Here is a 52,418-nt window from a genome sequence, read left to right on the forward strand (position 1 = left end):
CAATTTTTTCCCACACGCCATTTTTGGCAATCCAAAGCTCTTTTTCCTGATTAAAGGCAATTTCATTGATGTCCATTGATAAATATTTATCAAGCTTTCCCAAAAGGGTTTCAAGTATTTTTGAACGCATAATTATCCTTAGAGTTGTATTTGCTCATTAAGCTTTTTAATGCGTGCATACTTTTTCTCAACCTTGTCCTGTAAAGCCTTTAGCTCTTTGACTTCCTTTTCTATCACAATCATTGTGCTAAACTTGCTTTTTTTCATATTAATATCCTCCATAAGAGCATTAATCTCATTTGTGGATACACGGCTATTTGCTATGTTGTTTAACTCTTCCATTTGTTACTCCTTTGTTTAGATTTTTGCCTATTGAAACCGAGTTTGTGATGTGATTCTATGTCATTTGTCCTCCTTAAAATTTATAATTTAATTCGCTTGTGCAAGTCCAGCAGCTAAAATTTTGGCAATTTGCTCCTTTTTGATAAAAGTTTGTTATCCAATCATTAAAATCTTTACTCAATTTTGTTTGCTCATCTTTGTAGAATCCCTCATTGAGTTCATAGTAATTAAGGGCTTTTTCATCAAGATTTAGAGTGTTTTCTCCTATTTTTACTTCTCTAAATGTTTTCTTAAATGTAGCCCCACTCGGATCTTGGTTTTGTTTATATTCACTGCCATCAGGTCGCAAATACACCTTGTATGAAGTTACATCTTTTAAAACATAGGTGGTTGTCCATTTGGTAGTTCCTAGATGATTTTGTCCGCAAGCAGTTCTCTCACATCTATCTAGATTCAAAAATCCACATTTTTCTGTGTAAGTGTATGTGGTATTTTGCTTTTTATTAATTACAAAATCTTTAGGAGGCTCTCTACTGATTTCCTTTTCCTTATAAGTAGAGCTTAAATCTTGATATTTCATTATGTATTCACTCTTTTTGCCCCCTTGCACTGAAAAATCACAGCTTGTAACAGGCACTTCTTTATAATCTACTTGGTCATAAAATGTAATTTCTGTCCTTTTCTTACCTTGTAAAAGCACATCATCCATTTCCCAATCGCCACAAGCTTTTTCTACATAGTCAAACTCCGCATCAGTTTTTACGCCTTTTGTAATGTAGTGTTGCTCTTTTGTGTATGGATCTATATAGTATTGATTGACTATTCTTCTTGCTTTTTTGGTTTTGTCATTTTTTTCATAATCCACTAGCTCTTCTTTGATATTGCCATAGGCGATACAATCTGTTGCCTCGTGGATTAGTCCATCAATGCCACGAAAGAGAATCTGCGTTACAAAAAAGCTTCCCTTTCCGCCTCCATAGTCTTTATCTGTTGTTTCTAGCTCACATCGTGTGTCATCTTTGTAGAGATCCACTCTGTATTCATCTCCAACTAAATCCACGCAATCACCCACGGTCTGCACCTTGTTTTCATTATCTACATAGTAGAATTGTGTTTGTTTAATGGCTTTGCTATTTACAAAATCAAAGCGATACTCGCATTTTGTGTCATCTCGCACTGCCATTTTCTCTACACAATTCCCATCTTTATCAACGATTGATAATATGATTTGATTTTCTAAAAATTCAGGCACTTTACAATATTGAGCACTCCACTTTGAATCAGTTTGTGTGCCATCATCGCCTGTTGTAGTTGAGCTAATAGGAAGATATGGAATCTGTCCGGAGGGAGTTTGCCCTCCCACAGATATATTTCCTACACTTGAGCCTTGAGAGCCTTGAGGGCTTGAGCTTTGTTGAGATTGTTGAGCTTTTTTAGCTGCTTGATTATTGCTTTCCCCTTTAGCATCATTTTGCAATATTGTTGCAAACTCTTTAAACTCATTAGGATTTTCCCCTTTTAATGTAATAAGAGAGCCTTTTGGCAGCTTTGCATTTTCACTTTTTAATTGCCTTACTATGCTGGGAGGTTGTTTAAGGGTAAAAAGTCTGCCATTTTGGCTTAATCTATCAATGCTAAAGACGACTTTCTTGTTATTTACACGATATGTGCCTATGCCTTGCATTTTTTGATTATCGTATGTAATATTGGCAGTCAATGTGCCACTTGCATTTCTAAAGCTTATTTCATCTTCAAGAGCAATTTCTATCTTAGCATACGCTAAACTTAGGACTAACACTAAAACTAGAAGTAGCTTTTTCATTCATATCTCCTTTTATCTAATGGAATCTTCATAAGGATCTTCCTCTGAAGTTGGTTTTTCTACCTCTTTAACTTCATTGAAGAATCTTGCGAGAGTCTCATTGTTTTTTGGTATGGGGATAAAAATATCCTGACTTGGAGCAATAAAGATTCGTGATCCCTCTCTAATTGTGATAATGGGCTGAATCTTAATTTGCTCTTGGATTATGCGTTGAATGATTGAAGAAACATCTTGTCGCATACCTGATAGGATTTGACTTTGCATATATGCGTTTGCAATGTCTGTATTGCTTGTTTTGTTGTCTGGATTCTGATTCATAGCATTAACCGCTAAAAGAAGTCCATTTGATAGGGTAGAAAGGCTAAGTGGTATGCCATAGCGTTCAAAATTGCGGCTATGCACTTCTCCTACCAAGCCATTATAACCTTTCACATCAGCACCTTTGGCATCTGTTAGCATAATGTTAATGCCTTGCGGCGTGATAATGCGTGTCCAAATAACTTGCAAGCGATATTCTCCTATCTTATTGTTGTTTTGATAAAAGCCAATAACTCTTGAGCCTTTAGGGATAAGCACAGCCCTCCCCATTGCTCCATAGATATTGGTTTCAACTTGTGCTACCACATTGCCGCCTATTTGTGAGGATATGGGTCGCACTAAAAAGGCAGGAATCATTCTATCTGCCGTGATTGTTCTTAATAATTTATGCTCATTTGATCCCTCATCTTTGGCATCTAGGTTTGTAAAACTATCTACCCCGTATTCTTTGTTTTGCTGTTGTTCTTCAGGCTGGGGTATTTCAAAGCGTGAGGCAAGTAAATTATTAATTTTTTGTTGTTTTGGAGAGGCTTTTTTGCTATCAAACTTTTGATTTTCAACTGCTACGGCATCGCCTATAAGGTTTCCGTCCTCATCATAGAATAAATAAGGATTTTTTTGATTATTTGCTCCATTTTCATTTGTTGCATTCTCTTGTGAATTTTTATCTTTATCTTTCCCAAATGGGTCTCTTTTTCCCCTGCCTATGACATTGCCATCTTTGTCTTGTGTTATAAAATTGCCATTTTCATCTTCTATAATCTTGTTACCATTCTTATCGGTGGTAATTCTTTTGCCATCATCTACAATAACCTTATTTCCATCCTTATCATAGAAAACTAGATTGCCTTGCTCATCTCGTTTGACTTCCACGCCACTTTGGGAATATATCTTCTCTTCAGGTTTAAGATATTTTCTATTGCCATTCTCATCTAAGGTGTAGGGTCTGCCTTGCTCATCAAGGTAGATTCTATTCCCATCTTTATCATAAAGTATGGGGTTACCATTTTCATCAAGCTCTATATTGTTGCCTTGTGCATCTTTTAAATCCTGCATTAGTCTTTTTTTCTTTTCTAATTCTTGCTGCATTTCTAATAATTTTTGTTGCTTTACTAACTCTTCTTGCATTGCTTTCATATCCGCATCTATTTGCGTGTAATTTTTTTTATTTTCTAATTCCTCCTTTTCTTTTTTGAGTTGCTCTATTTGTTTAGCCTTAGAATCTTGAAATAAATAATCTTCAAGCGGAAATTTGGTTTCAATCTCATCAATATCATCATCATTCTCACTTAGAGCCGCCAAAACAATAAACAGCCCCACAAAAACGATGATAAAAATAATAAAAAACTTATTTTTTAAAAGCCCCATAAGATTCATTTATTGTTTTGCCCTTTGTTGTTTCTCTTCTCTTTCTTTTGCCTTTTTTAACAGCTCTAATTCCCTTAAACGCTTACTATTATTGTAGATTTGCTCATTGATTTCTGCTTCGTTTGCCCCTGCATTTGTGCCTTTGGCTTTGTTATTTTGAATTTGAGGGCTAGAATCTTGAGATTCCGCACTCTTTTTTTGTTGTTTTGCCTTTTGTTGCTCCTGCTTTTGTTTCTTTGCATTCTTTTGGAGCTGTTGTTTTTGGAGCTGAAGTATTTTTTGTTTTTCTTCTTCACTATGTTGTTTTGGTATGGTTCTTACATCTTCATCAGGGAATTTTTCCTTTACGATAAGTGGCTTATCTACTTTTCTAATGCAAATGTATTCATCTCCCATTTTTAAAGTCCATTTTTCGCTTAGATCTTCAGCAATGATGTAGTTGCCTACGATTTTGACATTTACAGGATTATCATATCCATCCACGACTTTAAAGAGAACAGGGAATTTAGACATTGCATCTTCTCTATCAAATTTGAAGTAGGTATAATCATTGTCGTTGAATATATCTATTGGCATCATTCTTACTGACATTGGGCTTTCTTCTTTGAGTAGCCATAATGTCTTCCAGCTTCGTGTGGCTTTTGGCACTTGGACATAGCCCCTTTTTATTTTGGCTTTTTCTATTTGAATCTTATTTACCCTATCGCCTATGCTGATAAATTCGCCATCATCCTCTTCTAGGGCTTCGTATTCAATGCGTTTATATATGTTTTTATTTTTGTTTTTAGCCTTTTTGTTGTGTTCATCTTCTTCAAGATTTGTCATAGCAATTTTGCTGATACTTCTATCTTTGCTTACAAACACCGTGAATGCTGGGTCTCTTCTATTGGTAAAATGGGTTGAAAAGATATAAAAAGTATAAATTGTGCCGCTTTCGCCAATGACTGTGAGATTTGTATCTATGCCTATCATTTTTGGGCGGATAGTAATAATATTACTTAAATCCCATTTGTCTTTGCCAAGCTCTTTAAGCTCAAAGCCTTGTGGGTCGCCAAAAATGACTTGTGCGATTTTGTCATTATCAAACACAATAGTGGTTGTCATTGCGTATCTTGTGCGTATTTTATGCGTGTCGCCATCTCTATGGATAATATTTACCGTGTTATCTTGTGGTTTGCGTTTAGGATTCCAAAAATGCTTTTGCACTGAATCTAAAAACATCATTTTGTTGTTTTCACTACTTGAATCTTCACGATTTTGAAAATCTTCATCGGCAAATACCGAGCCGTCCTCATCTACAAAAGTATTTTTTTGTGGCTCACTGAATGGAGATTCTGCGGCAAAAGTGGAGGCTGCAAAAATGCAAACTAAAAGATAGCGGTAAATATTTCTCATTTTTATTCCTTTGATTGATTTGTATTCTCTTGTGATTTGTTTGTGTTTTCTTGTTCGTTGTTGTTTTGTGTGTCTTGTTGTGCTGTATCTCCACTATCATTTTGAGATTGTGTAGCCTTATTGTCATCTTGGGTTGCAGGTTCTAATTTATGTGTTTGACTAGGAGAAGAAGTATCTTCTTGGTCTTGCGTGCTTGTGCCAAACTTCTTTTGTGTTTTGTCATTAATAGAGCCTACAAGCCTTTTAACCTTATCCATTTGCGTTGTTGCAAATGTTTTAAAGGCTTCTTTTGTCTCTTGATTTTCCTTATAATCATTGTAAGCTGCCTTGAATGAAAACTTATTTTTCTTTAATACACTAAAGAGTGGCTTATATGTAAAAAAGCCTACTCCAATTATTGTGCCAACTAACATACTACCGATCATTGTTACTCCTTATGAAAATGGATTTGGGGTTGGTTTAGCCCCATTATTTTGGTTTTGTGGGGTTTGAGATTGTGATTCTTGTATTTGACTTTGCTGTTCCTCCTTATTGTCTTGATTTTGTTTTTGCTTTTCTTTCATCTCTTGAATCTCTTTAAGCAAAACCTGCCTTTTTTCCCTTTCTGTAAGCTTTGAATACTCTTCATTGCTTATAGGGTTAGTGTTACTTTGTGTGGGTAGATTCTGCGGCTGTGGTTTTGGCTCATTATTTTGTCTTTGAGAGCTGTCGTTGTATTGGTATTGCCTTAAAAAGTCGTTACTATCGCTTTTATCTGCTTTTTTAATCTTTGATTTTTGCGTTTTAGGATCTACCTTGTTTTCTTCTTCAAGCTCTTTAATGGTTGCAATTTCTGTTACCGCATATTCTTGCACTTCAAAGCCTGTTGGGTTTTTTGGTAAGCTATCAAAATCAATATCAATAGTGTTGAATTTATACATTATTGTGATTTTGTAGCGTTTTTGACTTTGAATAATGCCCTGTGATAGCAGAGTGATAGCTACTTCGGCATTGGCATAGCCATTTTTCCATTTAGCAATATTTACAATCTTTACTTCTCTTGTGAGATGACTATTGCCATAGACTGAATTTTCTTGTGCTACGATATTTTCAAACACTTTCCACACTTTGCCTGTGCTTTGCATTCTAATGACTTCATAGCGTTCTTCATCATCAAAGTGATTTATGGTTTCACGATTGATGATGTAAGAGCCAAGCAAGTTTCGTATAAGGGCTTCGTTGGCTGTGATAGTTTCATTAGCTTTTTCAATATGCACAAAGTTTTGGGTGGCGTTTGAAAATCCCACAAGATAAGGCTCTTTCTCTTTTAAGGGAAAAAGAGTGATAATGAGTATAAGCTCAATCACAACAATGGCGATAAGCAATTTATTGAGATTAATAACAAAATCATAAGTCTTTTTTTCAGCAGCAAAAACGCTATTGGCATCTTGAATCGTGTCAAATATTGTTTCAAGCTTAATATGATGAGGCGTGTTCATCTTTTTAAGCTTACTTTTGAGACTTTCAAGATACTTAGGCATTGGTTTTTGCTCCTGTGTCTTTTGAAAGGTGTTTTCTATATCAATATAGCTTTCTTGAGACTTTTCTTGTGATTCTTGGGTTTTAATCTCTTCACTCATTACATTTATCCATTAATTTTTGTTTGTGGTAAGTCAAGACAAGCACAAGGGCTTTTTTTCATCTCGTATCTTTTAGAATCTCGCATAGCCGCACATCCAAAATGTGCAAAAATAACGCAGATTAAACAGAGAGTTGTAAGTATGTGTTTCATTTTTTATCCTTTTCCACTAAGTTTATTACCTAAGCCTTTAACAGCATTTGTTCCTGCTGATATACCTTTTGATAGAGCATTGTTTGTAAAATTACCTGCTTTGTTTTTATTTATTGCATCATTTGCTTTTTCTCCTAATTTGTTGCCTCCTAGTTTATTGGATAAGCCCATTGTGGCAATACCTGCTGCAGCATTGGCTATACCTCCTAAACCTCCACCTGCAGCTTGATAAGCTGCTTTGGCTGGAGCTGTTGCACTTGCTACACTTGCTGCTGCACCTGCACCTGTTGCTAATGCCATAGCTCCTGTGGCAGCTGTTGCCATACCTTTGCCTACACTTGTGCTTGATCCCATAATATTGCTTAGAAAATCAGGAACTTGCTTGACTAAAAACACACATATAAAGCAGCCTATAATGCCTAGAGCTATATAACCCACTATTGTGGCTTGTTGTCCTGTTACTTGTATCATACTTGCATTTTCAAATGCTTTGTCATCAGGCATATTTGAAATGACATAATGAGAAACTTTTGTATTAAAGAATGCGATAGTTAGCACCATAGGCTTATACATTGTGAGTGTGATAAGAAACATTATGTATTTGCCTATGAGTCCTCTTGTTTGAGGCAAGAATCCAAGAGCCACAATAATAATGCTTAAGCTTTTCCAAATCATTACTTGAAGTGAAGCTACAATAATTATAAATAGGACAAGGATTGTAAAAATAAGGGTGCATAAAAAATAAGCAATTCCTGCTAGAAGTTGAGAGATTGTGCCTTGCATACCTGTAAAGCCAATGCTTATATTGACTTTTTCCAGAAGCTGTAAGCCTACATTAAGTGCTTGTTGGATAAGCACATCTATGCCCCCATTAAAATTCCCTGAACTTGCTTGGGGCTGTATGTGTGAGACTGCTCCTAGAATCTGTTTTGATATGGCATTTGAGGGATAATCTATAAGATAGCTAAAATATTGAAAATAAGTTTGTGGATTGTGCATAGCCCAATTAAACAATGCGAGATAGCAAAGCATTAAAACAATAGCAATCATTGTTTTAATTGTGAAAAGATCATTATCTTGCATTTTTTTGACTGCAAATGTAATGATAATTATCATACCAATGGCTGTAAATAGAATATGTATCTTTAAGACATTCACAAGTGAGGCTGTAAGACTTGTGCCAAAGCTACTTGCAATACTTTGGAATAAATCCATAATGAAGTTATATATATTAGGCATTTAAAAACATCTCCTTCCAATTAGGGTGTTGAACCTTAAGTTTTTTGATAGTATTAACGGTATCAGAATCTGAACTTAGGATTTTTAGATATTTGCCAAGTCGTGCGAGATTCACATCAATAATATTGCTCTTTGTTGGGTCTATGAGATTTTTAATCAATACTTTTCTTTCATTTTGTCCAGTATTGACAAGGAAGTTAATCTCATTATCAGCAAGATGAATGTTGTATTTGGCAAAAATCTCAATGTCTGAAGTAGGGAATATGATAATATGAGCTAGGTTTCTTACAAAGGATTCTGCATTTTTAACATTATCAAGCTGGTGCATATCTTGAAATGCCATAGCAAGCACGCTATTAACCTTTCGTGCTTGAGTGAGCGTCAAAGCAATTCGCTCATTAAAAGTTGGGTTTGAAAGATAGCTTTTAAACTCATCAATAAAGATAAAACAGCCTTTATTGCTGTTTTTCGCACGATATATCATTTTGTGAAAGAGATAATGAGCGATAAGCCCTGCATCTTTTTCATTTTCAATGATAAAGTCCATATTAAGCGTAGTGAGCTTTTTCTTAAACTCTAGGGCATCGTGTTCTTTATTAAAAAGTGGGTTTTGCAAATATCTCTCAAGTTGCAAAGGTATATGCTGATCATTTGTCTTTACGATGTTTTGTTGCACATCTTTAAGTGAAAATCTTTGCCCCTGTGGTGTAAGATGATGATACAAGTTTCTAATAACAGATTCAATGCTTTTAAGTTTTTCGGCTTCTTCTTGTGTTGTTGGTTCAGGATTCAATCCTATCATTGACACAAGCCAAGAAGTAAGAAATGTTACAGATTCTGTATCATCAGGCAATGTAAAGGGATTAATATAAAAATCCTCTCCATTATTGTATTCCCCATCTAAAAACTCTGTAAAGCTATAAAGCCCATTTAGTCTATCAAGGGCGAGTAAGTCTATATCGTATTTAAAGAGATTTGCCATTAAAAATGAAACAAGTGTGGTTTTACCTGCACCTGTGCCGCCCACAATCATAGTGTGTCCCACAACTTGTTTTGTATCATCTGCGTGAAAATTAAAGAGATATGGCGACATACTTTGATTTTTAAGTAAAGTAACAGGCGTATCGCCCCAGCTATTTTTGGTTTTGCCTAGATATTCTTTTTCAAATAGAATCATTGTGCTAATGCTTTTGCTTGTATGTGTGCGTTTTCGTGCATTAAGGAATGATTTGTTAGGAAACATACTAAAAAATGTGGGTTGGAGATTGAGTGTTTCATTCACAGCAATCAGCCCTGCATTTTTGAGTTCATTTAAGATTGTGCCGCTTGCTTCATTCAGCTCATCTTTGCTTTTTGCCTTAATGAGAATGGTGTAAGATAGATTTTGCATATAAAGCCTATCAGAATCTATCATTTCTTTTAAATCGTGTAATTGAGCCTTAGCAAAGCTTGGAGCAAGTTTCATTTTTTGTTTAATTTTTGCTTGAGCTTTTTCTTTTGAAATAGAATCTATACTCAAATAAAAATCAAGCTCATAATGAGAATGTAAGATGTTGCTGATTGTAAGGCTTGTTATCTCTTCTGTATCGTAGGCTTTAATGCCAATAAAGCGATTAAAGATTTTATGTCCGTTAAAATCTTGTATGAAATAATCTTTATGAAAGCTCACTAGGCTGCCTATGTAGCTATCGCTTAATAGTCCATTGTGAGCTTTGATTGGAATATATACACCATTAATATATTCAGCATAAAAACGCAAAATATCTGTGGAATTAAGCATTTTAGGTTCATAGATAGAAAGCGTTTGCATAAATCTCTCAATGGTAGCTTTAAGGATAGTTAGCTTATTAACATAAGTGATGTTGTTATCGCTATCCTCTGTGATTGATGTTGTCATCTCAAGCTTTTTCTTTTCAAAAAAGCCTTTTGTGCCTGTATTTTTTGTTTCAAAAATTACAAGGTAGCTATTAACAAATACACGCTGATTGTTCTCCCATTGATTGATTAATTTTGAAGCATAGATATTGTCTATCTCATATTTTCTATTGTAGGTCATCTCTCTTCTACGCACCACAATTCTTGCTTCCATTGTGTCATTGAGTGCATTAAGAGAGTTAATTCTATCAATAGAGAGGTCAATTAGTCTTTGCTCTGTGGCAGAGTTATAATTAAATCCCTCAAGCTCAATAGCTCCTACAAAGTTTTCTCCTTTGGTAATAAGGAAGTATTCATCATAGATTCCTAAAATATTATTTTCTTCACACATTGAATATTGATTAGGCAAAGCGGAATAGATAAAGTTAGCTATACTGCGTTTAATTTTTTCTGTGATATTCATTGTATAGTCCTATGTGCTTCTATAAGGCTTTGAGATGTTTTTTGTGGCATTGCAAAATAAAAACTTACCGATATAAGAGCTATGCCACCAAAAAACAAAAGACAATGAAATATTGCTGATAGTATTTTCCATAGCATTGCTTATCCTTATGGATAATAAACAGGAATGCCTGTTTTCATTTGTAGATTTGATAAGGCAATATCTACAATGTCATCATCAAAAAACTCTGCGATATAGAAAAATGTCAATATGCCTATAAACAAAAAGAATGAGTAGATTCCAATGTGAGGCTGTGTAATAAGAGCAGTCATCACTGAAATAACCCAAGACTTGAGATTAAGTCTTAGGAATTTCTCTCTTTTTGTTAGCTCTCTTATGTTTTCAGTAGCAATAAAATTAATTTTTAGCATTATGAATCTTGCCTCTTAGCTTTGAAAAGCCCATTGAGAGATTGTATCTGCGTTCATAATAAGCAAGGTTGCTGCAATAATGCCCACGCATTGCACAAAAATTTCTTTCCATCTCTCAAGATTCTTAAGAAAATAAATACCTACTGCTATAATGATAAGTGTGCCTATGGCAACGAGAGCTGTTTTAACCCAGCTAAAGATTTTTGTAACCATACTATTTAAGTCAGCACATAGTGCAACTTCTGGGAGCAGCATTGAAATTGCTGCGATAACTAAAAATTTAAACACTAAAGATTTTCTATCTTGTCCTTGCATTGTGATTGGTCTCATTTTTTTTCCTTTGAAATTAAGATTAAGCTGCCATCAGCTTGAGTGATTTTTTGAGATTCGCCCTAATGATCTGTTGATGATAGGGGTGTGAAAGACTAGGAAGACTCTTACCTGTGATTTGCTCGTAGGTAAGAAGTGCTGTAAATTGTAAATTGTGTGTGTTTTCAAACTCAACGATGATGTTTTTGTAGCTTTTTGTTTTTGTTTGACTTGGGGCTAATCTCCATTGCTCTTCATCAAGCTTAAATTTCTTCTCTTGTAGCCCTTGAGTTTTGATTATCTTGTTAATGATGTTTTGTATATTCTTGTAGAATCTCGTTGGTATTTCTGCTGTTGGGGTTGGAAGATTGATTCTACAAGATGAAGTGCTTTGAGTTTGTTTTTGTTCTGTCTCTGCCTTAGAGATTGCAGCTTCATAGTCAAAAAGCTCTACCGCATAAATCTGTCCTTTCCTAGATTGCGTTTTAAGCAATTTAAGATTTTCTAATTGCTTGAGCCAAGATTTGATTGTTTTTTCGCAAATATCAAACTCATAGGAAGTGTCTAGAATATTGAAAATTACTCTTCGTGTGCTTCTTAGAGAAGATTTTTCAATTAAACCCATAAGAAACAAAAAGATTTTTGGATTCTTATACGCCTTAAAATAAGGAAGTAAGAGCTTATAAGTTTTTGTGAGAATAAACTCTCGTTTTAATGCCAAGTTCAAGTCTTTGGTGGAAATGTAAGACATTCATTGCTCCATTCCTCCTAAAACTTAGAGTTTGCTTTAAAATACAATTTTAATCAAAAACTAAAATTCATTTTTGTATAATCCCCACTTCCAAAAATTTGGAAGCACTTTTTTATAAGGACGCGTAGCTCAGCTGGTAGAGCAACTGACTCTTAATCAGTGGGTCCAGAGTTCGATCCTCTGTGCGTCCACCATCCTTTCACATTGCTTTAGCACTCCTTAACAATTCCACTTTTTGGCATAACACAAAGACTTTTGGTATATTTGCCCTTTTGTAGTGTGATTTTAAATGGCTGTTGCAAAGGCGTTGGAATCTTGCCGCAATATGGCACACCTAGCCTGTCAAAGTAGATTCTCCCTCCGCCATTTTCCCTGCAAAACCTATCAGATTCTAAAAACATCTGCTCTATTCCAAAATACTCACCCAAACGCACCTCTGCTTGTGCATTATTCTTACATTCCTGTGCGGTATTTGTATTATTATACGCACTCAAGCATTTTCTATCCATATTTTTTAAAATCATATCTCCCGCCATTGGACGACTATCAAAGTTTGTGTTTGTAGCGTGTCGTGGTGTATCCGCATATATGCTATAACTGAAAGTTGTGTAGATTCTGCCTAGATGAAATTGTATCTGCCACATCGCATTGTGATGTTGCTGCATTAATGCTAAGGCGTTGCTAGAAGGATAGAATCTTAGCAAATCTCTAGCAGATTCAAGCTGTATCAAAACAACATCATCACTCAAAGCGGCAAGTTGCGTGGCTCTAATATGCGTAGCAAGGCTTTTATATGCACTCTCAAGGCTATGATTTGCCTTGATAGAAGGGAATGAAAAGAGCACAAGCATAAGCGAGAGAGCGATAAGAAATTCAAAAAGCTTCATTGTAGCCTATGGTGTTTTGGGATTTTTAGCTTTATCTATCTGCTTATTTTTATGAGCTTGTGTTGTGCTTAAAGGTTTGCCAGAAGAAGTTGGCACAACCACAAAGCTTGCCACCTTTTTACCCAAATATACAATATCAATCTCATCTACATAGCTTTCATTCAAATCAGTAATAGGCAGCAAATAGGGGTTTTTTTCGCTTTTTATACCATAAAATCGCAATGCCAACTCTAGCCTAGAATCACTCACTTTGATAGATTCTATTCCACGAGATTGAAGCACATTTGCCACATCTTTGCTTATGTAATATGAACTTGCAAAGTGATTTTGCACACCAAAAAGATACAGCACCTTGTTGCCATACAACACCAAACTTTGCATACATAATAATGCAAAAATCACCACAAATCGCCGCACATACACTGCCCTAAAATTTGGCAAACGCACTCTCATATCAGCAAAAAAGTGTCGTATCGCCACAGGCAATGCCACCACACTCATAGGAAATAAGCTCTCCAAATCCACATCTTGCCGCAATGAGAGCAACATCACAAAAAACATAGAAGTCGCACCAATATCTACAAGGATATTGTTTTGCTTTTTTAACGCATTGACAATCGTGTAAAAATAATACACCAAAAGCAAGGGTGAAAAATACAATGCCATTTTGCCAAGATTCTGCAGAAAATAATTGCGTGGCGAGCCTGAAACATCAAACCCAAATATATACATATTTAATGCAAAAAATACAAGCGTGATAAACATACCAAGCGTATTTTTATTCCTTAATGTATAAAAAAACAAAGCAAAAAATAAAACCGCAAAACTGCCATCTAAAAATACCGCTACAAACATCATCACATAAGGCATTCTCTTAAAACGCATTTGATAATAACAGCACAAAAGCGATACAAAGATGATAAACCCACTCTTTAGCACAAGCAAAGCACTCAACATTACCCCGGGCAATAAAGCATACACCAGCACTACAATCAAGCTATCGCGTGGCTTTTTAAGATAAAGTCTTGAGATTCTATACATTAAAAACATATTACCTATATGTAAAAGTATCAAAGGCAAACGCAAAACATAGTCATTCCACCCAAAAGTATCAAGGAAAAACCGCACCACCACAAAAAGTAAATCCTGTGAGTAAAACACCCCTGCAGCTTCCCTATGATGGATACTCAAATCCCCACAAGCAAACAGCAACATTCCAACATTAATTCCTAGAATCAAGCAAAACAGCACATTTGTGCGGAGATTTGAAGTCCTGTATATATCCCACATATCTTTTAGCATAGTCTATCTAAATGCCTTTTAGTTAATCTCATTAAAAAAATATCCATAGTTTTTAAGGCTTTGGCGGATTTGCTCCTTATGCTCTTGCCCCTTTGTTTCTAACGCCATTGTTACCAACGCATCGCCATATTTGAGCATTACTGAAGTCCTATCGTATTCAATCTGCACGATATTTGCCCCAACCTTGCTTAAAATATCCGTTAACCCCTGCAAACTCCCGGGCTTATCAACCAGCACGACTTCAAGCTTCATCTTGCGATTTGATTTGAGTAAGCCCTTTTCAATAATCACATTGAGCATTGTAATATCAATATTCCCTCCACTTAGCAGCAAAGCAATTTTGTCACTTTGACTAAAACTAAATTTCTTATGTAACACACTCGCTACACTAGCCGCCCCAGCCCCCTCCACGACAAGCTTTTGCTTTTCAAGCAAAAATAAAATCGCATTAGCAATCTCTTCATCATCTACACTTACTATCTCATCTACGCATTGCTGTAATAACGCAAAATTATCCGCATTCACATCACGCACAGCTATCCCATCGGCAATACTCCGCACAGATTCTACTTTTTCAATTTTCCCACTGACAAATGACCTTTTCATCGCGTCCGCTCCACTTGCCACTACGCCAATAACTCGCACGCTAGGCTTTAGTGTCTTTATCACACTGCCAATACCCCCAAGAAGCCCACCTCCGCCAATAGGCACAACCACTACATCTATGTCATTTTTTTCTTCTATTATCTCAAGCCCTATACTTCCTTGCCCAGCAATGACAAGCTCATCGGCAAAAGGGTGGATAAACACCAAATCCCGCTCTTTTGCTATCTGCAATGCCCTTTCAAACGCCTCATCATAGTTATCCCCACAAAGCACCACTTCCGCCCCCAACGCCTTAGTCGCACTCACTTTCAATAATGGTGTAGCCTCAGGCATTACAATCACAGATTGAATCCCAAAATGCCTAGCACTATATGCCACACCTTGAGCGTGATTCCCAGCACTTGCGGCAATCACACCTTGAATCTGCCCTGCCTTATAAGATTCTGCCTTGCTAGATTCCACTAATGAAGCGATTTTATTAAACGCCCCGCGAATCTTAAACGCTCCTGTAAGCTGAAGATTCTCTTTTTTGAGATAAATCTCACCGACAGAGAGCTGTGAAAGCACAGGTGCATAACTTAGCGGAGTATGAGCTATCACGCCCTGTAATCTCTGCCTTGCTTCTAAAACCCTATCATAAATGTGTCGCATTGCTATCCCCTTATTTTTTAGTATTTTTAGCGTGTAGTAACTTTTTCATATCCACAAGCAATGGAGGCAGCCCAACACCAATGCCAGAGAGTATAATAAACATTATGCCAAAGCTTGTAGCAAGATTTGGTAAATTATCCCCTAGCAACACACCAAGAATCACGCTAAAAACCAAACGCATATAATCAATAGGTGCGACAATACCAGCAGGAGCGGACATATACGCCTTTGTGAGATAATGCTGCCCTAGTGTCCCAAACAGCCCAAGTAGAATAATATGTAGCCAATCTATCCCTTGTGGCATAGCCCAAGATTGCGCAAAAAGCGGGATTTGAGCCACACTTACAATAAGTGTAATGACACTCATCGCCACGCCTGTGGCAAATACAGGCACCCACGAGCTAAAATAATCCTTTAATGCCCTAAGATTTAAAAACGCCACTGCCATAAATAACGCACTTGAAATACCAAAAATAACATTTTCTAGCCCCATTGCATTAAAATTTGGATTGCAAATCAGCAAGATTCCACAAAAGCCTATAATCGTAGAAAGCACCACGCCTAAATGAAACTTTTCCCCCAAAAATAAAAAAGACAGCAACACCACATATAAAGGCATACTTTGACTAAAGGCTGTGGCATTGCCAAGTGAAATAGTCGCAATATTATAAAAAAGTGCCACAAAGCTTAAACCCCCAGCGATTGAGCGGGAGAGCAAAAACACATAGCCGCCTTTTTTATGACTAGGCTTTTTCATAGGCTTACTCAAACACAGCGGCAGCAAAAACAGCACCATTAAAAATGAGCGGAAAAACGCCACTTCCATAGATGGCAGAGTAAGAGAGAGAATCTTAGCCTCCGCACCCATTAACGCAAAAAGCAAAGATGAAAACAGCATAGCCAAAATGCCCTGTGTGAGATTTGCACTCATAAAATCACACTCCTTTAAATGTGGCATTATAGCAGTTTAGATTCTTAAAAGCCTAGAATCTCAAATAGATTCTACCACCTTATCATACTCAACACAGCAAGCATCTCTATTTTTTAGAATCTTTGAGTGCTTCTTATTTTTTCTTTAAGGGGGAGGGGTTTGAATTTGCAAGTGTGGATTTGCTTCGCTACACGCGAAATCACCCCTCCCCCTTAAAAATCCCCCACCCGATGACGCTTTCAAGGTTATGCTTCGCACTTACATTGATTTTATGTGTGGCAAAGTCGTGCTTTGCCACTGCTTAAGATTCTACAAATGCAGATTCTATTTTTAGGAATGCCCTTTGCTTAAAACTCCGCAAAGACACTACAAAGGATTGTAAATGCTTACACGAAGTTTAGGAATGTCGCTCCTTGGAATCTTAATACTTTCCATCGCCCTTTTTTCAAATAAAGCCTTAGCCTTTGAGCCTAGCATTGACTTTAACGCGCCAGACTGGGTAGAAGAGCGAGAATCTGCGGATAATGATGTCCCAGAATTACCCAAAGCAGGAAGCCTTTTTGGCAGTGGGGATAGACCGCTATTTTCTGATAGACGCGCAATGAAGCCAGATGATCTCATTACGATTGTGATTAATGAAAATGCTAATGCCAACTTCACTACAAACAAAAACTATAATGGTGCAAGTGGCGGGAATGTAACACCCCCAGCCATTGAATACACAGGCAATAACGAAGAGCAAAAGCAAATAGTCCAAGAGCTAAACGACCAAGCTGCCTACAATCTCACAAAGGCAAACAACACTTCAAACTTCCAAGGTGGAGGCGCACAAACGCGTAATGAAGCCCTAAATGCCACACTCACAGCAAGAATCATCAAAGTCTTAGATAATAACACCTACTTTATCCATGGCAGACGCGAAGTGCTAGTAGATGGCGAAAAGCAGATTCTAGAATTAAGCGGCGTGGTGCGATCATTTGATATAAGCAAAGATAATGTCGTGCAAAGCAAACACATCGCCAATGCCAAAATCGCCTACACATCAGCAGGACCCATCAGCGATACCAACCGCAAAAAGCCCATTAGCGATGGTATAGAATCGCTCTATCCATTTTGAGTAAAGCATTCTAAGCGAAGCGAAGCCCTGTTAGAATCTAAGCTTTAAAATCTTATCCCTTTTCACAAGGGCAACACCACAAAAAGGAAAGGTAGTGAAAATGAGAAAAGTAGCCCTTATCCCCGCACGAGGCGGGAGTAAAAGAATCCCAAATAAAAATATCAAAGATTTTTGTGGCAAACCTATCATCGCCTACCCCATAGCCACCGCATTAGAATCTAAGCTTTTTGATGAAGTCATTGTCAGTACAGATTCTCACATTATCGCTCAAATTGCCCTTGATTATGGAGCAAAAGTCCCCTTTATGCGTCCAACGCATTTAAGCGATGACTTCACGCCAACTGCTGATGTGGCAAATCACGCCATAGATATGCTAAATCTTAGCCAAGATGACCTGCTTTGTGTCATCTACCCTACCGCCCCACTGCTAAGTGCTAAGAGTCTGAATCTAGGCTATCTCGCCCTGCAGGATTCTGCCTATCTTTTTAGTTTCGCTGCTGTGGCGTATGACTACACGCCATATCGTAGCTTTTGCTTTAAAAACGGCGAGATTGCTATGCTTTTTCCAGCCCATTATGCTAAACGCTCCCAAGACTTGGAGCAAGTCTATCACGATGCGGGGCAGTTCTACTTTGGCAGAGTGGGGGCGTGGCAGGAAGCTCTGCCTATCTTTGCCCCGCATTCTTATGCTATTATCCTAAAAAGCTATCAAGTCCAAGACATTGATACGCTAGATGATTGGCAAATGGCGGAGATAAAGTATAAGTTGCAGGAAAGTTTAAGTGATGAAAAAGCTTAGAATCTAATCAATTTACTTAATAAAACATCAAAAACCAAATAAAATTATAAACTTTAAAAATCTTTAAGACATCGTTCTATGGCTTGACGCACATCATCAGCTTCAGTATCCCCCTGCCCCTCTGCACTACAAGTAAAAACTAAATCGTGTGTTTTTGAATCTAACATTTGAATAGTAACACTCAAAGTATATCCTCCTAGCCCTCCCAATACATTTCGCTTATCACCCTGCCCATACTGAACAAGAAGTGTCGGTTTGTCATTAGGACTACTTAAAATAACAAAGCCTTTTTTCATTAAGATTCCAGAAATCACATCTGCAGGATTTATACTTTTTGAGCTAGAAGCACCAAAACCTCCACCTGTGCCATACCCCATATAAACAGCTCCACTTCCTGAAGTCAATGTTTGTGTTTGTCCCACAATGGCATACCTATACATACTTGTATCTTGCAATTTATTTACCTGTGTTGGCTTTAAAATCGCACAGCCATTCATAATAAAAACTAAGAGTCCAGTAATAAATACCTTTTTCATTTTTTCCCCTTGTTTTGAAAATTAAAAATGCAACTATACGATATATTTTCTTAATTTTTATATATAAACGATTTATTGTCATAGTTAGCTTTAAAGAGAGTTTTAACTTAAATGCCAAAAATATTAAAAGGCAAAGCATAATGAAATACACTCAAAGAGACAAAGCTAGAATCTTGCGTATCACGACACGCACATTGCAGCGGTGGAGAACGACAAAGCCAGAATTATATGCGATTATAGAAGCAGGATTTAAAATGCGTGAGAATCTCGCTCAACAGGAGCTATATCACAAGGAGATTTTAGAGCTTATTAAGTCCATAGACCCAAACTCCACGCATTCAGCCTAAAGCTTACACTTTCAGCAAAGCTAAAGCCTTTTATAAATCTCTTGTTGTAAATCTTGTTTTGGTAAAAGTGTGATTGTGGGGAATTGTGTGCGGTTAAAGGTAGCTTGGCGTTTGGCTAATTGACAAGTATGAAAAAACAGCTCTTGTTTTAGAGATTCAAGGCTTGTAAGTTTGCCTTGTAAAAATGCTAAACATTCCTTTGGACCGATAGCGTTTAAAGGCGGTATGCCCTCCCCATAAGATTCTACAATCTCTTTTATCTCTTCCACAATGCCTTGCTCTATCATCTTTTGACTTCGCTTTAAAATATCAGCCCTCAATTCATCTCTTGGCTTATCTAGGGCAAAAATCTCTAAAGGCAGGGGAAAAGGCGTAGGCTTATGCGTGGCAAAATACTCGCTAGGCTTTAATTGCGTGGCTTTGTAGAGGCTTAGGGCTTTGTGGATTCTGTATGTATCTTGCGGGGCGATTTTTTGAGCGTAATCCATATCAATGGAACATAAAAAGGCATAGCACTCCTGCAAACTTCCTAGAGATTCTATCCACTTTTCATAGCATTGCAAGTCTGGCATAGGGCTTAAGCCTTCTATAATGCTTTTTAGAAAAAAGCTACTGCCCCCAACGATAAGCAAGGGCGTATCGGGCTTAAGATGAAGCACACATTCGCATAAAAGTGTAAAAAAAAGCATAGCATTGCTTTTTTCACTTGGGCTTAAAATATCTAACGCGTGGTAACGCACCTGCGTTTTTTCCAAAGGCGTGGGCTTGGCGGAAGCTATATCAAAGCCTTTATAAATCCCTAAAGAATCAAGGCTAAAAATCTCACAGCCCTTTTGCAAGGCTATCTCGTGAGCAAGGGCAGTTTTACCACTCCCACTTGAGCCAAGGATAGCGATGATTTTAGGCTTAGAATCTAAGGCTTTATTTGTAAGAGCCTGCAAAGCCTTACTAAAGCGTGAATGCAAAGATTCTGTATTTTGCATAGAATCTTTGGTGATAGAATCGTGCGTATTTTGTGGCACTTTTTAAATCTCTTATTTTTGTAAGGGCTAGGCTTTTAACGCATAATAAGATTTTAAAAATACCTTATTTGCTTCACCTGTAAAGTCCCGTAATCCAAGTCTCTGCAAGGCAAGTTCAAAGGCATTGACTACCCACAAACTTTGGGATAGCGGGATAAGCCCCATTTGATTAATCCGCACAATGCTTGTCTTTAGCCTATCCTGCCCCCCTGCGACATTAAGATTAAACTCTGTCTTTAGCACTTTGCGTAAATTCGCCGCATTTGTCTCATCATAAATGGTATTCATCGCTAGGGCTGGGGATTTGGGGTAGATTTTTAGCCCGATAGATTCTAGGGCTTTTTGCGTTGATAGGCTTCTAGCCTTTGTATCTTTATAGATTTGCTCCATTCCTTTACTTTGTCCGCCATTTTGCGATTCATTTTGGGACACAAGCTCAAAATACTTCGCAAGTCCGGTGATAATTGTCGTTGGAGCAGTCCAAGCGGTGGTGTTTTTGACTTGATTTTTTAGCTCGGTTTTGAGATTAAAATAAAAGCCCACATCGCGTTCTTCAATCTTTTGTATCGCTTGAGATGATAGCCCAATAATGCTTAAGCCCGGTGGCAGCATAAACGCCTTTTGTGAGCCGCCAATAAGGGCGTCAATATGACTTGTATCAATGGCTTCAACGCCCATTGCCGTAATGGCATCAACCACCACAATAATATTTGGATTATACTCCTTAATCGCCTTAGTTATGGCTTCTGCTGGGTGTCGCAACCCCCCTGCAGATTCACACATCTGCATACAAAAGCAGTCAATATCCTTATCATTTTGCAAAATCTCAAGCACAGATTCCACACTCGCTGGGGTATCCCACTCATTTATAATCTCTGTATATGGAATCTTATGAGCCTTGGCGATTTTGCCAAAGCGTTCGCCAAACTTCCCGCTATTGACACTTAGCATTTTTTTAGCACTAAAAGTCAGCACACAAGCTTCCATAGCCCCACTGCCGCTACTTGCAAGCATTAAAACTTCTTTCATTCCTAAAAGCTCTAAAAGCCCCTCCCTAGCTTTAGCAAAAATGCTTTCAAACTCTGGGGTTCTGTGGTGGAGTGTAGGCTCACTCATCGCCTGACGCAAAGATTCTGGCACGGGGGTAGGACCGGGCGTAAAAAGTAATGGAGTAGATGGCAACATAGGCTTCCTTTTAACTTTGGATTTGAAATGGTGATTATACCCTTAAAGTTATAATTTATGCTTTATGAGTGGTGTGGCAGCTTTGTAATCACGCTCTGCCTTTGTGTTTAGAATCTGTGAAAAATACCGCGGGTGCATTCCGCCATTGGGACGCAAGATCGCAATATTTTCCTTTGTGAAACGCTCCCCCTTAGCAATATCTTTTGTAACCCAAATGCTTCTAGCAAAGATTCTGCGTTTTTTAAGCCTGTTTTTATCAATGCTCGGTTGCTTTTTGCCAAGGGCTAGGGCAGTGTTGCGGACTTGCCTTGCCATCGCACCAAACTCATCTTTATCCATACTAAAGGCACTATCCACGCCTCCTAAGGACTTATCAAGGATAAAATGCTTCTCAATCATACACGCCCCAAGGCTCGTAGCGATAATGGGGCAGAGACTGCCAAGCGTATGATCTGAAAGTCCAACTTTAATATTGTATTTTTTATATCTTTGCTTTAAGCCTAGCATTGCTTTGATATTTGCAGATTCCAAAGGTGCTGGATACTCACTCACACAATGCAAAAGCGTAATATCCTTGCTCCCATATTTATGGCAAAGTGCAAGGGCAGATTCAATCTCTTTGTGCGTGGCAATGCCGGTGGAAAAAATAATAGGCTTTTTAGTCTTAGCAATCGCAGCAATCAGCTCATAGTGCATAATCTCAAAGCTTGCAACCTTATACATAGGGCATTGCAAAGATTCTAAAAGCTTCACGCCCTCCACAGAAAAAGGTGAGCTAAATACGATTAGTCCTAAACTTCGTGCAAGTGAAAAAAGCTCTTTATGCCATTCCCACGGCGTTTGGGCTTTTTTATACAAATCATACAGATAGGTATTATCCCACAATGTCCCGCCGCTAATGGCAAAGGGCGGATTCTTAGAATCTAGCGTTAGGCAGGAGGGCGTGTAGGTTTGTAGCTTCACACCATCAGCTCCACTTTTAGCAATGGCATAAATAGAATCTTTAGCAATTTGCAAGTCTTGCTGATGATTAGCACTTAGCTCGGCGATGATAAGTGGGGGCTTCATACACGCTCCTTATACATTAAGATGACATTGTGATATATGCTTTGTGAATCTTTTATCTCGCGTATAAAATCGTGCAAAATCCCCTCTTTTGTATAGCCCATTTTTTCATAAAATGCTATGGCTTGGGTATTGTGCTGTAATACTTCAAGGTGCAAGGTGTGTAAACCTAGCTCATTAAAAGCATAAGATTCTAAAAACTTTAGAATCTTAGCCCCCTTGCGTGAAATGCTAGAATCTACATTTTTATAGATTCCAATAAAGGCGTGGCGATGGGTGAGATTTATCCTTGTGAGTGAGCCTACGCCGATATACTCATCATTTTCCTGCAAGAGCCAATATCGCTTTGTATTATCATTTGCAAGGTTTGCTAGAAACGCGGTGTGAGATTCTGGGCTAATAAAAGTGGCATACATCCATTTAGCGATGTCTGGGTGATTTCGCATTTGCAAGATGGCTTGAGATTGCGTAGGATTAAGCTTTGGAAAAGGCAGGGCTTGAATCTTAGCTGTTTCATTTTGAGCTGTGCTGTGGGGGGTGGCTAGGTTTTGAATTAAGCTTAAAAGGGCAGATTCTAGCTTTGAGCCAAGATTTAGATTTTGAAGATTTTGCTTTAGAATCTTAGGGGGATTCTCCTGCCAAGAGAAAAGCGTTTCAAGGGCAGATGGCAAATCTTTTGCGTGATAAATCACGCCTTTTTTCTGCCATTGCTCTATATGAAAGGCTTGATTTTGTGCAGTTTGTAAAATGACACTAGGGATTTTAAGCCTTAATAATTCAAGCATACTGCCACCCCCTGCACTTAAGGCATAATCGCAAGTTAGGGCTAAGTGTAAAAACTCGCTAGGTGTGAGATTGTGATACATACTAATGAAATTTTCAAGGGGCTTTGGAATGGCGATTTTATGGGGATAGCCACCGCCTAGCACGAGATGAAAATGACACTGCCCCACAGGCACACTCATAAGTAAATCAGCGAGTAAATCAATAAATCTTTGGGAGAGATTACTCAAATCTACACCGCCAAAATTCACGAAGATTTGCTTATTTTGATTGTGGGCTGTGGGCTTGGAATCTTGTGCAGATTCTAATGGTTTAGATTCTATATGTTGGGGCAAAATCATATATTCTTCCCCACACCACAAGTGAGAATACCCCTTAAAATACGACTTAGAATCTGGCGTGGGATTGAGAATATAGCAATCCTTTGGATAGACATCACGCAGGGTATCATCAAGGCAGATGAGTGCCTTGCTGTGCTGAATTAAACGATGATAGAACCACTCTTGTGCCTCATAGCTATCCACAATGGCAAGTTCAAGCATTTCAGGCTGGGTGGATAGCCACTCATAGTTTTTACACTCAAGCTCAATATGTGAAAGTGTGGAATCTAGCAGAGTATTTAGAGATGGCGGGGTGTAATCGCCGCGATTATGCAAAGTAATGGCGTGGATATAAGGGAGCTTTGTCAATTTTACAAATATGGCGATGAGTTTTAAAGAGCGGTAGAAATGCCCTAGCCCATAGCCCTCCCCACTCTCGCAAAAAATATCAATACGCATTTTATACCTTTTAGTTTTTACAATGGATTTTACGGAGTGGGTAGCAAAGTTAATTCCATAATTCATTCCAAAATTATATAGGGCTAGAATCTAGCTAGATTCTAAGGCGTGGAGCTGACTTTAAGATTTTGGTATTGATGAATTTGTGTGGCTTGTGGGGATTGAGCGTATTTTATAGGGCAGAGTTGCAGTAGGCTTGGAAATATTGTTTTTCAATGTCATAAAGCTCATAGCGAATCTGCTTAAAAGTGTGAGTGTCGCCTAGATGTGGAGCAAGTTTGGCATATTCCTCCAAAACACGAGCGGATTCTTGAGTGCGTTTAAAATTAGCCATAACAAGGGCGTTGAGATTTTCTCTTAACAGCTCATCTTTGCTACTTTGTTTTGCTACATCGCCTTGAATATCTCTATAATCAAGTAAGTTTAGTGAAGCAGAAGATTTAAGTTTATGTCGCAGTGTTTTGCATAAGGAAGAGAGTGTTTTATCATTATGAAAGTAGCGGAGCGTATCCTCTATGACGCGGATACCCTCCCTTAAGCGATTGAGATTAGCATCTATAACTCTGCCAATCTCCATTTATTCCCCTTAATCTCTGTTTGATAAACCGATAAGGGCAAGTAGATTCATAAAAATATTATAGAAATCAAGATACAAGCTAATTGCCGCATCTACGGGACTTGTGTAAAGCCCACGGATAATATTTTGTGTATCATACGCCACATACATACTAAAGAGAATAACCGCCGCACTTGAAATCAACACTTGAAACATAGAGCTTCCAAGAAACAGATTCACAAGCGAGCAAACAAATACAACAATCAAAGTGATAAAAAGCATTTTGCCCATACTTGCCAAGTCTTTGCGTGTCCTAATACCAAAGATACTCATCACGCCAAAGACAATTGTCGTCATTGCAAATGCCATAGCCACAGCTCCAGCTCCTGCCTTTGCCGCTACCATAGCCACAAGCGGAGTAGCCACCAAACCTGTGAGTGTTGTAAAGATAAAGAGCATTGCGATATTAAGTCCGGGCTTTGAGCGAGAAAACATAAGCCCAAAGAGTGCTGCAATCGCAGCCACAAACAGAAGCATACGATTTTCAAAAACAAGCTGAAGATTGTAAAAGCCAATCATCGCACCAATAAAGGCAAAAAACAAACTTGCCCCAAAGAAAATATAAGTCGTTTTGACAAATTTCACAAGAGCAGTATCCTGTGCCGCTGCATATTCCGCAGTTGCATTGACATTGTTTGTATAATTTCTATCATAAAGTCCCATTTTTATCTCCTTTTTTTAAGATAGAGTGGAATGATACCACATTTTGCTAACAAGGCAAAATTCTCCATTATTACAAAATTGCCACAAGCCCATATTTGCTTAAGAATGGGCTTTGAGAAGCAAGATTCTAATCTTTAAAGAGCTTAGAATCTGGATAGACAAACTTTGTAGGACGCTCAACTTGAATACTTTCTTTTGCGTCTGTGGCATACGCACGGATAGTAATATCATAATTCCCCTGCCCTAGATTCTCTCTTGTGCGGATTGTAACTATCTGCTTGACTTTCTTTCCAGCCTTGACATTAAAGGGAGCTTTTGGCGAGATAATCTCTAAGGACTTAGCAATATCTCCGCCCTTGTTATCAAGGATTTCAAAATACATTTGGTGATCAGCAGAATCCGTGTTGTGGAAAAGCATTGTGTAGTGATTATCCACAATGTGATTCTTTTTAATCTCATACAGCTCGGTGGTGCGGTTAATATCAAGGAGCATACTCTCCTTTTTGCTACCTACAAAAAGTAATAGCACAAACACAAGGGCTAAAATCACCATATAGCCGATAGTTTTAAACCTAAACACACGCACTTTACCATTATTATCTAGCGAGGCAGAGGACTTCCACATCACAAGTGAAGGGCGATTAAGCTTACTCATCACAGATTCACACGCATCGGCACATTCAAGGCAGTTAATACACTCTAGCTGCATACCTTTTCTAATATCAATATGCGTTGGACACACACGCACACACGCATTACAATTGGTGCATTCATTGTTTGGATCTTGCTTTTTAGGTGCGAGTTCAAACTTCATTCTCTTTGTGTCATACACCGCCCCACCGCGTTTATAGTCATACACCGCCGTAATCGTGTCATCATCAAAAAGCACACTTTGAATCCGGCAATACGGACACATATAAATACAAAAATTTTCCTGTATAAAAGCAATATCAAGAATGAAAAATAGCCCAAAGCCTAGCCAAAAACCAAGTAAGATTCTATGACTTAGTGGATCGCTCATATAGGCGAAAAAATCACTCGGAGGTGTAAAAAAGAACATCAAATTCGCTGCTGCCACAAGGCAAAGCACGGAGATAATGAGAAATGCCAACACCGCCTTTATCTTTGCCCCAAAAGTGCTTAAGTCCATTTTTTCTTGCTTATTTGAGATTCTTTTTCGCAAACCTAGAATCTTTGTCTGCAACAAATCCCTATATAAAATGCGGAAAATCGTCTGCGGACACGCCCAGCCACACCATATACGCCCCGCAAGTGTCGTCATAAAAAAAATTCCCACAAACATAAGAATAAGCAAAAACGGCATTAAATACAGCTCCTGCATATCAAACACAACGCCCATCAAATGAAGCTGTTTGTGATCAAATGAGAGTAAAAAAAGCTGATTACCATTGATTTGTATAAAAGGAAACACCAAAAGTGCCAAAGTTGCTATCGCATAGACAATGTAACGCTTTTTGCGGTAAGAGTGAGTGTTGTTTTGCATACTATCCTTCTTATGAAACACACCTTATTTGTTGAAGTTTGCATTGTATAACTTTTTTGACTTAAATTAAATTAAAAGCAACATTTTTTTGTAAATTCTCTTAAGAAATTGAAGAAACAAGCTTTTACATTAAAATCTTTAGACTTAATAATATTGTTTAGTTAGCCAACTCCACACTTCCCCATATATGATCAACAAGAAACCAATTCTTTAGGGCTAAAAATTGTTTTGGTAAAAATCGCGATGAATCATTTAAATATTCCTTTGGCATAATGACTATTTTATCTGGATTCTCTATAAGATATGCCGCCCACCAGCTAAATGTTGAATTAGCAATAATAGCGTGCTGACAAGATCGCATAAGCTCCATTTCTTCAACAGCATTTCCCTCTGTATTGCCCTCTATGAAATCTATCGTGCAGCCACTAAAATCCACATACCGCATTAAATATTCTTTACACCAACACATATCATTACTGAAAACAAAAATGTGTGGGTTTGTGATTTTTGATTTGAGAATCTCTAAGGCTTTTTGATAGTATGTTACACCAAGCACAACATAAAGCCCTTCGCTTTGCAGGTAATCCCCTCTTCTTATATGTAAAAATACACTTTTATCCGTGTTTTGGATTTGTTTTTTAAGCATAGCATTGTCGTAGCGAAGTGGAATTTTTAATCTAAAATCATCTTTAAGCAGAGCATACACATCATTACTATACACAAAGGACATATTTATACCATACGGAAAAGCGTAGGGTTTAAACGAACTCTCTCTATAATGCTTCATTATGCGATCATTAACTACCCCCTCCTCACCCCAAACAATATGTGCATAAAACTCATAAAAAGGTCTATAACTCGCCCTCCTCCTAATTAGCCTAATTGCCTTGTAGCGTAGTCTATTGTAAATGAATTTAAAAGGAAACAACACATCGTGTCTAGTGAGGTATTTTGCAATTTGAGTAGAATCTTGGCATAAAGGAATACTGAGATTAAAATGCTTAATCTCTAAAAGGCGAATATTTTCACCCCCCCCCCAGCAACGGAATCATACTCTATTGCACCAAGCAAAACATCATATCCCTTTTGTTGCATAGTCTTAGCAAAAGCATAGTGAAACATTTGATTTCCTAAACCGCCTCCAACCATCACAAGCATTCAAGCCTCCTTAGTTTTTTTTGTTGTCATTGACCCACTTAATCAGGGCAAAAGTATAACTTGCATTATAAAACAATCTGCTATTTTATGCTAGAATCCACGCCATTATTCACAATCACAAGGACACACAATGCTACAAACAATCAATCTTTCAATGCGTTATGCGACAAAAAAGCTCTTTGAAAATGTCAATATCAAGCTAGATTCTGGCAAACGTTATGGGCTTATCGGGGCAAATGGTGCGGGGAAATCCACATTTTTAAAAATCCTAAGTGGGCAGTATGAGGCAAGCAGCGGCGAAGTGGTGATAGAAAAGGGCTTAAAAATGGGCGTTTTGGGGCAGGATCAATACGCTTTTGAAGATCTTAGTCTAAAAGATGCGGTGCTACTAGGCAATAAGCGATTATATGAAGCCATAAAACGCAAGGAATATCTCTATGAAAATGGCGATTTAAGCGATGACACAATCAATGCCGAGCTAGGTGAGCTAGAGATGATTTGTGCTGAAGAAGATCCAATGTATGAATGCGAAGTGGTGATTGAAAAGATTTTAGAATATCTAGGCTTTGAATCTAGCACACATAATGAATTGATGAAAACCCTAACCGGTGGCGATAAGTTTAAGATTCTACTCGCACAAGTGCTATTCCCCAAGCCTGATATTTTGCTCCTAGATGAGCCTACAAACAACCTTGACTTACACTCTATATCGTGGCTTGAAGAGAATCTCAAACGCCACGAAGGAACGCTTGTCGTCATCAGCCACGATAGACATTTTTTAAACAGCGTTTGCACGCATATTTTGGATATGGATTTTGGCTCTGTGCGGGAGTTTAGCGGGAATTATGATGATTGGTATATCGCCTCTACTTTGATAGCTAAACAGCAGGAAATGGAGCGAAACAAAAAGCTTAAAGAAAAAGAGGAGCTAGAATCCTTTATCGCGCGTTTTTCTGCTAATGCGAGCAAAGCCCGCCAAGCCACAAGCCGCCAAAAGCAGCTAGAAAAGCTAAATATTGAATCCTTAGCGGTTAGCTCTAGGCGAGATCCTAGCATAGTCTTTAAACCCAATCGCACCATTGGCAACGAAGCCCTAGAATGTGAAAATATCTCAAAAAGCTATGAGGATCTCTGCGTGCTAAACAATGTGAGTTTGAAAATCTTGCCCGGGGATAAAATCGCTATCATCGGTGCAAATGGCGTGGGCAAAAGCACTTTGTGTAAGATTCTAGTTGAAGAGCTAAAAGCGGATTCTGGCGTTGTCAAGTGGGGGGCGACTACGCAAAGAGGCTACTTCCCACAAAATGTGAGCGAAGAGATAAGTGGGGAAGAGAGCTTGTATGAGTGGCTAAGGGGCTTTGATAAGAAAAAAGAGAGTGGCGAGATACGCAACACACTAGGGCGAATGCTCTTTAGCGGAGAGGAACAAGAAAAATCCATAAACGCCCTAAGCGGTGGGGAAAAGCACAGAATGGTGCTAAGCAAACTTATGCTAGAAGGGGGGAATTTCTTAGTCCTTGATGAGCCTACAAACCACCTTGATTTAGAATCCATTATCGCGCTTGGCGAGGCGTTGTATAAATTTAGCGGAAATGTGATTTGTGTAAGCCACGATAGGGAGCTGATTGATGCTTATGCCAATAGAATCATTGAGCTAAAAGCGGATTCTAGCGGCGGTGGAGCAGAAATCATAGACTTCCGCGGGAGTTATGAGGAGTATTTAGAATCTAAAGGGGAATGATAATGAGTGGATACAAAAGCACAATGAAAGGGCTTTATGACAGGATTTTAGGAATATACAATCGCAATAAATACGAAAACTACCGAGAGCAAGAAAAGGTGATTGAAAATATTTTTAGTGAAAATGGAGTTTTTGCTAAATTGGGGCGAGAAAACTTACAGCAAATTGTGCTACTAAAGGTTTCTGTGTTAGATAGCTTTTATAGCACAAATCTTGCGAAATTTGGAATCTATGAAGTCGCAAAACACATTACCGAGCTAGAGCAAAAAGATCAAATCCACCAAAAAATACGCAACGCCAACCCACAAAATTACAATGAATTAAAGGATATTGTTAAACAAATTGCAGAATGTAAAAGAAAAGATGATAAGAAAAAAGTCTTTTACTCCTTTGCGACAAAATATTGCTTCCACCACAATCAAAACGCCTTTAGAATCTATGATAGCTTTGTGCGTGAAGTGTTGGTATTTTTTAACAATGGCAAAAGTGATACAAGCAATAAGTTTGCGGATATACCTAGTGAGCTAGTAGGCACAAATTTTTATGGAAAAAAGCTCGCAAACAAAGAGCTTAAGGACTATGATACATACGATACATTTCTCCAAGCTATTGATGAGTTTGCCAAACACTATGGACTTGAAAATAAAGACGCACAAGATCGCAGAAAATTAGATCATTTTTTGTGGATTCTAGGGAAAGAAAAGAGCGAAGCGGAGCAATAATTGATTAGAAAAATAGCTTTTATAAAAGTGGATTCTACCCTTAAAGCCTTTTGAGCTTTAGGGCTAGTAGATCAAGGTAGGCAGATTCCTAGAATCTACTTTTTGTTGTGCTGATTTGGGTTAAGCTGCTTACCCCTGTTGCCTTGATTTTGGTCGTATTGGCGATTTGTGCCACTTGTGCCTTTGTTGGGATTTTGCATATTAGCACTATTGTCCTTTGGTGTAACTTTGCCTTGATTAGAATTAGCCTGTGCCATTTTGACTCCTTTAAAAAAATAAAATAGCATTATGCGTTTTTTTTTTTTTGATTTAGCTTAAATTTAAGACAAAGAACACTTTTACAAAATCCCTTAGTTAGAATCTTGCCACCAAAGATGTTGAGAAAACTCCTTAGATTCTATGCAAAACTCAAGTGTTTGTAGCTCTCACACCACCACACCGCAGAGTAACATAATATAGTGTATCAATGCTGGGGCATAAGTCAAGAAGAGTTAGCCGTTCAATATTTTCCTAAACTCCTTAGCAATATAATAACTCATCAAAGGTGGCACGGCGTTGCCAATTTGTGCGTAAGCTGCTCCATTGCTTCCATAGAAAATAAAATCATCTTCAAAACTCTGAATCCTAGCACACTCCCTTACACTTAGTCGCCTATGTAAATTAGGGTGAGGGTGGATAACTGCCCCACCACCTCTACTGCCCCTGCCTGTAATAGTTGGGGCTGGCTTATCCCACGCTAAGATTCTATTACCTACATAGCCATTAATATTTATTTTATGTTTGCTTCCTGTGTGATTAGCAATATTCTCATCATACTCTAAAGGTAAATCAAAAATCGCCTCTCTTAGTGTCTTTGGCTTTTTATGAAGTGGCTTTGGAAAATCTATCTCTTGCTTTATATCAACTCTTCGCCCGATGATAATAACTCTTTTGCGATTTTGAGCTACACCATAATCACTTGCATTTAAGATAGTATGCTTTACAACATAGCCGCATCTCTCAAAAGTAGGCAGTATTTCATTATAAAAATGCTCTTTAAAAGCCTTTCCGCTTTGAATCCCTGCGACATTTTCTACTAAAAAATATTTTGGCTTTTTATCCCTTAGCACCCTTGCGTATTCCAAATAAAGCTTATTGTAATGTGAGTTTAGATTGCGATTTTTACCATTTGCGATAGTAAAGCCAAGACAAGGAAAACCACCGATTAAAATATCAGCATTTGGAATCTCTTCTACCTCAAGCGTATAAATATCTTTACATACAATGTGATTGCCTATATTTTTTTGATAGCTCTCACAGGCTTCTTTATCAATATCATTAGCAAACACAATCTCAAAACCAGCCTTAATAAAACCTAAATCAAGCCCACCACAACCAGAAAAAAGACTAATCACTTTGATTTTACTCACTATATACCTTTGTATTGTGCTTCAAAGCTTGAAAATAAAGATTCTAGCCCATGCAAAGCCTTATTTCTAGAATCTCTATCGCCATTAAAATATTTCACATAGCTTTCGTGTAATAGATAATCAAACTCGCTAACTAGCTCCATCACGCTTGAGCTAAGATAGGAAAAATCAAGGCTTAAAGACATAGAGCATTGTTGCAATAAAATATCTCTATCAATGCGTAATGAATTGCCCTCATAGCGATTGACAATGCTTAAAAACTTGTTTTTATTCTCACTTAAATTATAAAACAATCTCACAAGTTCCTTACCACTTAGAAAATAAAGCTGCATTTTTGTGTCATCTTTAATAGCTAAAAGCAAATCATCGGCATAAATAAACTCCGCCATTTTATTAAACTTCTCTCTAAAACTTTCATAACTTGAAAGCGTTTCAATAAGTGTAAGCAACTTTAAAAATTGCGGTTTGCTTCCCACGCCAGCACCATCACTTGAAGTTCGCTCACTTAGATAATTATCTACTTTTAAGGAATCAAAAAGCACCTTTTTCTCAAAGCTACCCATATTGATTTCTTTATTTGTTGCAATCAATGTTTTTACAGAAAAAGAGTAGCCATTTGCAAAAATCACATCAGCCTTTTCTCTGCGATTTGAAGCGATTTTATCTTTAACATTGATAAAATAATCACTCACTTCATAGCTTAGATTCTTTCTTTGTTTTGTATCTGCAACCTGTGCGTTAAATAAAATAGCCAATAAATCCTCAAATATCCTAGCACTAGTTTTGCGTTTTGCGACTTCATTTGAGCTTATAAAATGATAGAGATAACTATAGATATAAAGTGTATTAAATGTATGCTTATTTTCTTGTAAATACTCAAAAAAGTTATAAATGTCTATAATGGATTCTATCTCTTTTAAAACACCACATTGACGCAAATAATTGCTTATAATCTCAATAGTTTTTAACTCTTTTAACATTAAATTCTCCCAAATTTTGTAGCCAAGATAATTGCCGTATTGTAACAAGCTACTTTAAATAGAATACATTAGCCCAAAGTCCCTAGAAACGCTTGAAAAAACGCTCCTTAGTCAAAAAGAAAAGACAATCCAACTCAATGAAATCCTACAAAATCTCTAAAAACACCCCGCATATTTTTCACACGCTAGAATCCACACTAAGATTCTAAAAACTTCACAAGATTCTACAAAACACAAGGGCTAATTTTGGCTTTATTCTCTGTGCGTTACCACAAAATGCTATACTCCCGCTTATGAATATCCATACCACTCAAGTAAGCCAGGAGCTTATACAAAACATCGCTAATGTCTCTCTTTCACTCTTTAGGAAGAACTTTTTTGGAATCTTTCACGGGGCGATTTCTGCGCGTGTGAGTAAAAACCGCTTTATTATCAACAAACAAAATGCTATTTTTGACAATATCAACGCAGATTCTATGATTATGCTCTATCAAAAGCAGGACTATCGCTGGAATGAGGCAAGTCTGCACGCCCCCATTCACGCAGCAATTTATGAGAGCTTTTCTGAAGCAAAGTTTATCGCCTATGCTATGCCGCCTTATCTTGTGTCTTATACGCTTAAATACGACAAGCTAGAGCCAAAGGATTATTTTGGATATAAATTTTTAGCCCCGAGTGTTGAGATTTTTGACCCTAAGGATTATGAGAGCTGGGCGGAACGCGCTGATACGGATATTCCACGATATTTTAAGGAGCATTCCCATAGCTTTATGCTGATTAAAGGCTATGGCGTGTATGTGTATGCTAGGGATTTACACACATTAGCCAAGATTATTGCCTTAATTGAAAATTCGTGTAAGATTCTGCATTACAACGCCGATTTGGGCGAGATTTTTGAAACGAGTGCGAAATATGATGTCTAAGGAATACAATGAGTGATTTTTCTACCCGTGCTTTAGAGATGTTTTATAAACTCTGTGAGATTCCACATTGTAGCTATCACACGCAGGATATGTACGCTTTTCTTTGCTCTACATTAAAATCTCAAGGCTACACATTAGCTGTGGATTCTGCTTTTAATATTTACGCTAAAAAGGGCAAACCTAGAATCTGTTTGCAAGGGCATTATGATATGGTGTGCGTTGGGGATTCTGCCAAGCACATAGGCGTTACACCTATACAAAAAGATGGTTTTTTATACGCTAAAGATTCTAGTCTAGGGGCGGATAATGGCATAGCTTTGGCGTGTATGTTAGCCCTGCGAGAATCTAATATTGAGCTACTTTTCACAAACGATGAAGAAGCAGGAATGATAGGGGCAAATAATCTTAGCCTAAAAATAGAATCTCCTTTGCTTTTAAACCTTGATAGCGAGGATATACACGAGATTGTGCTAGGTTGTGCTGGGGGCGTGGATATAGAATGTGCTATTGATTTAAAAAATAACTTAAAGCCCTTAGATTCTCTTTTGCCCTCCCACCCTTATATCTATAAAATCACAAGCAAAGGCTTTTTGGGTGGGCATTCGGGGATTGAGATTCATAAAAATAAAGAGAATGCTTTAAGTGAGTTTGGATTCTTTTTATCAACGATTGAAGCCTATATCATCACACTTAATGGTGGGGAGAAACGCAACTCCATACCCGTGGGGCTAGAGGCGATTATTATATGTGATAAAAAGCTAGATTCTATCTTTTATACGCCAAATGGAGCGTCTTTTGACATTAAACCTTTGGAATCTTTAGAATCTAGCGATTATACAAACGCTTATCATAAAAATGCGATTGCCCCTTTGCTGTGTGGGATTCATAGCGGTGTGTATGCGGGGGATAAGCAGGGGGTGCTTTCATCTTTAAATCTTTCGCTTATCACGCAAAAGCAGGAGAGATTAGAGCTTATCCTAATGGCTAGAGCAAACACGCAGGACTTACTCAAACGCACTTGTGAGCGTTTGGAAATAATGCTACCCTACCTTAATCCACATTGCTCTATGAAAACAAGCGGATATTACGCCCCTTGGGAGAAAAGCATAGAGCCAACACATAAGGCTTTAACGCTTTTAAACACGCTGTATGCCAATCATAATATCACGCCCAATCTTACACAAATCCACGCTGGGCTGGAATGTGGGATTCTAAAAAGGCAGATTCTAGCTCACTCAAATGTGAAAAAATTTGAGATTCTATCCATTGGTCCAACTATTCACGCTCCACATAGCTGTAATGAAAGGCTTGATTTAAAAGATTTTGAGATTTTTTGCGATATTTTACAAGATTTTGTAACACTCTATAAGGAATAGTTATGCGACAAATCAAAGCGGGAATCATCGGCATTAGCGGCTATACGGGCTTGGAACTTGCTAAAATTTTGCTCCATCACCCTGTATTTAAACTTAGCTACATAGCCAACACGCAAGGGGATAGCACATTAGAAAAAGTCCATACTATGCTAGATTCACTCCCCTTAGGCAATCTCCCTATCCATAAAGCAAATGCACAAGAGGCTCTAATGTGTGATGTGTTATTTCTCGCCCTGCCCCATAAAAGTGCTATGGCGATGACACGGGAGATTTTGACATTAAGCAAGGCTAAAAATAAGCCTATTAAAATCATAGACTTATCGGCTGATTATCGCTTGAGTGCGGAAAACTATGAGGCAAACTACTGCACCCATACTGATAAAGAAAATCTCGCGAACGCCATTTATGGGCTAGTAGAATACAACCGTCAAAGCATACAAAACGCCACGCTTGTGGCAAATCCGGGCTGTTATCCCACTGCTACGCTTTTAGGGCTACTGCCTTTTGTAGATTGCTTACAAGATTCAAATCCTGTATTTATTGACGCTAAAAGTGGCGTGAGTGGGGCGGGAAAGACTTTGAGTGAAAATACACATTTTTCACATATTAATGAAAATCTTTTTGCCTATTCCCCCCTTGCCCATCGCCATCAAATAGAAATTGCTGAAAAGTGCGTTACACTTGGGAAAAAAGAGCTAGATATTCACTTTGTGCCACATTTAAGCCCTATCACTCGCGGTATGCTAGTGAGTATTTTTGCGACTTTAAAAACCCCTTTAAGCACAAAAGAGGCAAGGGGGATTTTAGATTCTATATATGGGAGCGAATCCTTTGTGCGTGTGAGAGAAACGCCTGTGAAAATGAGTAGTGTTATAGGGAGTAATTTTTGCGATATTTTTGTGGCGTGTAAAAATAATGGAATCTTTATTAACACCGCTATTGATAATCTCTTGCGAGGGGCTAGCTCACAAGCGATAGTAAATGCTAACATTATGTGCGGATTAGATGAGGCTTTAGGAATCCCACAAATCCCCTATGGGCTGTTTTAATAAGCGATGAAAAAAACTCAGTCGCTTTGGGAGAATGCCCCGCAAATATATAAAGATGCGATTTTTATCGCAGATTCACATTTTATGCCCCTGCATTTGCAACCTTTGCCAGAGCAGGGTGAAATTGTCTCAAAAGCCTTGCTTGATTATTTTAAGAGACTTTTAGAAAATCCCGCTCAAATGCCAAGCCAAATTTTCCTTATGGGCGATATTGCACATTTGCTTTTAGGTGGGGTAAAATCTAGTGTTGATACGCATAAAGAGCTTTTAGATTCTATTTGCAATGTTTCACAAGTTAGCCAAGTATGGTGGTTTGAGGGTAATCACGACTTTGGACTAAATGCTTTACAAAAAAGGGCAGAGTTTTCAAAGATTCGCTTTATCCCTCGCTCAAAACAACCCCTTGCCTTTAGCTACATTGATGAAAGCATAGATAAAAACACGCCACATTTAGAATCTAAGCCAAAATCTCAAAATGTCTTACTCGCCCACGGGGATTTGTTTTTAAACACAAAATATGAATATTACATTAGATGTATGCAGACAAAAGTAATGCGTTGGATTTTAGCTTTTCTAGATTCTGTAACTTTTGGTAACCTCTACACTTTTATTGCAAAAAAGGTAAATCACAAGGCGATTAGACAAGGTAGGGTGGAGATTGAAAGCTTTGCTAAAAGGCGGATTTGTGCCTACAATGCCTATTTGCAAAATGCAATCAAAAATGGACAATCTCTTAAAGATGAGCAAATGGATATGATTATAGAAGGGCATTTTCACATCGGCAAAGCATATAAAGGGGAAAGTTTGTATATTTCCTTGCCTTCATTTTATCTTACTAGAAGTATTTTTAGTATAGAATCCGCAACTTCTAATGAAGCAAAATCCACTATACAATCCACAAAGGAGAGCGATTGAAGACAGATAAAGTCGATATTATGCGAATTGCAAACAACGAAATGGAGCTTGTAGATTTTAGACTCTTTGAAGATAAGAATGGGGAGACTTATGAAGGGGTGTATGGCATTAATGTTACCAAAGTAAGCGGAATTGTCGCTTACCCTGAAGAAATCTTTGAAACTCCGGGTAGCCCTGATTATATGCTTGGTATGTTTGATTTGCGTGGAGATATTCTGCCCCTTATTGATTTGACAAAATGGATGAATATCAAGCCAAAAGAAGATGCAGTGCGTGATAAGAAGGTTATTGTTACGGAATTTAACAATAAGCAGCTTGGCTTTGTGGTGCATGCTACAAGGCGACTAAGGCGTGTGAGCTGGGCGGATATAGAATCTGCTATGTTTAGCCTTAGCAATGATGATCAGCGTGGGAAAATTACTGGAACTACGCGTATTGAAGATGGGCAGACATTACTGATTTTGGACTTAGAGGGGATCATTGATGATCTTGATTTCCAAATGCCAAATAGTGGTGATAGAGTGGATATTGAGCAATTTAAGCCTAAGGTTAAATTTGAAGGCAGTGTGCTTATTCTTGATGATAGCTCTATTGCACGCAAACTTCTTTGCAATACGCTCAGTGAGATTGGCTTTGATGTGGTTGATGCTATTGATGGAGAGGCGGGCTTAGAGCGTTTAGAGCAGCTCTATGAGCGTTGGGGGGAAGATATAGCAAAACATCTTAAGCTTATTATTTCAGATGTTGAAATGCCTAAAATGGACGGCTTTCACTTTGCCGCACAGGTTAAAAATGATGCAAGATTCAATAAGATTCCACTCATTTTTAACTCATCAATCAGCGATAAGTTTAGTGCAAGTAAAGGAAAGGAGATAGGGGCGGAAGCTTATCTTGTCAAATTTGATGCAAAACTATTTTATGATGAAATCACTAGAATTTTATCAAAATAAATAGTAGAATACTTTTTTAAAATTTCGTGCGAGAGGATTCACAATGGACGATATGCAAGAGATAATGGAAGACTTCTTAGTAGAAGCTTTTGAGATGATAGAGCAGCTAGACCAAGATTTGGTGGAGCTTGAGAACAACCCCGAAGACCTTGATTTATTAAATAGAATATTTAGAGTAGCCCATACAATCAAAGGCTCAAGCTCATTTTTGAACTTTGACATTCTCACGCGTCTTACACACAATATGGAAGATGTGCTTAACAAAGCAAGGCGTGGTGAGTTAAAGATTACCCCTGATGTTATGGATGTCGTATTGCATTCCATAGACTTGATGAAAGCGCTTCTTGTTGCTATACGCAATAGTGGGACTGATGCCAATAGTGGCATTGAGATTGATGATACTGTCTCTCGCTTACAAGCCATCTCAAGTGGTGGAACAGGTGGAGAGAGCACAGAATCTCCAGCTCCACAAGCTGCACCTGCACAATCTGCAGCCCCAAGCACTCCGGCTGATAGCAACAATCCTCTTGCTGATGAACCAGAGCTTGACTACTCAAATATGAGTGCAGAAGAAGTTGAAGCCGAGATTGAAAGGCTACTTAAAAAGCGTCAAGAAGCTGACAAGCAAGCTCGTGCAGCACAAAAAGCAGGTGGTGTTGCTCCAAGTGTGCAAGCTCCAAAAGCCCCAGATTCAGCTCCAGTAGCTCAAGCTACGCCAAAACCTGCCCCCAAACCTACTCCAAAGAAAGCAGGGGGCGATGAAAAAGCTCCAGCAGCGAGTGTAGAGCAAACAGTGCGTGTTGATGTAAAAAGACTAGATCATCTTATGAATCTCATTGGGGAACTTGTGCTTGGTAAAAACCGCTTAATCAAAATCTATGGCGATGTTGAGGAACGCTATGATGGGGAAAAATTTTTAGAAGAGCTTAATCAAGTCGTGGCTTCTATCTCTTCAGTTACTACAGATGTGCAACTTGCAGTTATGAAAACGCGTATGCAACCTGTTGGCAAGGTGTTTAATAAATTCCCTCGTATGGTGCGTGATCTCTCTCGTGAGCTTGGCAAAAATATTGATCTTATCATCACCGGTGAAGAAACAGAGCTTGATAAATCAATCGTTGAAGAAATCGGCGATCCGCTTATCCACATTATCCGCAACTCTTGCGACCACGGGATTGAAAAACCAGAAGACCGCCTAGCCCTAGGTAAGCCAGAAACTGGAACAGTAACGCTCAAAGCCTATAATGAGGGCAATCACATCGTTATTGAAATTGCCGATGATGGCAAGGGTCTAGATACACAAATGCTCAAACAAAAAGGTATCGAAAAAGGAGTTATTAGCGAGAGAGAAGCGGATACAATGAGTGATAAAGAAGCCTTTGGCATCATCTTTAAGCCCGGATTTTCAACCGCTGCCACTATCAGCAATGTCTCTGGGCGTGGCGTGGGAATGGATGTTGTCAAAACAAATATAGAGAAGCTTAATGGTATCATTGATATAGAATCTGAAAAAGGTGTAGGCACAACACAAAAGCTTAAAATCCCGCTCACTCTTGCGATTATCCAAGCTTTACTTGTTGCGGTGCAAGAAGAGTATTATGCTATTCCGCTTTCTTCTGTTATTGAAACGGTGCGTGTAAGCCAAGATGAAATTTATACCGTTGATGGCAAAAGTGTATTAAGACTCCGTGATGAAGTGCTTTCAATCGTGCGATTAGCCGATATTTTCAAAGTAGATTCAGTTTTGGAAAATACAAATGAAGTGTATGTTGTCGTCATTGGTTTGGCGGAGCAAAAAATGGGTGTGATTGTAGATTATCTCGTTGGGCAGGAGGAAGTTGTTATCAAATCGCTTGGCTATTATCTTAAAGGCACAGAAGGTATTGCAGGGGCAACTGTGCGAGGTGATGGTAAGATAACAATGATTGTTGATGTAGCGGCGATGATGGAAATGGCAAAAGAAGTGAAAGTCAATATCACAAAACTTGCCGAAGAAAATGCTGTGGCAAAAATCAAAAATTCACCAAGTGATTATGTTGTCCTTGCTATTGATGATAGCAATACTGATAGGGCGATTATGAAAAAGTGCCTTAAAACACTTGGTGTTACGGTGCTTGAAGCGGCAAATGGCGTGGAAGGGCTTGATATTGTTAAGAATGGAGATAAGCAGCTTGATGCCGTGCTTGTGGATATTGAAATGCCAAAAATGGACGGCTACACTTTTGCATCTGAAGTGCGAAAATATAATAAATTTAAGAATCTGCCCCTTATTGCCGTTACAAGTAGAAACAGCAAGACGGATAGAATGCGTGGTGTAGAATCTGGTATGACAGAATATATCACCAAGCCATACACGCCAGAATACCTAGTTAATGTTGTGAAACGCAATATAAATCTCACAATTGAGGGAGAGTAAGAATGAGTGAAAATAAATTAAAAGAAGTCCTTGAGAAACAACAAAATAAAGGTGTGGGTGAGGCAGCTGCAGTGGAAGAAACACTCCATATTATAGGCTTTATGATTGGTAATGAAGAATTTGCGGTGCCTATTCTTAATGTGAAAGAGATCATTAAGCCCATTGAATATACACGCGTCCCTGCTGTGCCTGATTATGTGCTTGGGGTGTTTAACCTTCGCGGGACGGTGCTACCGCTTATCAATATGCGTCTTAAGTTTGGACTTCCAGCCATCAAGCAAGATGGTGATACGAGATTTTTAGTGATTAGTCAAAAAGATGAGATGATAGGCTTTATGATTGATAAACTCACAGGGGCTGTGCGAATACCAGAATCTGATATTGATCCAATCCCCGAATCTTTTAATGAAAATCAAAATCTTTTACAAGGTATTGGCAAGAGAGAAGATCGCTTGATTACAATCTTACGCGTGGAAAATCTCCTCAAACGCACTTTTTAGATTATAAGGTTATAAAAGGATATGTATGAAAATTTATGACTACAAGGGTGGTTTCGTCCGATCAAGAATCTTGGGTTTGCCCATTATCAAAAAAGACTATGTTCTAACTCTTCTCGTTGCGGGACTACCCATCGCACAAAGAAAGACATATCTTACACAAAATAACGGGGGGGGGGGATAATATATGATTTTGCCTATCGTATTTTTGGCTTCCCCTTATTTAAAACCTCACAATATAAAAAGATAAATCGTAATATTCCCTCTCTCAATCACAATTATCTCCTTAGTCAAACATTTTTCGCACTCTCAGATTCTGAAATTTTTGAAAAGGCACAAAAACTTTGTGAAAATATGGATTTACAAAGTAAAAATATTGTGTATCAAATTATTTCCCGCACAAAAGCAGCCACCCTTTCACCCACACAGAAAGTTTTTCACCTAACCCAGCACGAAAAAACAGCCCTACAACATATTGAAAATGATTTTTTTGCCAATATATGTGAGCTTACGCCTGAAGTTTTTTATTATCAAGGCTATTTCTTACCAACTAAGCATTTTGAAATATCTGTCTTTTACTACAAACACGGATTAGATTCATTCTCGTCGCAAACTTTAGCAAAAATTAAGAATCTTGATGTGATTGATGTAGGCGGATTTATCGGCGATAGCGCACTTATTTTTCAATCTTTCACAAACAAAAACATTTATAGCTTTGAAGCTACAAGCCATAATTACAACCTTATGCTACAAACGCTCAAGCTCAATAATACAAATCGCATAGTGCCGGTGAAAAAGGGCTTAGGGAGTGAAAAAACAACAATGACTATAAGTATTCTAGACTCTGCCTCAAGCCTTATCCGCGATAACACCCCCTATGGAAGCACACAAAGTGAAGAAATAGAGCTTATTACCCTTGATAGCTATGTCAAGGAGCATAATCTTAAAATCGGTCTTATCAAGGTTGATATTGAAGGCTTTGAAATGGAATTTCTTAAAGGGGCAAAAGAAACCATTTGCTCTCAAAAACCAGCTATGATTCTTAGTATTTACCATCAAGCAAGTGATTTTTTTGATATTAAACCAATGCTAGAATCGTGGAATCTAGGTTATACATTCCGCATTTATAAACCTATTGACTACAACATTTCCCTTGAAACAACGCTAATGTGTGAGGTTTTAGACTAAGTCTGCTCCACAGATTCCAAACACTCATCAACGCGGTATTTTGGGCGAGACTTTATCTCCTGATACATCTTGCCAATATATTCCCCAATAATGCCTAATCCCAAAAGCTGCATACCACTTAAGAAGCATAATATTGTAGCTAGCGAAGTCCAGCCCGGCAGTGCAGAATCTGTAAAGATTTTTACCCACAGCACATACATACCAAAAACAACTGAAAGTCCGAAAAGCCCAATGCCCATAGCACTCACAAACCGCAAAGGTGCTATTGAAAAACTTGTAATGCCATTCCACGCAAAAGAGAGCATTTTCTTAAGACTATATTTAGAATCTCCAGCATATCGGGGCTTCACATCAAAATACACAATTTCAGGCTTCTGCCCCATATCCAGCACAATAGCGCGCAAAAATAAATGTGTCTCCTTATAAGCAGATAAATTTTTTAATGCCTTATGACTAAGCAAACGATAATCAGCGTGATTTTTGATGATTTTCACGCCAAAAATATTCATCATTTTATAAAAGAAAATCGCACTATACTTTTTAAATATAGAATCTGTTTTTCTATCATACCGCACCCCTAGAACTATATCTGCTCCATTTTGAAACTTCACCACAAATTCATCTAGCTTTTCTTCATCTTGCTGCAAATCACAATCAATGCTTACTGCACAATCGCATTTATTGCATACAAAATGTAATCCCGCCAAAAGTGCATTTTGATGCCCAAAATTTCTTGATAGTTTTAAAGCATACAAATGTGGTTGCTTATCTTTTTTGCTATGAAGCAACGGGGGGGGGGCAGAAGTTAAAATGAAAGTGGAAGTGGATTTGCTAGATTCAGTAGTTTTAGTAAAATCAACACCTTTAACAGATTCCATAAGCTTAGCAAAATCCGCAACATTGCTAGAATCCATAGCATAGCGTTTGTTAAAGCTTTGTGTGAGAATGTGCCAAGTGCCATCGATGCTACCATCATCTACAAACACCATTCCGCTTTTTTCAGTAATTTTGCCCCTTTCTATCATACTTGAAAGCTTCTTGCTTAGCGTTTCTATACTTTTTTCTAGCACCTGCTCTTCATTAAAGGCAGGTATCACAAGTAACAAAGTCGGTTTCTCCCTATTCATTTTTATCCTTTTTTTGTAGCCTTTATCAACCTTTTTTGCACCTAGCACAATCCATTCCCATACGCCCTTAAGTCATTATGCTTAGGTGTGGATAGATATAAAGATACATTATATTCCCTAGCCAAGCCCTGCATATCCTGCCACAAGGATTCAAAGCCTTCTTTTACCCCACCTTGTTCCAACGCCCTTAAATATGAGCGTGGAATATCAAAGCCAAGATGAGATTTATTAATGCGATACGCACTCTCCGCACTAAAGATTCCAAATACGCCAAGTGAAAGTTGTGCTTGAATCCCAAGTCTTTCTTGCAATACATAAAAATGCTCCACGCACTTTTTAGCCGATTCTATACTAAAAATAGGTTGTGTGATAATTCTATCTACACCCGCTTGTAGCTTTTGTGTTAGTCTTTGCTCTATCTCTTTTTTCCATATCTTAACCCCACTGCCACTCACAAGGCTCACTTCTCCGCCCAAAATCTCCCTTGCCAACGCAATAAGTTTAACTCCATCTAGCTCCCCATTATCCCCGCCAATCAACGCCACAGAGCTAAACCCACCATACTTCACACTCAAAATCTGTGAAAAAATCTGCAGTTTATCTTGCCCTGCCCCGCTGATTGTTGGCACAAATTCCACCACAGAGCTAAACCCAGAATCCACAATCATAGAAAATCTTTCACGCAACGCATACGCCCCAAGCAGTGAGCTTATACTTGCTTTATTAACAGGATTGCTAGGGATAAGCACAAAATCCACTTCCTGTCCTAGATTCTCCCTAGCACCTTGTATCATAGCCTTTAAGCATTCTATGTCTTCATATATCTCTTGTGGTAAAAACTCAATCCCAAACATTTACACCCCATAGATTCTAAAATTATTTAACTCCTAAATGCTATAATCCTAACATTTTTTGAGATAATAAAAGGATATGCCAAATATGAAAAGCACAGATAAACTCATTGTGTTTGATTTTGATTCTACACTAATGAATGGCGAGACCATAGATATTCTAGCCAAAGCCCATAATGTCCATAAGCAAGTGGAGCAAATCACACATAAAGCGATGAATGGGGAGCTTGACTTTTATGAGAGCCTTAAAAATCGTGTTGCCTTGCTTCAAGGACTAAGTCTACAAAAAGCCCTAGATATAGCTCACAATCTCCCCCTTATGCCCGGGGCAAAGCAATGTATCAAAGCCTTTAAAAACGCCAATTACAAAGCGGTGTGTTTTAGTGGGGGCTTTCATATCGCCACAGATCATTTTTCTAAGATTCTAGGGCTTGATGCGAGTTTTGCTAATATTTTACACCACAAAGATGGCATTCTTACAGGGCAAGTGGGCGGAGAGATGATGTTTAGCGATTCTAAAGGGCAAATGCTACAACGCTTACAGAATCTGCTCCATATCACGCCTAGTGATACCATTGTGGTGGGCGATGGGGCAAATGATTTAAGTATGTTTAAATACGCTGATACACGCATAGCATTTTGTGCTAAAGAAGTGCTAAAAAAAGAAGCAACACTCATCATTGACGCTCAGGATTTGACACAAATCCCTAAAGCATTGCATATCCCTATATCCCATTAAAAACACACAAAAGGAGAATCTAATGACAATTTCAATTCTATGTGGTGGCAGTGGCACAAGGCTTTTTCCCCTATCTCGTGAGCTTATGCCAAAGCAGTTTGCCGACATTCTCCCATCAAATCAAGGACAATCACATTCACTTTTCCAAGAGACGCTCTTACGCAACGCCTTTCTTATAAAAGAGCATAACGCACAATTCCAAGTCATCACTAATGATAATCACTACTTTATCGCCCAAGAACAAGCCCAAAAATGCGATATTCCCTTGCAGGATTTCATTTTAGAATCTTATGGTAAAAATACCGCCCCAGCCCTTACATTTGCCGCCCTTTGCGTTTTAGAATCTTATGAGCTTGATAAGATTGCTGATGATATTATCCTAGCCCTGCCAAGCGATCATCTCATTAAAAACACGCAAAACTATCAAGATTCTATCAAACAAGCCATTGAACTAGCCAAAAAAGGTTTTCTTGTAACCTTTGGTATCAAGCCAAATTCCCCCCATACAGGCTATGGCTACATTAAATCAAAAGATCATATTGTGGAAAAATTCATTGAAAAGCCAAGTTTAGAAGATGCACAAACTTATCTTAAAGATGGGGGCTACTTGTGGAATAGCGGTATGTTTTGCTTCCGTGCAGAAGTATTTTTAAAAGAGCTAAAAGAGTATAATACAAAGATTTATGAGCTATGCAAACTCACCCTTCAATATTCAAAGCCACAAACACACTCACCATTTTTACGCCTAGATTCTACAATGAGTGAGAAACTGCCAAATATCAGCATTGACTATGCCCTTATGGAGAAAAGTCAAAAGGTAGCCTGTGTGGCGGGGGACTTTGCGTGGAATGATGTGGGGAGCTTTGAATCTTTAAGCCTTGAATATCCTAAAGATAGCACAAATAATGCGAGTAAAAACGCCTTTGTAGGCAAAGATTGCAAAAATAACTTTATCATTGCTGATAAGCAAGTAGTGGGGATTGGACTAGAAGATTTAATGATTATAGATGAAAATGATTGTCTTTTGGTAGCTAAAAAGGGTTATTCACAACAGATTAAAGACATTGTAGCCTTACTCAAAGAGCAAAATCCCGAACTTACAAAAGTCCATAGGAACGCACATCGCCCGTGGGGAAGCTATACGATTTTACTAGAATCTCAAAATTATAAGATTAAACAAATTATTGTCAATCCCAAAGGTCGCCTAAGTTTGCAAAAGCATCATCATCGCAATGAGCATTGGATAGTGGTGAGTGGCTCGGCGATTGTTACCATTGGCGAAAAGAGTAGCTTTTTAAAAGCTAATGAATCTACCTATATTCCTATGGGTTGTGTCCATAGGCTAGAAAATCCCGGAATATTGCCGCTTGTGCTGATTGAAGTGCAAATGGGCGAGTATCTAGGCGAAGATGACATTGTGCGATTGAGTGATGACTACAAGCGAAATTAATTAAATCCAAAATGAAACACACACTTTTTAGGGCTTTGCTTTATGGCTTACTGCTATGGGGAGTAGCCCTCTACGCAAAAGCTTTTGAGCCTATGCTTTTAAGTGAGTTTGAAAAAAGACAAGCAAATTCTCAATGGCTTGTAAGTGAAAAGCTTGATGGTGTGCGAGGGTTATGGAATGGGCAAAAGATGTATTTCCGCAGTGGCAAGCCAATGAATCTGCCAAGTGAGTTTATGAAAGATTTTCCGCCTTTTGCCCTTGATGGTGAGCTATATAGCCCAAAACTCCACTTCTCTCAAATTATCTCTATCCTTAAAAATCCGCAAAAGCAAAATGAAATTTTAGAGTTAAAATTTTATGTTTTTGATGTGCCGCATTCCGCTAAAGATTCACTCACGCAAAGGCTTGATGAGCTAAGGACATATCTTAAGTCTAAGCCAAATGTGTATATTGAGATAATCCCCCAAAGGCTTATGCAAGGGCAGGATTCTATTGATAGGGAGCTTCAAGCGGTTGTGGACAATGGTGGAGAGGGACTTGTCTTGCGAACGCCAAATATGCCCTATCAAAAAGGACGAAGCAAATATGATTTTAAGCTCAAAACAAGGCAGGACGCGGAATGTAAGGTCATAGGACACACGCAAGGTAAGGGTAAGTATGATTCTATGCTAGGAGCGATTATTTGTGAATACAATGGCAAAAACTTTAAAATCGGCAGTGGCTTGAGCGATACGCTAAGGCACAATCCTCCGCCCATTGGTTCAATCATTAGCTTTAAGTTTCAAGGGCTTACACACAATGGCACTCCACGCTTCCCAACCTTTTGGCGTATAAAACAAGAAGAATAAGGCGTAAAAGTAGAATCTTAACTTTTTATAAAAGCAACGAAATAAGTTTGCGTTTTGCAAATTTAGCTTTAAGCAAGTTTTTTTTAGGTAAAATCCGCACTTTTTGTATCATCACACTTTTTTAAAGGAAAACAAATGGAACAAACACTTTCAATTATTAAGCCAGATGCCGTGAAAAAGGGGGTTATCGGTAAGATTATAGACAGATTTGAAAGTAATAATCTCCGCATTGCAGCGATTAAAAAACTTCAGCTTACGCAATGTGATGCTCAAAGTTTTTATGCCATTCACAAAGATCGCCCATTTTTTAAAGACTTAGTGGATTTTATGATAAGCGGTCCAGTGGTCGTTATGGTGCTTGAAGGGCAAAATGCAGTGGCTAAAAATCGTGAGCTTATGGGTGCGACAAATCCAAAAGAAGCAGCTGCTGGAACAATTAGAGCGGATTTTGCCGATAGCATTGATGCAAACGCTGTGCACGGCAGCGATAGCCTTGAAAATGCTAAAAATGAAATCGCATTTTTCTTTGGTACTAGAGAAATTTGCTAGATAAAAGATTTGCCAACTAGAGATTCACTCATTGAAAATCGCATTTAGAAAAATCGCCAACACCCCAAAATATATTGCCCTAGAGATTGATGGCATATCCTTGCAAGGACAACTTGAAAGGATAGATTCTAAGATCGTGTGCCTAAGAGGCAAGATTCTAGGGGATATTGAACTGATATGCGATAATAGCGGGGAGGAATACACTTATCTTCTTAACACACCTTTGGTTTTGTATATTGCAGATGGAATCTGGGATTCACAAAGCCAAAGTAGAAAGCTTGATAGCTTTGAAGTTATAGAGTTTTTTGACGGCTTTATTGATTTACATTATATTTTGGAAAGTGAGATTGAATCTATACGAAGCGATTATCACACCAAAGATTCAAAGGAGTAAAAATGGCAGTCCCAAAAAGACGCGTAAGCAAAACAAGAGCAGCAAAAAGACGCACACATTACAAAGTAGCTCTAGCAAAACCTATTAAAGACAAAGATGGTAGCTGGAAAATGCCTCATCATATCAACACTTTCACAGGCAACTACAAATAATCCATTGACGCAAGGAGCGTAAATGCTAAAGATAGCCATTGATGTTATGGGTGCGGATAATGGGGTAACTCCCATTGTTGAAGGTGTTATACAGGCATTGAAAACGCGGGATTTTCACGCCATTATTGTTGGTGATGAAAAGCAAATTGCCCCACTCATTCCTAGCAGTGTGGCAAATCGCGTTAAAATTGTGCATTGTGCGGATTATATCAAAATGGAAGAATCTGCTTCAAGTGCGAGCAAACGCAGTGAAACTTCAATTTACAAAGCTGTGGAGCTAGTCAAAAATGGTGAAGCAGACGCTGTTGTCTCGCCCGGACATAGTGGGGCTACAATGAGTCTAGCCACACTTAAAATTGGACGCATTAAAGGTGTATCTCGCCCTGCTATTTGCACCACTATGCCAAATACTACAGATAAGCCTAGCATTATCCTTGATGCGGGGGCAAATACAGACTGCAAACCTGAATATCTTGTGGATTTTGCCATTATGGGCTATGAATATGCCAAAAATGTTGTGAATCTTGCAAATCCACGCGTTGGGCTTTTAAGCAATGGTGAAGAGGATAATAAAGGCAATGAACTCACAAAAGCGACTTTCAAACTGCTACAAAAATTCCCTTTTTTCAAGGGTAATGTTGAGGGGCGGGATATTTTCAATGGCAGTGTAGATGTGATTGTGTGTGATGGATTCAGTGGGAATCTCGTCTTAAAAGCAAGTGAAGGCGTGGCAAGTGCTATCTCATCTGTGCTAAAAAAAGAGATAAAATCTTGTATTTGCTCTATGTTTGGAGCATTATTTTTGCGAGGCGTTTTCAAACGATTAAAGAAAAAAATGGATCATAGTGAATATGGTGGTGCGCCACTACTTGGAGTGCAAAAGGTGGTCATCATTAGCCACGGAAGCTCCAATACAAGGGCGATTGAATGTGCGGTATATCAAGCCTTGCACGCCATAGAATCCAATATTTGTGCTAAACTTACAAATGCTTTTGCCAACAAACCAAATACGCAAGATGAAAACTAGCCTATACTAGCCATAAAGGATTGCCTATGAGATACGCTACACTCAAATCTATCGCTTCTTATGTTCCGCCAACTTGTGTTACAAATGCGGATTTTGAAAAGATTCTTGATACGAGCGATGAGTGGATAGTTAAACGCACAGGCATTAAAACACGATATTTTGCCTTGCCCTCACAAAATACAAGCGATTTAGCCTATGAGGCGGGGAAAAAAGCAATGCAAAGGGCAGGTGTAAGGGCGGAAGATATTGATGCGGTTATTGTAGCAACGCTAAGCCCCGATTATCTTACAATGCCTAGCACAGCGTGTATCACTTCTTATAAACTTGGCATTGAGAATAAACCTGCTTTTGATATTAGCTCCGCTTGCAGTGGCTTTATCTACCTGCTTTCCCTTGCAAAGTCTTTTATTGAATCTGGCACACACAGACGCATTCTTATCATTGGTGCGGAAAAGATTAGCTCTGTGCTTGATTTTAGCGACAGAAGCACTTGTGTGCTTTTTGGCGATGGGGCTGGGGCGTGTGTGATAGAAACTACAGAGGATAAAAACGCAGCGATTTTAGATGTCCATACAAGTGCCAATGGCAAACATCAAGACTTTCTTTGCACACCTAGAATACAAAGTGTTTCACAAAGCATTTTTAGCGACAAACTAGAATCTAGTAAGTCTTTCTGCCTACACGATTCTACTTATTTGCAAATGAAAGGCAATGAAACTTTTAAACTCGCGGTTAAAACGCTTGTGAATGATGTCAATGATATTCTTACAAATAACGCCTTGCAACCACAGGACATAGCCTACTTTATCCCTCATCAGGCAAATCTGCGTATTATCAATGCCGTAGGAGAGCAGCTAAGTTTCAATGAAAAGCAGCTTGTCATCAGCGTTCAAAAATATGGCAACACTTCAGCAGCTTCTATACCAATGGCGATGAATGACTTGTATGAAGAAAATAAGCTCAAATATGGCGATCTTATGCTCCTTGATGCCTTTGGTGGTGGGCTAACTTGGGGATCAGCACTCGTGCGTTTTGGCGGAAAATCTTGTAAGGAATCTAAATCATTTTTAGATTCTATTTGAGATTCTATGTCGCTACTCCACACATTATTCTTGTAGGAATCCACAATGAAAGAAGCTTCTTTTTTTATTGACAAAATGAGCTGCCAAGCTTGTTCTAGTGGGATTGAGCGAAGTTTAAAACGCAAGGCATTCTGCCAAGATATTCAAGTCTATCTTTTAAGCAAAAAAGCACATATTATCTATGATGAAAGCCAAACTAGCCTTGAAGAGATTTTTGCTCTTATTCGCAAAATGGGCTATGAGCCACATCTGCAACCTTATGACTGCAACACTGAACCCCCCCAAGATTCTAAAACAAAAGCCTTAAGCCTTACATACCTTAACTCACTTATAGAATCTTTTGATACTCACTTTTTGCCTAAAAAGCTTAAGCTTTATCTAAGCTCTATAATATCCATACTTGTGCTGATACTTTCTTGGGGGGAAATGTTTAATATAGCCAAACTCCCTTCTATGTGGCATTTTGGCATTTTACTTTTTCTTAGTCTTATTGTTATGCACATAGGGCGTGATTTTTATATCCGTGGATTCAAAGCCCTTTTTAGCAAAAATCCAAATATGGAAACACTGATTGCCATAGGCACAACAAGTGCGTTTTTGTATAGTCTGCAAGGGGCTTTTATGCCACACGCCCATTTGTATTTTGATAGCGTATGTGTGATTATCACGCTTGTGCTTGTGGGTAAAAGCATTGAGACAAATTCCAAAAATTCCGCCCTGCAAAGTGCCTCCACACTTTTAAGGCTCAATCAAAAAATCGTGCAAAAAGTCCTTACAGAATCTGCTCCAAGCCTATCCCAAGCACAGATTCAAAGTATCCCCACACAAGAAATCAAACAAAATGATATACTTAAAATCCTACCGGGCGAAATGATTATGGTAGATGGCATTGTGATTGAGGGAAGCTCAAATCTTGATAAAACAGTAATCAATGGTGAATCCTTGCCCGTCCTCGTAAAAAAAGATGACAAAGTGCTTTCAGGTAGCATTAATCTTGATAGCGTTTTATATATTGAGACTACAAAAAGTGCCAAGGATTCTACACTTCATAAAATCTTAGAGCTTATACAAAAAGCACAAGAAAGCAAAGCGCCCATTGCTTCACTTGCGGACAAAATTGCTGGAATCTTTGTGCCACTTGTGATTTTTCTAGCGTTGTGTGCGGGGGCATTTTGGTGGGGAATGCGGGATTTTGAATTTGCTTTAAGCATTTTTGTGGCAACGCTTGTTATCTCCTGCCCTTGTGCCTTAGGACTTGCCACGCCAATGGCAATCCTCCACGCCCAAGCTATTTCACACAAAATGGGCGTGTTTTTTAAAGATTCTAAAGCTTTTCAAACTTTAAGTGAAATCACACATATTGTGTTTGATAAAACAGGCACACTCACGCAAGGGCTTGAAATTAAAACAATTCAAAATCTCTCTTCCCACACAGAGCAAGAAGTCTTTAATCTCGCCTATACTTTAGAATCTACAAGCATTCATCTTATTAGCAATGCTTTTAAATCTCATTATTTAGCCTATAATGCGATACTCTATCCCATTACAGATTCACAAAATATCATAGGCAAAGGTGTGAAAGGCACAATACAAGGGCGTGAGTATGTTATCGGTAATATTGATATTTTGCCCCCACATCTATCACTTCCCAACAACACACAAGAAGATAAAATCACACTCTTTCTCGCCACAAATGATGAGATTTTAGCACTATTCTCCCTGCAAGATAGGCTAAAAATGGACGCCAAGCAAACCTTAGAACTTTTTAAACAACACAACATCAGCTCAAGTATCATTAGTGGGGATAATGCGATAAATACGCAAAATGTAGCACATTTGCTCGATATTACAGAATCTTATAGCAAAGCCCTGCCAGAAGATAAAATGCAGCTTTTAAAAGAAAAATCAAAACAGCATAAGATTCTAATGGTGGGCGATGGGGCAAATGACGCCCCTGCCCTTGCCTATGCGAATGCTTCTATGGCATTTGCCTCTTCATTTGATATAGCTTCACAAAGT

The 52,418-nt window shown here is 38.3% G+C and carries 55 protein-coding genes and 1 tRNA gene; 24 read left to right on the plus strand and 32 right to left on the minus strand.

The genetic code is table 11. The features are described from left to right. Positions 1–138: 138 nt before the first annotated feature. From HCCG_RS02065 to HCCG_RS02115, 13 genes are all read right to left on the minus strand, one after another. Positions 139–342 carry a hypothetical protein gene (locus tag HCCG_RS02065; protein ID WP_002955730.1) on the minus strand — a complete coding sequence of 68 codons (204 nt, stop codon included), beginning with the start codon at positions 340–342 and terminating at the stop codon, positions 139–141. A gap of 73 nt (positions 343–415) precedes the next feature. After that, entirely contained in the window at positions 416–2,164 is a 1,749-nt protein-coding gene (locus HCCG_RS02070; protein ID WP_002955731.1) for a hypothetical protein, read from the minus strand. Between the two features lie 12 nt (positions 2,165–2,176). Then, complete coding sequence (locus HCCG_RS02075) at positions 2,177–3,538, minus strand: DNA type IV secretion system protein ComB10 (protein ID WP_110550382.1); 1,362 nt, start codon at positions 3,536–3,538, stop codon at positions 2,177–2,179. A 321-nt stretch (positions 3,539–3,859) separates the two neighbouring features. Continuing rightward, positions 3,860–5,245, minus strand: coding sequence for a TrbG/VirB9 family P-type conjugative transfer protein (locus tag HCCG_RS02080; RefSeq protein ID WP_002955733.1), 1,386 nt, complete (start codon positions 5,243–5,245; stop codon positions 3,860–3,862). Positions 5,246–5,247: 2 nt separating this feature from the next. Further along, positions 5,248–5,670 carry a hypothetical protein gene (locus HCCG_RS02085; protein ID WP_002955734.1) on the minus strand — a complete coding sequence of 141 codons (423 nt, stop codon included), beginning with the start codon at positions 5,668–5,670 and terminating at the stop codon, positions 5,248–5,250. A gap of 9 nt (positions 5,671–5,679) precedes the next feature. Next, on the minus strand, positions 5,680–6,864 hold the full coding sequence (locus HCCG_RS02090; protein WP_015453833.1) for a VirB8/TrbF family protein: 1,185 nt from the start codon (positions 6,862–6,864) through the stop codon (positions 5,680–5,682). A 5-nt stretch (positions 6,865–6,869) separates the two neighbouring features. Beyond that, positions 6,870–7,016, minus strand: coding sequence for a hypothetical protein (locus tag HCCG_RS11895; protein WP_154645866.1), 147 nt, complete (start codon positions 7,014–7,016; stop codon positions 6,870–6,872). Positions 7,017–7,019: 3 nt separating this feature from the next. Further along, complete coding sequence (locus tag HCCG_RS02095; RefSeq protein ID WP_002955736.1) at positions 7,020–8,255, minus strand: hypothetical protein; 1,236 nt, start codon at positions 8,253–8,255, stop codon at positions 7,020–7,022. Continuing rightward, positions 8,248–10,593: a VirB4 family type IV secretion/conjugal transfer ATPase gene (locus tag HCCG_RS02100; protein ID WP_002955737.1), complete on the minus strand. Its 2,346-nt coding sequence runs from the start codon at positions 10,591–10,593 to the stop codon at positions 8,248–8,250. The genes HCCG_RS02095 and HCCG_RS02100 overlap by 8 nt, the downstream gene beginning before the upstream one ends. Continuing rightward, a complete protein-coding gene (locus tag HCCG_RS11900; protein ID WP_154645867.1) occupies positions 10,590–10,730 on the minus strand; it encodes a hypothetical protein in 141 nt (46 codons plus the stop codon). The genes HCCG_RS02100 and HCCG_RS11900 overlap by 4 nt, the downstream gene beginning before the upstream one ends. A 9-nt stretch (positions 10,731–10,739) precedes the next feature. Next, the gene (locus HCCG_RS02105) at positions 10,740–11,003 is read right to left on the minus strand and encodes a hypothetical protein (protein WP_002955738.1); all 264 of its coding nucleotides are present in this window, start codon (positions 11,001–11,003) and stop codon (positions 10,740–10,742) included. 15 nt (positions 11,004–11,018) lie between these two features. Beyond that, the gene (locus tag HCCG_RS02110) at positions 11,019–11,333 is read right to left on the minus strand and encodes a hypothetical protein (protein WP_002955739.1); all 315 of its coding nucleotides are present in this window, start codon (positions 11,331–11,333) and stop codon (positions 11,019–11,021) included. 22 nt (positions 11,334–11,355) lie between these two features. Beyond that, positions 11,356–12,063 (minus strand): hypothetical protein, encoded by a 708-nt coding sequence (locus HCCG_RS02115; protein WP_002955740.1) that lies wholly within the window; start codon positions 12,061–12,063, stop codon positions 11,356–11,358. 118 nt (positions 12,064–12,181) lie between these two features. On the opposite strand from HCCG_RS02115, the gene HCCG_RS02120 reads away from it, so the two are divergent. Beyond that, positions 12,182–12,257 (plus strand) — tRNA-Lys (locus tag HCCG_RS02120). Positions 12,258–12,272: 15 nt separating this feature from the next. On the opposite strand, the gene HCCG_RS02125 is transcribed toward HCCG_RS02120, so the two are convergent. The 4 genes from HCCG_RS02125 to HCCG_RS02140 are packed head-to-tail and all read right to left on the minus strand — an operon-like array spanning position 12,273 to position 16,440. Beyond that, positions 12,273–12,950, minus strand: coding sequence for a hypothetical protein (locus HCCG_RS02125; protein WP_015453834.1), 678 nt, complete (start codon positions 12,948–12,950; stop codon positions 12,273–12,275). Between the two features lie 6 nt (positions 12,951–12,956). After that, on the minus strand, positions 12,957–14,252 hold the full coding sequence (locus HCCG_RS02130) for a hypothetical protein (RefSeq protein WP_002955742.1): 1,296 nt from the start codon (positions 14,250–14,252) through the stop codon (positions 12,957–12,959). A gap of 18 nt (positions 14,253–14,270) precedes the next feature. Further along, positions 14,271–15,509, minus strand: coding sequence for a threonine ammonia-lyase (gene ilvA, locus HCCG_RS02135; protein ID WP_002955743.1), 1,239 nt, complete (start codon positions 15,507–15,509; stop codon positions 14,271–14,273). Positions 15,510–15,519: 10 nt separating this feature from the next. Beyond that, positions 15,520–16,440, minus strand: coding sequence for a DMT family transporter (locus HCCG_RS02140; RefSeq protein ID WP_002955744.1), 921 nt, complete (start codon positions 16,438–16,440; stop codon positions 15,520–15,522). Positions 16,441–16,843: 403 nt separating this feature from the next. Here HCCG_RS02140 and flgH point away from each other — a divergent pair, with 403 nt between their 5' ends. Both flgH and pseF read left to right on the plus strand, forming a co-directional pair. Further along, positions 16,844–17,557: a flagellar basal body L-ring protein FlgH gene (gene flgH / locus HCCG_RS02150; RefSeq protein ID WP_172618409.1), complete on the plus strand. Its 714-nt coding sequence runs from the start codon at positions 16,844–16,846 to the stop codon at positions 17,555–17,557. Positions 17,558–17,657: 100 nt separating this feature from the next. Continuing rightward, positions 17,658–18,356: a pseudaminic acid cytidylyltransferase gene (gene pseF, locus HCCG_RS02155; RefSeq protein ID WP_002955746.1), complete on the plus strand. Its 699-nt coding sequence runs from the start codon at positions 17,658–17,660 to the stop codon at positions 18,354–18,356. Positions 18,357–18,409: 53 nt separating this feature from the next. Here pseF and HCCG_RS02160 read toward each other — a convergent pair whose 3' ends face one another. Continuing rightward, positions 18,410–18,892, minus strand: coding sequence for a DUF4136 domain-containing protein (locus tag HCCG_RS02160; protein WP_002955747.1), 483 nt, complete (start codon positions 18,890–18,892; stop codon positions 18,410–18,412). A 140-nt stretch (positions 18,893–19,032) separates the two neighbouring features. Here HCCG_RS02160 and HCCG_RS02165 point away from each other — a divergent pair, with 140 nt between their 5' ends. After that, positions 19,033–19,239, plus strand: a complete 207-nt coding sequence (locus tag HCCG_RS02165; RefSeq protein ID WP_002955749.1) for a hypothetical protein — start codon at positions 19,033–19,035, stop codon at positions 19,237–19,239. Positions 19,240–19,259: 20 nt separating this feature from the next. Here the strand turns inward: HCCG_RS02165 and miaA are convergent, their stop codons facing one another. The 9 genes from miaA to HCCG_RS12130 form a co-directional block, all read right to left on the minus strand. After that, positions 19,260–20,261 carry a tRNA (adenosine(37)-N6)-dimethylallyltransferase MiaA gene (gene miaA, locus HCCG_RS02170; RefSeq protein WP_014667609.1) on the minus strand — a complete coding sequence of 334 codons (1,002 nt, stop codon included), beginning with the start codon at positions 20,259–20,261 and terminating at the stop codon, positions 19,260–19,262. 27 nt (positions 20,262–20,288) lie between these two features. After that, positions 20,289–21,446 (minus strand): pyridoxal-phosphate-dependent aminotransferase family protein, encoded by a 1,158-nt coding sequence (locus HCCG_RS02175; RefSeq protein ID WP_014667297.1) that lies wholly within the window; start codon positions 21,444–21,446, stop codon positions 20,289–20,291. A 48-nt stretch (positions 21,447–21,494) separates the two neighbouring features. Further along, complete coding sequence (gene pseI / locus HCCG_RS02180) at positions 21,495–22,514, minus strand: pseudaminic acid synthase (protein ID WP_002955752.1); 1,020 nt, start codon at positions 22,512–22,514, stop codon at positions 21,495–21,497. Continuing rightward, positions 22,511–24,073, minus strand: coding sequence for a UDP-4-amino-4,6-dideoxy-N-acetyl-beta-L-altrosamine N-acetyltransferase (pseH, locus tag HCCG_RS02185; RefSeq protein WP_002955753.1), 1,563 nt, complete (start codon positions 24,071–24,073; stop codon positions 22,511–22,513). Before pseH ends, pseI begins: the two co-directional genes overlap by 4 nt. 172 nt (positions 24,074–24,245) lie before the next feature. Beyond that, a complete protein-coding gene (locus HCCG_RS02190; protein WP_002955755.1) occupies positions 24,246–24,650 on the minus strand; it encodes a hypothetical protein in 405 nt (134 codons plus the stop codon). Between the two features lie 9 nt (positions 24,651–24,659). Continuing rightward, positions 24,660–25,352, minus strand: coding sequence for a Bax inhibitor-1/YccA family protein (locus HCCG_RS02195; protein ID WP_002955756.1), 693 nt, complete (start codon positions 25,350–25,352; stop codon positions 24,660–24,662). Between the two features lie 127 nt (positions 25,353–25,479). Then, positions 25,480–26,856 (minus strand): cytochrome c oxidase accessory protein CcoG, encoded by a 1,377-nt coding sequence (gene ccoG / locus HCCG_RS02200; RefSeq protein WP_002955757.1) that lies wholly within the window; start codon positions 26,854–26,856, stop codon positions 25,480–25,482. 157 nt (positions 26,857–27,013) lie between these two features. Next, entirely contained in the window at positions 27,014–27,643 is a 630-nt protein-coding gene (locus HCCG_RS02205; protein WP_015453836.1) for an alpha-1,2-fucosyltransferase, read from the minus strand. Positions 27,644–27,864: 221 nt separating this feature from the next. Further along, entirely contained in the window at positions 27,865–28,014 is a 150-nt protein-coding gene (locus HCCG_RS12130) for a hypothetical protein (RefSeq protein ID WP_002955759.1), read from the minus strand. A gap of 130 nt (positions 28,015–28,144) precedes the next feature. Here HCCG_RS12130 and HCCG_RS02210 point away from each other — a divergent pair, with 130 nt between their 5' ends. Together HCCG_RS02210 and HCCG_RS02215 are read left to right on the plus strand one after the other, a co-directional pair. Next, positions 28,145–29,755, plus strand: coding sequence for an ABC-F family ATP-binding cassette domain-containing protein (locus tag HCCG_RS02210; RefSeq protein WP_002955760.1), 1,611 nt, complete (start codon positions 28,145–28,147; stop codon positions 29,753–29,755). A 2-nt stretch (positions 29,756–29,757) separates the two neighbouring features. Then, positions 29,758–30,477, plus strand: a complete 720-nt coding sequence (locus HCCG_RS02215; RefSeq protein ID WP_002955761.1) for a hypothetical protein — start codon at positions 29,758–29,760, stop codon at positions 30,475–30,477. Positions 30,478–30,572: 95 nt separating this feature from the next. On the opposite strand, the gene HCCG_RS12135 is transcribed toward HCCG_RS02215, so the two are convergent. From HCCG_RS12135 to HCCG_RS02225, 3 genes are all read right to left on the minus strand, one after another. Further along, positions 30,573–30,734, minus strand: a complete 162-nt coding sequence (locus tag HCCG_RS12135) for a hypothetical protein (protein WP_002955762.1) — start codon at positions 30,732–30,734, stop codon at positions 30,573–30,575. Positions 30,735–30,968: 234 nt separating this feature from the next. Then, positions 30,969–31,886: a DNA cytosine methyltransferase gene (locus HCCG_RS02220; protein WP_002955763.1), complete on the minus strand. Its 918-nt coding sequence runs from the start codon at positions 31,884–31,886 to the stop codon at positions 30,969–30,971. Next, entirely contained in the window at positions 31,886–32,866 is a 981-nt protein-coding gene (locus HCCG_RS02225) for a hypothetical protein (RefSeq protein ID WP_002955764.1), read from the minus strand. The genes HCCG_RS02220 and HCCG_RS02225 overlap by 1 nt, the downstream gene beginning before the upstream one ends. Before the next feature lie 293 nt (positions 32,867–33,159). Between HCCG_RS02225 and HCCG_RS02230 the strand changes: the two genes are divergently transcribed. The 9 genes from HCCG_RS02230 (at position 33,160) to HCCG_RS02265 (ending at position 42,180) form a co-directional block, all read left to right on the plus strand. After that, positions 33,160–33,789, plus strand: coding sequence for a class II aldolase and adducin N-terminal domain-containing protein (locus tag HCCG_RS02230; RefSeq protein WP_002955765.1), 630 nt, complete (start codon positions 33,160–33,162; stop codon positions 33,787–33,789). An 8-nt stretch (positions 33,790–33,797) separates the two neighbouring features. Next, positions 33,798–35,165 (plus strand): M20/M25/M40 family metallo-hydrolase, encoded by a 1,368-nt coding sequence (locus HCCG_RS02235; RefSeq protein ID WP_002955766.1) that lies wholly within the window; start codon positions 33,798–33,800, stop codon positions 35,163–35,165. A 2-nt stretch (positions 35,166–35,167) separates the two neighbouring features. Next, positions 35,168–36,214: an N-acetyl-gamma-glutamyl-phosphate reductase gene (gene argC / locus HCCG_RS02240; RefSeq protein ID WP_002955767.1), complete on the plus strand. Its 1,047-nt coding sequence runs from the start codon at positions 35,168–35,170 to the stop codon at positions 36,212–36,214. Between the two features lie 6 nt (positions 36,215–36,220). Next, complete coding sequence (locus HCCG_RS02245; RefSeq protein ID WP_002955768.1) at positions 36,221–37,129, plus strand: metallophosphoesterase; 909 nt, start codon at positions 36,221–36,223, stop codon at positions 37,127–37,129. Between the two features lie 20 nt (positions 37,130–37,149). Then, the gene (locus HCCG_RS02250) at positions 37,150–38,079 is read left to right on the plus strand and encodes a chemotaxis protein CheV (protein WP_034548017.1); all 930 of its coding nucleotides are present in this window, start codon (positions 37,150–37,152) and stop codon (positions 38,077–38,079) included. A gap of 43 nt (positions 38,080–38,122) precedes the next feature. Further along, a complete protein-coding gene (locus HCCG_RS02255) occupies positions 38,123–40,495 on the plus strand; it encodes a hybrid sensor histidine kinase/response regulator (RefSeq protein ID WP_002955772.1) in 2,373 nt (790 codons plus the stop codon). Positions 40,496–40,497: 2 nt separating this feature from the next. Then, the gene (locus HCCG_RS02260; protein WP_002955773.1) at positions 40,498–40,995 is read left to right on the plus strand and encodes a chemotaxis protein CheW; all 498 of its coding nucleotides are present in this window, start codon (positions 40,498–40,500) and stop codon (positions 40,993–40,995) included. Positions 40,996–41,020: 25 nt separating this feature from the next. Beyond that, positions 41,021–41,176 carry a hypothetical protein gene (locus tag HCCG_RS12140; RefSeq protein ID WP_162557563.1) on the plus strand — a complete coding sequence of 52 codons (156 nt, stop codon included), beginning with the start codon at positions 41,021–41,023 and terminating at the stop codon, positions 41,174–41,176. A 194-nt stretch (positions 41,177–41,370) separates the two neighbouring features. Further along, positions 41,371–42,180: an FkbM family methyltransferase gene (locus HCCG_RS02265; RefSeq protein WP_230197830.1), complete on the plus strand. Its 810-nt coding sequence runs from the start codon at positions 41,371–41,373 to the stop codon at positions 42,178–42,180. Here HCCG_RS02265 and HCCG_RS02270 read toward each other — a convergent pair. After that, entirely contained in the window at positions 42,177–43,307 is a 1,131-nt protein-coding gene (locus tag HCCG_RS02270; protein ID WP_002955776.1) for a glycosyltransferase family 2 protein, read from the minus strand. The genes HCCG_RS02265 and HCCG_RS02270 overlap by 4 nt on opposite strands. A 41-nt stretch (positions 43,308–43,348) precedes the next feature. Then, complete coding sequence (locus HCCG_RS02275) at positions 43,349–44,161, minus strand: methylenetetrahydrofolate reductase (RefSeq protein ID WP_002955777.1); 813 nt, start codon at positions 44,159–44,161, stop codon at positions 43,349–43,351. A gap of 85 nt (positions 44,162–44,246) precedes the next feature. Here HCCG_RS02275 and serB point away from each other — a divergent pair, with 85 nt between their 5' ends. From serB to HCCG_RS02320, 9 genes are all read left to right on the plus strand, one after another. Next, positions 44,247–44,897: a phosphoserine phosphatase SerB gene (gene serB, locus HCCG_RS02280; protein WP_002955778.1), complete on the plus strand. Its 651-nt coding sequence runs from the start codon at positions 44,247–44,249 to the stop codon at positions 44,895–44,897. 22 nt (positions 44,898–44,919) lie between these two features. Continuing rightward, positions 44,920–46,347: a mannose-1-phosphate guanylyltransferase/mannose-6-phosphate isomerase gene (locus HCCG_RS02285; RefSeq protein ID WP_014667611.1), complete on the plus strand. Its 1,428-nt coding sequence runs from the start codon at positions 44,920–44,922 to the stop codon at positions 46,345–46,347. Positions 46,348–46,358: 11 nt separating this feature from the next. Continuing rightward, positions 46,359–47,195, plus strand: a complete 837-nt coding sequence (locus tag HCCG_RS02290) for a DNA ligase (protein WP_002955780.1) — start codon at positions 46,359–46,361, stop codon at positions 47,193–47,195. Between the two features lie 135 nt (positions 47,196–47,330). Beyond that, positions 47,331–47,744 (plus strand): nucleoside-diphosphate kinase, encoded by a 414-nt coding sequence (ndk, locus tag HCCG_RS02295; protein WP_002955782.1) that lies wholly within the window; start codon positions 47,331–47,333, stop codon positions 47,742–47,744. A gap of 31 nt (positions 47,745–47,775) precedes the next feature. Next, positions 47,776–48,138, plus strand: coding sequence for a DUF177 domain-containing protein (locus HCCG_RS02300; RefSeq protein ID WP_002955784.1), 363 nt, complete (start codon positions 47,776–47,778; stop codon positions 48,136–48,138). Positions 48,139–48,140: 2 nt separating this feature from the next. Then, positions 48,141–48,290 carry a 50S ribosomal protein L32 gene (rpmF, locus tag HCCG_RS02305; protein WP_002955785.1) on the plus strand — a complete coding sequence of 50 codons (150 nt, stop codon included), beginning with the start codon at positions 48,141–48,143 and terminating at the stop codon, positions 48,288–48,290. Between the two features lie 22 nt (positions 48,291–48,312). Next, positions 48,313–49,317, plus strand: a complete 1,005-nt coding sequence (gene plsX / locus HCCG_RS02310) for a phosphate acyltransferase PlsX (RefSeq protein ID WP_002955786.1) — start codon at positions 48,313–48,315, stop codon at positions 49,315–49,317. A 26-nt stretch (positions 49,318–49,343) separates the two neighbouring features. After that, positions 49,344–50,399: a beta-ketoacyl-ACP synthase III gene (locus HCCG_RS02315; RefSeq protein ID WP_002955787.1), complete on the plus strand. Its 1,056-nt coding sequence runs from the start codon at positions 49,344–49,346 to the stop codon at positions 50,397–50,399. Positions 50,400–50,444: 45 nt separating this feature from the next. Then, positions 50,445–52,418: heavy metal translocating P-type ATPase (locus tag HCCG_RS02320; protein WP_002955788.1), on the plus strand; the 1,974-nt coding region annotated here is incomplete at its 3' end.

The sequence above is a fragment of the Helicobacter cinaedi CCUG 18818 = ATCC BAA-847 genome, from assembly GCF_000155475.1.
GTDB classification, from domain to species: Bacteria; Campylobacterota; Campylobacteria; order Campylobacterales; family Helicobacteraceae; genus Helicobacter_C; species Helicobacter_C cinaedi.

Bases quoted from the DNA above. Each gene is read 5' to 3' on its own strand.
- HCCG_RS02190 (WP_002955755.1), bottom strand. From the start codon at position 24,650: ATGGAGATTGGCAGAGTTATAGATGCTAATCTCAATCGCTTAAGGGAG.
- plsX (WP_002955786.1), top strand. From the start codon at position 48,313: ATGCTAAAGATAGCCATTGATGTTATGGGTGCGGATAATGGGGTAACT.
- HCCG_RS02140 (WP_002955744.1), bottom strand. From the start codon at position 16,440: ATGAGTGCAAATCTCACACAGGGCATTTTGGCTATGCTGTTTTCATCT.
- HCCG_RS02100 (WP_002955737.1), bottom strand. From the start codon at position 10,593: ATGAATATCACAGAAAAAATTAAACGCAGTATAGCTAACTTTATCTAT.
- HCCG_RS02105 (WP_002955738.1), bottom strand. From the start codon at position 11,003: ATGCTAAAAATTAATTTTATTGCTACTGAAAACATAAGAGAGCTAACA.
- HCCG_RS02315 (WP_002955787.1), top strand. From the start codon at position 49,344: ATGAGATACGCTACACTCAAATCTATCGCTTCTTATGTTCCGCCAACT.
- HCCG_RS02070 (WP_002955731.1), bottom strand. From the start codon at position 2,164: ATGAAAAAGCTACTTCTAGTTTTAGTGTTAGTCCTAAGTTTAGCGTAT.
- HCCG_RS02215 (WP_002955761.1), top strand. From the start codon at position 29,758: ATGAGTGGATACAAAAGCACAATGAAAGGGCTTTATGACAGGATTTTA.
- flgH (WP_172618409.1), top strand. From the start codon at position 16,844: ATGTCGCTCCTTGGAATCTTAATACTTTCCATCGCCCTTTTTTCAAAT.
- HCCG_RS02250 (WP_034548017.1), top strand. From the start codon at position 37,150: ATGCGAATTGCAAACAACGAAATGGAGCTTGTAGATTTTAGACTCTTT.
- HCCG_RS11895 (WP_154645866.1), bottom strand. From the start codon at position 7,016: ATGAAACACATACTTACAACTCTCTGTTTAATCTGCGTTATTTTTGCA.
- serB (WP_002955778.1), top strand. From the start codon at position 44,247: ATGAAAAGCACAGATAAACTCATTGTGTTTGATTTTGATTCTACACTA.
- HCCG_RS02110 (WP_002955739.1), bottom strand. From the start codon at position 11,333: ATGAGACCAATCACAATGCAAGGACAAGATAGAAAATCTTTAGTGTTT.
- HCCG_RS02125 (WP_015453834.1), bottom strand. From the start codon at position 12,950: ATGAAGCTTTTTGAATTTCTTATCGCTCTCTCGCTTATGCTTGTGCTC.
- HCCG_RS02090 (WP_015453833.1), bottom strand. From the start codon at position 6,864: ATGAGTGAAGAGATTAAAACCCAAGAATCACAAGAAAAGTCTCAAGAA.
- HCCG_RS02085 (WP_002955734.1), bottom strand. From the start codon at position 5,670: ATGATCGGTAGTATGTTAGTTGGCACAATAATTGGAGTAGGCTTTTTT.
- HCCG_RS02290 (WP_002955780.1), top strand. From the start codon at position 46,359: ATGAAACACACACTTTTTAGGGCTTTGCTTTATGGCTTACTGCTATGG.
- ilvA (WP_002955743.1), bottom strand. From the start codon at position 15,509: ATGCGACACATTTATGATAGGGTTTTAGAAGCAAGGCAGAGATTACAG.
- pseI (WP_002955752.1), bottom strand. From the start codon at position 22,514: ATGAAGCCCCCACTTATCATCGCCGAGCTAAGTGCTAATCATCAGCAA.
- pseF (WP_002955746.1), top strand. From the start codon at position 17,658: ATGAGAAAAGTAGCCCTTATCCCCGCACGAGGCGGGAGTAAAAGAATC.
- HCCG_RS02160 (WP_002955747.1), bottom strand. From the start codon at position 18,892: ATGAAAAAGGTATTTATTACTGGACTCTTAGTTTTTATTATGAATGGC.
- HCCG_RS02080 (WP_002955733.1), bottom strand. From the start codon at position 5,245: ATGAGAAATATTTACCGCTATCTTTTAGTTTGCATTTTTGCAGCCTCC.
- HCCG_RS02195 (WP_002955756.1), bottom strand. From the start codon at position 25,352: ATGGGACTTTATGATAGAAATTATACAAACAATGTCAATGCAACTGCG.
- HCCG_RS02260 (WP_002955773.1), top strand. From the start codon at position 40,498: ATGAGTGAAAATAAATTAAAAGAAGTCCTTGAGAAACAACAAAATAAA.
- HCCG_RS02225 (WP_002955764.1), bottom strand. From the start codon at position 32,866: ATGTTAAAAGAGTTAAAAACTATTGAGATTATAAGCAATTATTTGCGT.
- HCCG_RS02175 (WP_014667297.1), bottom strand. From the start codon at position 21,446: ATGTTGCCATCTACTCCATTACTTTTTACGCCCGGTCCTACCCCCGTG.
- argC (WP_002955767.1), top strand. From the start codon at position 35,168: ATGCGACAAATCAAAGCGGGAATCATCGGCATTAGCGGCTATACGGGC.
- HCCG_RS02165 (WP_002955749.1), top strand. From the start codon at position 19,033: ATGAAATACACTCAAAGAGACAAAGCTAGAATCTTGCGTATCACGACA.
- HCCG_RS02210 (WP_002955760.1), top strand. From the start codon at position 28,145: ATGCTACAAACAATCAATCTTTCAATGCGTTATGCGACAAAAAAGCTC.
- HCCG_RS11900 (WP_154645867.1), bottom strand. From the start codon at position 10,730: ATGCTATGGAAAATACTATCAGCAATATTTCATTGTCTTTTGTTTTTT.
- HCCG_RS02235 (WP_002955766.1), top strand. From the start codon at position 33,798: ATGAGTGATTTTTCTACCCGTGCTTTAGAGATGTTTTATAAACTCTGT.
- pseH (WP_002955753.1), bottom strand. From the start codon at position 24,073: ATGCGTATTGATATTTTTTGCGAGAGTGGGGAGGGCTATGGGCTAGGG.
- HCCG_RS02115 (WP_002955740.1), bottom strand. From the start codon at position 12,063: ATGTCTTACATTTCCACCAAAGACTTGAACTTGGCATTAAAACGAGAG.
- ccoG (WP_002955757.1), bottom strand. From the start codon at position 26,856: ATGCAAAACAACACTCACTCTTACCGCAAAAAGCGTTACATTGTCTAT.
- ndk (WP_002955782.1), top strand. From the start codon at position 47,331: ATGGAACAAACACTTTCAATTATTAAGCCAGATGCCGTGAAAAAGGGG.
- HCCG_RS02270 (WP_002955776.1), bottom strand. From the start codon at position 43,307: ATGAATAGGGAGAAACCGACTTTGTTACTTGTGATACCTGCCTTTAAT.
- HCCG_RS02205 (WP_015453836.1), bottom strand. From the start codon at position 27,643: ATGAAGCATTATAGAGAGAGTTCGTTTAAACCCTACGCTTTTCCGTAT.
- HCCG_RS02255 (WP_002955772.1), top strand. From the start codon at position 38,123: ATGGACGATATGCAAGAGATAATGGAAGACTTCTTAGTAGAAGCTTTT.
- HCCG_RS02230 (WP_002955765.1), top strand. From the start codon at position 33,160: ATGAATATCCATACCACTCAAGTAAGCCAGGAGCTTATACAAAACATC.
- HCCG_RS12135 (WP_002955762.1), bottom strand. From the start codon at position 30,734: ATGGCACAGGCTAATTCTAATCAAGGCAAAGTTACACCAAAGGACAAT.
- HCCG_RS12130 (WP_002955759.1), bottom strand. From the start codon at position 28,014: ATGCTTGTGATGGTTGGAGGCGGTTTAGGAAATCAAATGTTTCACTAT.
- rpmF (WP_002955785.1), top strand. From the start codon at position 48,141: ATGGCAGTCCCAAAAAGACGCGTAAGCAAAACAAGAGCAGCAAAAAGA.
- HCCG_RS02075 (WP_110550382.1), bottom strand. From the start codon at position 3,538: ATGCAGGATTTAAAAGATGCACAAGGCAACAATATAGAGCTTGATGAA.
- HCCG_RS02065 (WP_002955730.1), bottom strand. From the start codon at position 342: ATGGAAGAGTTAAACAACATAGCAAATAGCCGTGTATCCACAAATGAG.
- HCCG_RS02095 (WP_002955736.1), bottom strand. From the start codon at position 8,255: ATGCCTAATATATATAACTTCATTATGGATTTATTCCAAAGTATTGCA.
- HCCG_RS02285 (WP_014667611.1), top strand. From the start codon at position 44,920: ATGACAATTTCAATTCTATGTGGTGGCAGTGGCACAAGGCTTTTTCCC.
- HCCG_RS12140 (WP_162557563.1), top strand. From the start codon at position 41,021: ATGAAAATTTATGACTACAAGGGTGGTTTCGTCCGATCAAGAATCTTG.
- HCCG_RS02275 (WP_002955777.1), bottom strand. From the start codon at position 44,161: ATGTTTGGGATTGAGTTTTTACCACAAGAGATATATGAAGACATAGAA.
- HCCG_RS02130 (WP_002955742.1), bottom strand. From the start codon at position 14,252: ATGCTAAAAGATATGTGGGATATATACAGGACTTCAAATCTCCGCACA.
- HCCG_RS02245 (WP_002955768.1), top strand. From the start codon at position 36,221: ATGAAAAAAACTCAGTCGCTTTGGGAGAATGCCCCGCAAATATATAAA.